Annotated in this window: 55 protein-coding genes, 4 pseudogenes and 1 riboswitch (1 of these 60 only partly in view); of the genes and pseudogenes, 40 read left to right on the top strand and 19 right to left on the bottom strand. The window is 73.3% G+C overall.

Annotated elements, in window-relative coordinates:
* From ACN265_RS05515 to ACN265_RS05535, 5 genes are all read left to right on the top strand, one after another.
* Positions 1 to 345: the 3' portion of a DegV family protein gene (locus ACN265_RS05515; protein ID WP_357932088.1), read on the top strand. The gene continues 507 nt to the left of window position 1, outside the view; only the last 345 of its 852 coding nucleotides appear in the window; its start codon lies beyond the left edge, outside the window; the stop codon is at positions 343 to 345.
* Between the two features lie 592 nt (positions 346 to 937).
* Positions 938 to 1,654 (top strand): ComEA family DNA-binding protein, encoded by a 717-nt coding sequence (locus ACN265_RS05520; RefSeq protein WP_204926281.1) that lies wholly within the window; start codon positions 938 to 940, stop codon positions 1,652 to 1,654.
* Positions 1,651 to 4,008, top strand: a complete 2,358-nt coding sequence (locus ACN265_RS05525; protein ID WP_421406251.1) for a ComEC/Rec2 family competence protein — start codon at positions 1,651 to 1,653, stop codon at positions 4,006 to 4,008. The genes ACN265_RS05520 and ACN265_RS05525 overlap by 4 nt, the downstream gene beginning before the upstream one ends.
* 310 nt (positions 4,009 to 4,318) lie before the next feature.
* Positions 4,319 to 5,299, top strand: a complete 981-nt coding sequence (gene holA / locus ACN265_RS05530) for a DNA polymerase III subunit delta (RefSeq protein WP_363792151.1) — start codon at positions 4,319 to 4,321, stop codon at positions 5,297 to 5,299.
* Between the two features lie 59 nt (positions 5,300 to 5,358).
* Positions 5,359 to 5,790, top strand: coding sequence for a hypothetical protein (locus ACN265_RS05535; RefSeq protein ID WP_420116253.1), 432 nt, complete (start codon positions 5,359 to 5,361; stop codon positions 5,788 to 5,790).
* Positions 5,791 to 5,957: 167 nt separating this feature from the next.
* On the opposite strand, the gene rpsT is transcribed toward ACN265_RS05535, so the two are convergent.
* Both rpsT and ACN265_RS05545 read right to left on the bottom strand, forming a co-directional pair.
* Positions 5,958 to 6,224: a 30S ribosomal protein S20 gene (gene rpsT, locus ACN265_RS05540; protein ID WP_088644372.1), complete on the bottom strand. Its 267-nt coding sequence runs from the start codon at positions 6,222 to 6,224 to the stop codon at positions 5,958 to 5,960.
* A gap of 175 nt (positions 6,225 to 6,399) precedes the next feature.
* Positions 6,400 to 7,443, bottom strand: coding sequence for a phosphotransferase family protein (locus ACN265_RS05545; protein WP_421406254.1), 1,044 nt, complete (start codon positions 7,441 to 7,443; stop codon positions 6,400 to 6,402).
* 90 nt (positions 7,444 to 7,533) lie between these two features.
* On the opposite strand from ACN265_RS05545, the gene ACN265_RS05550 reads away from it, so the two are divergent.
* The 8 genes from ACN265_RS05550 (at position 7,534) to ACN265_RS05585 (ending at position 15,300) form a co-directional block, all read left to right on the top strand.
* Entirely contained in the window at positions 7,534 to 8,070 is a 537-nt protein-coding gene (locus ACN265_RS05550) for a DUF4240 domain-containing protein (protein WP_421406255.1), read from the top strand.
* Between the two features lie 125 nt (positions 8,071 to 8,195).
* A complete protein-coding gene (gene lepA / locus ACN265_RS05555; RefSeq protein ID WP_088644374.1) occupies positions 8,196 to 10,073 on the top strand; it encodes a translation elongation factor 4 in 1,878 nt (625 codons plus the stop codon).
* Between the two features lie 354 nt (positions 10,074 to 10,427).
* Entirely contained in the window at positions 10,428 to 10,715 is a 288-nt protein-coding gene (locus tag ACN265_RS05560) for a GlsB/YeaQ/YmgE family stress response membrane protein (protein WP_204959569.1), read from the top strand.
* Between the two features lie 213 nt (positions 10,716 to 10,928).
* Positions 10,929 to 11,216 (top strand): GlsB/YeaQ/YmgE family stress response membrane protein, encoded by a 288-nt coding sequence (locus ACN265_RS05565; protein WP_421406256.1) that lies wholly within the window; start codon positions 10,929 to 10,931, stop codon positions 11,214 to 11,216.
* A gap of 300 nt (positions 11,217 to 11,516) precedes the next feature.
* Complete coding sequence (locus ACN265_RS05570; RefSeq protein ID WP_420118054.1) at positions 11,517 to 12,806, top strand: sugar ABC transporter substrate-binding protein; 1,290 nt, start codon at positions 11,517 to 11,519, stop codon at positions 12,804 to 12,806.
* A complete protein-coding gene (locus ACN265_RS05575; RefSeq protein WP_204926289.1) occupies positions 12,803 to 13,789 on the top strand; it encodes a carbohydrate ABC transporter permease in 987 nt (328 codons plus the stop codon). Before ACN265_RS05570 ends, ACN265_RS05575 begins: the two co-directional genes overlap by 4 nt.
* On the top strand, positions 13,786 to 14,616 hold the full coding sequence (locus ACN265_RS05580) for a carbohydrate ABC transporter permease (RefSeq protein WP_357932109.1): 831 nt from the start codon (positions 13,786 to 13,788) through the stop codon (positions 14,614 to 14,616). The genes ACN265_RS05575 and ACN265_RS05580 overlap by 4 nt, the downstream gene beginning before the upstream one ends.
* A gap of 42 nt (positions 14,617 to 14,658) precedes the next feature.
* The gene (locus ACN265_RS05585) at positions 14,659 to 15,300 is read left to right on the top strand and encodes an MOSC domain-containing protein (RefSeq protein ID WP_204926291.1); all 642 of its coding nucleotides are present in this window, start codon (positions 14,659 to 14,661) and stop codon (positions 15,298 to 15,300) included.
* A 21-nt stretch (positions 15,301 to 15,321) separates the two neighbouring features.
* Here ACN265_RS05585 and ACN265_RS05590 read toward each other — a convergent pair whose 3' ends face one another.
* Both ACN265_RS05590 and ACN265_RS05595 read right to left on the bottom strand, forming a co-directional pair.
* Positions 15,322 to 16,185 (bottom strand): hypothetical protein, encoded by an 864-nt coding sequence (locus tag ACN265_RS05590; protein ID WP_204926473.1) that lies wholly within the window; start codon positions 16,183 to 16,185, stop codon positions 15,322 to 15,324.
* Positions 16,186 to 16,281: 96 nt separating this feature from the next.
* On the bottom strand, positions 16,282 to 17,064 hold the full coding sequence (locus tag ACN265_RS05595) for an enoyl-CoA hydratase-related protein (RefSeq protein ID WP_377686434.1): 783 nt from the start codon (positions 17,062 to 17,064) through the stop codon (positions 16,282 to 16,284).
* 19 nt (positions 17,065 to 17,083) lie between these two features.
* On the opposite strand from ACN265_RS05595, the gene hemW reads away from it, so the two are divergent.
* Complete coding sequence (gene hemW / locus ACN265_RS05600; RefSeq protein ID WP_421411383.1) at positions 17,084 to 18,307, top strand: radical SAM family heme chaperone HemW; 1,224 nt, start codon at positions 17,084 to 17,086, stop codon at positions 18,305 to 18,307.
* 91 nt (positions 18,308 to 18,398) lie between these two features.
* Here hemW and ACN265_RS05605 read toward each other — a convergent pair whose 3' ends face one another.
* Complete coding sequence (locus tag ACN265_RS05605) at positions 18,399 to 19,001, bottom strand: DUF4870 domain-containing protein (RefSeq protein ID WP_420118055.1); 603 nt, start codon at positions 18,999 to 19,001, stop codon at positions 18,399 to 18,401.
* 213 nt (positions 19,002 to 19,214) lie between these two features.
* On the opposite strand from ACN265_RS05605, the gene hrcA reads away from it, so the two are divergent.
* The 13 genes and pseudogenes from hrcA to ACN265_RS05670 all read left to right on the top strand — a co-directional run bounded on the left by hrcA (position 19,215) and on the right by ACN265_RS05670 (position 31,127).
* On the top strand, positions 19,215 to 20,237 hold the full coding sequence (hrcA, locus tag ACN265_RS05610; RefSeq protein ID WP_204926294.1) for a heat-inducible transcriptional repressor HrcA: 1,023 nt from the start codon (positions 19,215 to 19,217) through the stop codon (positions 20,235 to 20,237).
* A 74-nt stretch (positions 20,238 to 20,311) separates the two neighbouring features.
* Positions 20,312 to 21,457, top strand: a complete 1,146-nt coding sequence (gene dnaJ / locus ACN265_RS05615; protein WP_204926475.1) for a molecular chaperone DnaJ — start codon at positions 20,312 to 20,314, stop codon at positions 21,455 to 21,457.
* 147 nt (positions 21,458 to 21,604) lie between these two features.
* A complete protein-coding gene (locus ACN265_RS05620; protein WP_204926295.1) occupies positions 21,605 to 22,339 on the top strand; it encodes a 16S rRNA (uracil(1498)-N(3))-methyltransferase in 735 nt (244 codons plus the stop codon).
* Between the two features lie 283 nt (positions 22,340 to 22,622).
* On the top strand, positions 22,623 to 22,982 hold the full coding sequence (locus ACN265_RS05625; RefSeq protein WP_088644388.1) for a histidine triad nucleotide-binding protein: 360 nt from the start codon (positions 22,623 to 22,625) through the stop codon (positions 22,980 to 22,982).
* Positions 22,983 to 23,050: 68 nt separating this feature from the next.
* Positions 23,051 to 24,391, top strand: coding sequence for a serine hydrolase domain-containing protein (locus ACN265_RS05630; RefSeq protein WP_357932234.1), 1,341 nt, complete (start codon positions 23,051 to 23,053; stop codon positions 24,389 to 24,391).
* Between the two features lie 276 nt (positions 24,392 to 24,667).
* Positions 24,668 to 25,363: pseudogene (locus ACN265_RS05635) on the top strand (PhoH family protein); the annotation flags it as partial.
* 258 nt (positions 25,364 to 25,621) lie between these two features.
* Positions 25,622 to 26,173: pseudogene (locus ACN265_RS05640) on the top strand (LAGLIDADG family homing endonuclease); the annotation flags it as partial.
* A 261-nt stretch (positions 26,174 to 26,434) separates the two neighbouring features.
* Positions 26,435 to 26,794: pseudogene (locus ACN265_RS05645) on the top strand (PhoH family protein); the annotation flags it as partial.
* Positions 26,795 to 26,812: 18 nt separating this feature from the next.
* Positions 26,813 to 27,286 (top strand): rRNA maturation RNase YbeY, encoded by a 474-nt coding sequence (gene ybeY / locus ACN265_RS05650; protein WP_088644390.1) that lies wholly within the window; start codon positions 26,813 to 26,815, stop codon positions 27,284 to 27,286.
* Positions 27,262 to 28,641, top strand: a complete 1,380-nt coding sequence (locus ACN265_RS05655) for a hemolysin family protein (RefSeq protein ID WP_204926477.1) — start codon at positions 27,262 to 27,264, stop codon at positions 28,639 to 28,641. Before ybeY ends, ACN265_RS05655 begins: the two co-directional genes overlap by 25 nt.
* Entirely contained in the window at positions 28,634 to 29,020 is a 387-nt protein-coding gene (locus tag ACN265_RS05660; RefSeq protein WP_204926297.1) for a cytidine deaminase, read from the top strand. Before ACN265_RS05655 ends, ACN265_RS05660 begins: the two co-directional genes overlap by 8 nt.
* Positions 29,017 to 29,913, top strand: coding sequence for a GTPase Era (era, locus tag ACN265_RS05665; protein WP_204926298.1), 897 nt, complete (start codon positions 29,017 to 29,019; stop codon positions 29,911 to 29,913). The genes ACN265_RS05660 and era overlap by 4 nt, the downstream gene beginning before the upstream one ends.
* 131 nt (positions 29,914 to 30,044) lie before the next feature.
* On the top strand, positions 30,045 to 31,127 hold the full coding sequence (locus ACN265_RS05670) for an acyltransferase family protein (RefSeq protein ID WP_421406258.1): 1,083 nt from the start codon (positions 30,045 to 30,047) through the stop codon (positions 31,125 to 31,127).
* 16 nt (positions 31,128 to 31,143) lie between these two features.
* On the opposite strand, the gene ACN265_RS05675 is transcribed toward ACN265_RS05670, so the two are convergent.
* Positions 31,144 to 31,920, bottom strand: a complete 777-nt coding sequence (locus ACN265_RS05675) for a DUF4097 family beta strand repeat-containing protein (RefSeq protein ID WP_357932128.1) — start codon at positions 31,918 to 31,920, stop codon at positions 31,144 to 31,146.
* 102 nt (positions 31,921 to 32,022) lie between these two features.
* On the opposite strand from ACN265_RS05675, the gene recO reads away from it, so the two are divergent.
* From recO to ACN265_RS05690, 3 genes are all read left to right on the top strand, one after another.
* A complete protein-coding gene (gene recO / locus ACN265_RS05680) occupies positions 32,023 to 32,925 on the top strand; it encodes a DNA repair protein RecO (RefSeq protein ID WP_204926301.1) in 903 nt (300 codons plus the stop codon).
* A 32-nt stretch (positions 32,926 to 32,957) separates the two neighbouring features.
* On the top strand, positions 32,958 to 33,734 hold the full coding sequence (locus tag ACN265_RS05685; RefSeq protein WP_204926478.1) for an isoprenyl transferase: 777 nt from the start codon (positions 32,958 to 32,960) through the stop codon (positions 33,732 to 33,734).
* 71 nt (positions 33,735 to 33,805) lie between these two features.
* Positions 33,806 to 33,991, top strand: a complete 186-nt coding sequence (locus ACN265_RS05690; protein ID WP_357024099.1) for a hypothetical protein — start codon at positions 33,806 to 33,808, stop codon at positions 33,989 to 33,991.
* 247 nt (positions 33,992 to 34,238) lie between these two features.
* On the opposite strand, the gene gndA is transcribed toward ACN265_RS05690, so the two are convergent.
* A complete protein-coding gene (gndA, locus tag ACN265_RS05695; RefSeq protein WP_204926303.1) occupies positions 34,239 to 35,684 on the bottom strand; it encodes an NADP-dependent phosphogluconate dehydrogenase in 1,446 nt (481 codons plus the stop codon).
* A gap of 386 nt (positions 35,685 to 36,070) precedes the next feature.
* Here gndA and ACN265_RS05700 point away from each other — a divergent pair, with 386 nt between their 5' ends.
* Complete coding sequence (locus tag ACN265_RS05700) at positions 36,071 to 36,322, top strand: hypothetical protein (RefSeq protein WP_421406260.1); 252 nt, start codon at positions 36,071 to 36,073, stop codon at positions 36,320 to 36,322.
* A 132-nt stretch (positions 36,323 to 36,454) separates the two neighbouring features.
* Here the strand turns inward: ACN265_RS05700 and ACN265_RS05705 are convergent, their stop codons facing one another.
* Genes ACN265_RS05705 through ACN265_RS05715 form a run of 3 tightly spaced genes read right to left on the bottom strand, consistent with a single transcriptional unit; the run spans position 36,455 to position 39,362 of the window.
* A complete protein-coding gene (locus tag ACN265_RS05705; RefSeq protein WP_420117722.1) occupies positions 36,455 to 37,255 on the bottom strand; it encodes an energy-coupling factor transporter transmembrane component T family protein in 801 nt (266 codons plus the stop codon).
* 55 nt (positions 37,256 to 37,310) lie between these two features.
* Entirely contained in the window at positions 37,311 to 38,738 is a 1,428-nt protein-coding gene (locus tag ACN265_RS05710) for an ABC transporter ATP-binding protein (protein WP_421406262.1), read from the bottom strand.
* A 33-nt stretch (positions 38,739 to 38,771) separates the two neighbouring features.
* The gene (locus ACN265_RS05715; protein WP_420117724.1) at positions 38,772 to 39,362 is read right to left on the bottom strand and encodes an ECF transporter S component; all 591 of its coding nucleotides are present in this window, start codon (positions 39,360 to 39,362) and stop codon (positions 38,772 to 38,774) included.
* A 76-nt stretch (positions 39,363 to 39,438) separates the two neighbouring features.
* A riboswitch (TPP riboswitch) is annotated at positions 39,439 to 39,544 on the bottom strand.
* A 110-nt stretch (positions 39,545 to 39,654) separates the two neighbouring features.
* On the opposite strand from ACN265_RS05715, the gene ACN265_RS05720 reads away from it, so the two are divergent.
* Together ACN265_RS05720 and ACN265_RS05725 are read left to right on the top strand one after the other, a co-directional pair.
* Positions 39,655 to 40,488, top strand: coding sequence for an alpha/beta fold hydrolase (locus ACN265_RS05720; protein ID WP_421406264.1), 834 nt, complete (start codon positions 39,655 to 39,657; stop codon positions 40,486 to 40,488).
* A 123-nt stretch (positions 40,489 to 40,611) separates the two neighbouring features.
* Entirely contained in the window at positions 40,612 to 41,115 is a 504-nt protein-coding gene (locus ACN265_RS05725; protein WP_088644403.1) for a DUF6328 family protein, read from the top strand.
* Between the two features lie 97 nt (positions 41,116 to 41,212).
* On the opposite strand, the gene ACN265_RS05730 is transcribed toward ACN265_RS05725, so the two are convergent.
* Positions 41,213 to 41,380: a hypothetical protein gene (locus ACN265_RS05730; protein ID WP_204926308.1), complete on the bottom strand. Its 168-nt coding sequence runs from the start codon at positions 41,378 to 41,380 to the stop codon at positions 41,213 to 41,215.
* 241 nt (positions 41,381 to 41,621) lie between these two features.
* Between ACN265_RS05730 and ACN265_RS05735 the strand changes: the two genes are divergently transcribed.
* A complete protein-coding gene (locus tag ACN265_RS05735; RefSeq protein WP_421406265.1) occupies positions 41,622 to 42,878 on the top strand; it encodes a cellulose binding domain-containing protein in 1,257 nt (418 codons plus the stop codon).
* A gap of 46 nt (positions 42,879 to 42,924) precedes the next feature.
* Here the strand turns inward: ACN265_RS05735 and ACN265_RS05740 are convergent, their stop codons facing one another.
* The 7 genes and pseudogenes from ACN265_RS05740 to ACN265_RS05770 all read right to left on the bottom strand — a co-directional run bounded on the left by ACN265_RS05740 (position 42,925) and on the right by ACN265_RS05770 (position 48,434).
* Positions 42,925 to 44,415, bottom strand: a complete 1,491-nt coding sequence (locus tag ACN265_RS05740; protein ID WP_421406267.1) for a cellulose binding domain-containing protein — start codon at positions 44,413 to 44,415, stop codon at positions 42,925 to 42,927.
* 115 nt (positions 44,416 to 44,530) lie between these two features.
* Positions 44,531 to 45,136 (bottom strand): hypothetical protein, encoded by a 606-nt coding sequence (locus tag ACN265_RS05745; RefSeq protein WP_204926310.1) that lies wholly within the window; start codon positions 45,134 to 45,136, stop codon positions 44,531 to 44,533.
* Positions 45,137 to 45,203: 67 nt separating this feature from the next.
* Positions 45,204 to 45,506, bottom strand: a pseudogene (locus ACN265_RS05750) (ArsR/SmtB family transcription factor); the annotation flags it as partial.
* A gap of 43 nt (positions 45,507 to 45,549) precedes the next feature.
* Positions 45,550 to 46,416, bottom strand: a complete 867-nt coding sequence (locus tag ACN265_RS05755; protein WP_204926311.1) for a metal ABC transporter permease — start codon at positions 46,414 to 46,416, stop codon at positions 45,550 to 45,552.
* Between the two features lie 3 nt (positions 46,417 to 46,419).
* The gene (locus tag ACN265_RS05760) at positions 46,420 to 47,181 is read right to left on the bottom strand and encodes a metal ABC transporter ATP-binding protein (RefSeq protein WP_421406268.1); all 762 of its coding nucleotides are present in this window, start codon (positions 47,179 to 47,181) and stop codon (positions 46,420 to 46,422) included.
* Positions 47,178 to 48,122, bottom strand: coding sequence for a metal ABC transporter substrate-binding protein (locus tag ACN265_RS05765; RefSeq protein ID WP_421406270.1), 945 nt, complete (start codon positions 48,120 to 48,122; stop codon positions 47,178 to 47,180). Before ACN265_RS05765 ends, ACN265_RS05760 begins: the two co-directional genes overlap by 4 nt.
* Before the next feature lie 54 nt (positions 48,123 to 48,176).
* Entirely contained in the window at positions 48,177 to 48,434 is a 258-nt protein-coding gene (locus tag ACN265_RS05770) for a DUF6703 family protein (protein ID WP_204926314.1), read from the bottom strand.
* 27 nt (positions 48,435 to 48,461) lie between these two features.
* Between ACN265_RS05770 and ACN265_RS05775 the strand changes: the two genes are divergently transcribed.
* From ACN265_RS05775 to dusB, 6 genes are all read left to right on the top strand, one after another.
* On the top strand, positions 48,462 to 48,803 hold the full coding sequence (locus ACN265_RS05775) for an antibiotic biosynthesis monooxygenase family protein (RefSeq protein ID WP_204926315.1): 342 nt from the start codon (positions 48,462 to 48,464) through the stop codon (positions 48,801 to 48,803).
* A gap of 207 nt (positions 48,804 to 49,010) precedes the next feature.
* On the top strand, positions 49,011 to 49,511 hold the full coding sequence (locus ACN265_RS05780; RefSeq protein ID WP_204926481.1) for a hypothetical protein: 501 nt from the start codon (positions 49,011 to 49,013) through the stop codon (positions 49,509 to 49,511).
* Positions 49,512 to 49,627: 116 nt separating this feature from the next.
* A complete protein-coding gene (locus ACN265_RS05785; RefSeq protein WP_204926316.1) occupies positions 49,628 to 51,007 on the top strand; it encodes a glycine--tRNA ligase in 1,380 nt (459 codons plus the stop codon).
* Positions 51,008 to 51,161: 154 nt separating this feature from the next.
* Complete coding sequence (locus ACN265_RS05790) at positions 51,162 to 52,856, top strand: hypothetical protein (protein ID WP_421406272.1); 1,695 nt, start codon at positions 51,162 to 51,164, stop codon at positions 52,854 to 52,856.
* A gap of 22 nt (positions 52,857 to 52,878) precedes the next feature.
* Positions 52,879 to 53,667 carry a hypothetical protein gene (locus tag ACN265_RS05795; RefSeq protein WP_421406273.1) on the top strand — a complete coding sequence of 263 codons (789 nt, stop codon included), beginning with the start codon at positions 52,879 to 52,881 and terminating at the stop codon, positions 53,665 to 53,667.
* A 54-nt stretch (positions 53,668 to 53,721) separates the two neighbouring features.
* Positions 53,722 to 54,891, top strand: coding sequence for a tRNA dihydrouridine synthase DusB (gene dusB, locus ACN265_RS05800; protein ID WP_204926319.1), 1,170 nt, complete (start codon positions 53,722 to 53,724; stop codon positions 54,889 to 54,891).
* Positions 54,892 to 54,982: 91 nt separating this feature from the next.
* Here dusB and ACN265_RS05805 read toward each other — a convergent pair whose 3' ends face one another.
* The gene (locus ACN265_RS05805) at positions 54,983 to 55,639 is read right to left on the bottom strand and encodes a C39 family peptidase (protein ID WP_204926320.1); all 657 of its coding nucleotides are present in this window, start codon (positions 55,637 to 55,639) and stop codon (positions 54,983 to 54,985) included.
* Between the last annotated feature and the right edge of the window lie 580 nt (positions 55,640 to 56,219).

Here is a 56,219-nt window from a genome sequence, read left to right on the forward strand (position 1 = left end):
GGCCGGATCAACGCGGCGGAGGCGCTGCTCGGCACCGCCCTGTCGGTCAAGCCGATCATGCACATGCCGGACGGCGCGATCGTGGTGCGCGACAAGGTGCGTACCGCCAGCCGGGGGATGGCCCGCCTGATCGACCTGGCGGTCGAGGCCGCCGCCGACGCCGAGGTGGACCTCGGGGTGCACCACCTCGCCGCCCCGCACCGTGCCGAGCACCTCGTCGAGGCGCTCACCGCCCGGCTCGGCGACCGCCTGCACGACACGTACGTCTCCGAGGCCGGTGCGGTGGTCGCCGCCCACGCCGGGCCGGGCCTGGCCGGTGTCGTGATCCACCGCCGGCAGGCCTGAACGGGTCGGCCGCCGTGCCCGTCGGTCGGGTCCGCATAGCAGATCCGGCCATGATCAGGCGGTTGTCCACAGCCGCCGTCGCCGTCCACAGCCGACCTCCGCCGGCCGGAACGGGTGCCGCCCACCGGCCTAACCTCGCGCCGTGTCGGAGGACGAGGAAACCAGGGTGCGGGGACGGCTGTACCGGCTGACCGCAGGGGTGTCGGCGGTGGCACGGGCGGCGGACCCGCCGCAGCCGCCACCCCGCCCGTACCGGCCGGCGGCGTCGCGCATACCGGGTGCGGGTGGGGCGTCGCCGCCGGAGGCGGGCACGGCCGGGACGTCGGCCCGCCGCCGTCCCCGGCCGGCCACCGACGCCGGTTTCCGCGACGCCGGCTCCCTCGACCTCGGCGACTACCTCGACGGTGTTCCACGCGGTCCCGGGCCGCATGACGACGGCCCTTCCGACGCCGCTCCACGCCGGTATGACGACGACTCTTCCGACGCCGGTCCACGTAGCCACGACGACGGCCCTCGTGACGCCGGTGCACGCCGCCACGACGAGGGCCTTCGTGACGCCGGTGCACGGCGTCGTGCGGGGGACGATCCGGCCGTGTTCCGCCCCGGCGACCCGGACCACCGGCATCCCGCCGACGGTGACGACCTGGCGCCGGCCGCCCGGTTGCCCGGTCCCGGTGTCTTCGATCCCGGCCGGCGCGGGGTCCGGGCACTGGCGGTCGTGGCGGTGGCCGTGGTGCTCGGCGCGGGATTCTGGGCCTGGCGGTCCCGCCCGCAGCCGGAACCGGTGCGCCCGGCGACGACCCTGGCCGGGCCGGAGTCCTCCGGCGGGCCCGCGTCCGGCGCGGCCGTCGCGCCGACCGGCGAGCTGGTGGTGGCGGTGGCCGGCCGGGTCCGCCGCCCCGGTCTGGTCCGGGTACCGGCCGGGGCGCGGGTCGCCGACGCGGTCGAGGCGGCCGGCGGGGCGCTGCCCGGCACCGACGTGGCACTGCTCAACCCGGCCCGGAAGGTGGCCGACGGGGAGCTGATCCTGGTCGGCGTCACCGCCCCACCCGACGCGGCAGGCTCCGGTGCGGCCCCGGCCGGGCCGGCGGCGGCACCCGGCGGGGCGGTGCCGGGTGGCCGGGTCAACCTGAACACCGCCACGGTGGCCCAGCTCGACGCGTTGCCCGGGGTTGGCCCGGTGCTCGCCCAACGCATCCTCACCCACCGTGACCAGCACGGCGGCTTCCGCAGCGTGGGCGACCTGCGTCAGGTCGACGGCATCGGCGACGCCCGGTACGAACAGCTCAAGGACCTGGTGACGGTGTGACCGCCGACCGGGCACCCGACCTGCGGTTGGCCGGGCTGGCGGTGGCGGCCTGGTTGGCGGCGCTGGCCTGCCTGCACCTCACCACCCGCACGGCGGTCCTGCTCGCCGCAGGTGCCGCCGTCCTCGCCGCCCTGCTCACCGCGCACCTGCTCGCGGTGCTGGGCACCCCGGCCGCCCCGGTCCGCCGGTACGGCTGGATCGCCGTCGCCGTGCTGCTCGGCGTGGTCTGCGGCGGCACCGCCACCGCGGCCCGGCTGCACGTGCGCGACGCCGCACCACTGCGCCCACTGGTCGACGACCGGGCCCGGGTCACCGTCGACCTGGTGCTCCGCGACGATCCCCGGCCGGTACGCGGGGCGCCCGGCCGTCCGGCGACCCTGCTCGTCACCGCGCAGTCGAGCACCATCACCGATCCGCAGGGCCACCGCCTCCGGGTCCCGGTACGCCTGCTCGTGCTCGCCACCGATCCGGCCTGGCGGGGTCTGCTGCCGGGGCAGCGGCTGACCGTCGAGGGCAGGCTCGCCGCGCCCCGGGGCGGCGACCTCACCGCCGCCGTGCTGACCGTGTCCGGCCCACCGGTCCGGGACGGGCCACCGCCGTGGCTCCAACGCGCCGCCGGCACCCTGCGGGCCGGTCTGCACCGGGCCTGCGCCCCGCTCCCGTCCGAGCAGGGTGGTCTGCTGCCCGGCCTGGTCGTCGGGGACACCAGCCGGTTGCCGGCCACCGTGGAGGAGGACTTCCGGGCCACCGGGATGACCCACCTCAACGCGGTCTCCGGGTCGAACGTGGCGATCGTGGTCGGTGCGGTGCTGCTGGCGGCCCGGTGGGCCCGCGCCGGCCCCCGGCTGGCGGCGGTCCTCTGCGGGCTCGCCCTGATCGGTTTCGTCGTCCTGGTCCGTCCCTCGCCCAGCGTGGTACGGGCGGCCACCATGGGGGCGATCGGGCTGGCCGCGTTGGCGGTCGGGCGGCCCCGGGCCACACTGCCGGCGTTGGCCGCGGCGGTGACCGTGCTGGTGCTCGTCGACCCGGACCTGGCCGGGGACGCCGGCTTCGCGCTGTCGGTCCTGGCGACCGGCGGGTTGCTGCTGCTCGCCCCGGGCTGGCGCGACGGGCTGCGGCGGCGGGGCGTACCTGCCGGGTTGGCGGAGGCCCTCGCCGTCCCGGCGGCGGCCCAGCTCGCCTGCGGGCCGGTGGTGGCCGGCATCTCCGGCACGGTGAGCCTGGTGGCGGTGCCGGCCAACCTGCTCGTGGTGCCGGCGATCGCCCCGGCCACGGTGCTGGGGGTGACGGCGGCGGTGATCTCGCCGGCGTGGCCGGCCGGGGCGGAGTTCGCCGCCTGGCTGGCGAGCTGGCCGGCCTGGTGGCTGGTCACCGTCGCCTGGGTGGGGGCCCGGCTGCCCGCCGGCACCCTGCCCTGGCCGGGCGGGCTGCCGGGCGCGTTGCTGCTGGCCGGGCTGACCCTGGGGCTGCTGCTGGCCGTCCGCCGGCCGCTGGTGCGCCGACTGGTGGCGGTCGGCGCGGCGGCGGTGGTGCTGGGCACCCTGCCGGTCCGGCTGGTGGCGAGCGGATGGCCGCCGGACGGTTGGGTGGTGGTGGCGTGTGCGGTCGGTCAGGGGGACGCCGTCGTGCTGCCGGTGGCGGCCGGCCGGGCGGTGGTGGTGGACGCCGGTCCGGAGCCGTCGGCGGTGGACGGTTGCCTGCGGCGGCTCGGGGTGCGCGAGGTCTCCCTGCTGGTGGTGAGCCACTTCCACGCCGACCACGTCGGTGGCGTGGCCGGGGTGACCCGGGGGCGGCGGGTGGCCACGGTGCTCACCCCGACCCTGACCGAGCCGGCGGCGGGGCGGGAACTGGTGGCGGTCGCCGTCGGGCCGGCGCGTCAGGTGGTGCCGGCGGCCGGCTGGTCGTACCGGTCGCAGGGGGTGGAGGTGGTCGTTCTCGGGCCGCCCTACCCGCTGCGGGCCACCCGGTCCGACCCGAACAACAACTCGCTGGTGCTACGGGCCACGGTGGCCGGCGTACGCGTCGTGCTGCCCGGGGACGCGGAGACCGAGGAGCAACGGGCACTGCTGGACCGGGTGCCGCCGCACGCGTTGCGGGCCGAGGTGCTCAAGGTGGCCCACCACGGCAGTGCCTACCAGGACCCGGCCTTCCTCGACGCGGTCCGGCCGGCGGTGGCGCTGGTGCCGGTGGGCATCGACAACGACTACGGGCATCCGAGCCCGGTGATCCTCGACCGGCTCGCCCGCTCCGGTGTGCGGGTGTTGCGGACCGACACCGACGGGGACGTGGCGGTGGTGGTGCGTTCCGGCCGGCTCGCGGTGGTCAACCGGGGACTGCCGCCGGGCCGCCGATGACCTGCCGGGCCGCCGATGACCTGCCGGATCGTCGATGACCTTCCGGGTCGCCCGATGACCCGGCGGGTCGCCGGTGATCCGCCGGACCGGCGTCCCGGTGGAACCGGGTGGACAGACGTCGCGGTGACCCGGCGGTGGGGCCTGTCGAGCCGGCACCCGAGGGGGCAGAGGCGAGAGAAAATCCGGACTGGAAGGGATATTGCGTGCACTAGCTGGCAATCGAGGTAAATGTCTATATTTGCGCTGAGTGCGGGGTGGGCCGTCGCAGCCGTCGATGAGCAGGCGCGATCCTCCGCCCAGCCGTGCCAAGATGAGCGACGTGACCGGCGTCGACCTTGCTCCTATTCTGCTCGTCCTCGGCGACGAGGAGCTGCTCGCCACGCGCGCGGTGACCGAAGCCGTGGCGAAAGCCCGCAGCGTCGACCCGCAGGTCGACGTCCGGGAGTACCAGGCCGGGGTGTTGGCCGTGGGCGAGATCGCCGAGATGCTCAGCCCCTCGTTGTTCGGTGGCCGGCGGGTGCTGGTGCTCCGCTCCGCCCAGGACGCCCGAAAGGACCTGGTCACCGCGCTGCTCGACTACGCCCGCAATCCCGACCCGGACGTCCAACTGGTGGCCCTGCACCTGGGCGGCGGCAAGGGCAAGGCGTTCGCCGACGGGCTGCGGGCCGCCGGTGCCACGGTCGTCCCGGCCGCGAAGCTCAAGGGGCACCGCGAGCGGGTGGCGTTCGTCCGCGACGAGATCCGCCGGGGCGGGGGCAGGTGCACCGACGACGCGGCCGAGGCGCTGATCGCCGCCGTCGGCACCGACCTGCGGGAGTTGGCCGCCGCCTGCTCGCAACTGCTCGCCGACACCGACGGGCGGATCGGCGCGGACATGGTGGCCCGCTACTACCGGGGTCGGGTCGAGGTGAGCGGCTTCACCGTCGCTGACGCCACCATGATCGGCGACGTGCCGGCCGCCCTGGAGGCGTTGCGTTGGGCCCTGCACGTCGGGGTCGATCCGGTCCCGATCGCCGACGCCCTCGCCGACGGGGTCCGCACGGTGGCCCGGGTCGCCGCCGCCGGCCGGGGCGACCCCTACCAGCTGGCGAGCACCCTCGGCATGCCGGCCTGGAAGATCAAGAATGCCCAGCAGCGGGCCCGGGGTTGGACCCCGGAGGGCCTGGTCGAGGCGATGCGGGCGGCGGCCGAGTGCAACGCGGCGGTCAAGGGCGGCGCCGACGACCGGGGATACGCACTGGAGAAGGCGGTCTTCTCGGTCGCCGCCGCCCGGCGGGGCAGCGCCCGGTGACCGGCCCCTCCCACCCGGTGGCGGGGCACGGTGGGCGGGTGACCGGCCCTCCCCGCCCGGTGGCGGGGCGCGGCGGACCCGGATGGTCGGTCGTACCGGCGGACGACCACCGCTACCGGCCGCTCTACGCCCGGCTGCTCGGCCTGCGCATCATCAACCCCGGCGGGGTGCTCTGTTTCCTCTTCTTCGAGGGGGCGGTGGCGTTCGCGGTGCTCCTCGCCCTGGCCGAGCTGGTGAGCTGGTGGGCGGTGGCGGTGCTGCCGCTGGCGGTGGCGATCATGGTCAAACTCAACGACGAGGTCGCCGGGCGGGTGGTCCACTCGGCGGCACTGGTGCCGGAGCAGGAGCGCGACCGGTTCCGGCGGGAACTCGAACCGGTCGTCGGGCGGGCCCCGGTGCCCTACCCGCTGCCCGGCACGGTGGTCACCGACGCGCCCGTACCGGGGAGGCCGACCGGGCCGCCGCTGCGCTCCCGGCGGTATCACGGCTAGCCCGACCACGGTCGTCGTCGTGCCACGACGCACCCGGGACGGGGCACGGGCTGCCGTCGCAGCGCACCACCGCCAGGGAGATGGCAGCACACCGTCGCCAGGGAAGAACACAGCCGAGAGCCCCGGGGTGGTGCCCCGGGGCTCTCGGTCAGGTGTGGGTCGCTCGGTCAGGCCGAGAACGAGTCGACGCGCTTCGCGATGGCCGACTTCCGGTTGGCCGCCTGGTTGGCGTGGATGACGCCCTTGCTGGCGGCCTTGTCGAGCTTGCGGGCGGCGTCACGCATCAGGGTGGTGGCCTTCTCGGTGTCACCAGCCTCCGCAGCCTCGTGGAACTTCCGGATGGCGGTCTTCAGCGACGACTTGACCGACTTGTTACGCAGCCGGCGCTTCTCGTTCTGCCGGTTGCGCTTGATCTGGGACTTGATGTTCGCCACGCGACAGCCTCGTCTTGATAGCTCGGTTTGGTCTGCAATCCGCGTGCGACGAGCATGCGCCATCGCCACGCGAAAAGCCAGGCTACCAGGTCGGCCGGGACGAGCCAAAACGCCCTGCCCGCACGAGACCGGGCCGGCCCGCCGCCGGTGGCCGACCGGTCCGGGCCGGTAGGTGTCAGCGCCAGCCCTGCCGGGCGGCGAGCCAGCGGAGCGCCTGCTCCCCGCTGAACCGCCGGTGCGCCCCGAGCAGCGCGGACGTGCCCGCCGGGTTCCCACCGGCCGGCCCGGCAGCCGGCTCGACCGTCCCCACGCCCGAGGCGGGATCGGCCGTCGCCGGTGGGCCGGCGGCGGTGAGGTAGTAGCCGGCGAGCGCGGCCAGGGTCACGTCCAGGGCGTCGGGCGGGGCGTCGACCGCTGCCGGATGGGCGGCGAAGACGGCGTCCAGCCCGGCCCCGTCGGCGTACCCGGTGATCAACAGGCCGGCCAGGTCGAACCACGCGGGGCCGTGGCACAGCCAGTTCCAGTCGCAGAACCAGGCCCGGCCGGCGGGGTCCAGCAGCACGTTGTCCACCCGCAGGTCGCCGTGGGCCAGACCGGGCGCGGCTGCCGCGTACCCGGGCAGGCGGGACTCCAGCGCGACGAGTTCGGGCAACCGGTCGCGGGCCGGCGGGATCAGCGGGGGCACCGGCTCCCGTCCGGCGGCCACCTCCTCCCACCACAGGATGTCGGAGCGGGCCAGGTCGGCCAGCCGGGGCAGGCCGAGTGCGGTCAGCCCGGCGGGTGGGTCGGCCAGCGCGGCGGTGACCCCGGCGTACCCGGCGAGCACGGCGTCCAGTTCGGCCGGGTCCCAGGGCAGGCGGGGTGTCCGCCCGTCGACGGCGTCCAGGCCGACCGCGTACCAGCCGGCCGCGTCGAGCGCCCAGTGCGGGCGGGGCACCGGCAGGCCGGCCGGCAACCGGGCGAGGACGGCCAGTTCCCGGGCGTACCAGTCGGCCAGGTGACGCTGGCGGGCCAGGTCGGCGGCCTTGACGAAGACCCGCGCGCCGGTGGCCGTGGTGAGCACGGCGGCGAAGCCGCCGGTGAAGCCCGCGGTCGCGGTCCGGGCCGCGACCACCGGCGCGCCGAGCCGGCCGCCGACGGCCTCCCGCAGGCCGTCGGGCAGGTCCCGCCAGTCGGGTCGCACGGCGGTCTGGTGGTACGGCGGCGGCGTCGCGGACACCCCACCATCGTGCCCGGTCCGGCCGGGCCCGGTGACCGGCCCCCGGCCGGGTGCGGCGGGGGCCGGCGCGGGTCTGGGAGACTCCGAGCCATGAGGACCGACGACTTCTGGCAGTTGATCGACCAGGCCCGCGCCGGGGCCGGGGGAGAGGCCGACGCGGTCGCCGCGCGGGCGGTCGCGCTGCTCGCCGGGCGCACCCCGGAGGACATCGTCGGGTACGCGTACCACCAGCAGCGGGTGCTGGCCGCCTCGTACCGGGTCGATCTGTGGGGTGCGGCGTACCTGATCAACGGAGGTGCCTCCGACGACGGGTTCGAGTACTTCCGGGGCTGGCTGATGACCCAGGGTCGGGCGGTCTTCGCCGCCGCGGTGACCGACCCGGATTCGCTGGCGGGGCTGCCCCGGGTGCGGTCGGCGGCGCTCAGCGGCGAGGAGTTCGAGTGCGAGGACATGCTGGCGGTGCCGTGGGACGCGTACCGCAAGGCGACCGCGGCTGAGCTGCCGGCGCAGCGGGACCCGGTGCGGATGCCGGACCTGAACGACTTCTGGGACTTCGACGACGAGGCGGAGGCCCGACGCCGGCTGCCGAAGCTCGCCGCCCTCTTCGTCGAGCCGCCCGAGGAGTGAGCCGCCGGTGGGGCCGCCGCCGGGTACCCGAGGAGTGATCGGACCGGGTTCGGAGCGACGTGGGAGCATAGAGGGGGCCGGCGGCGTGTCGGCCCGCTCACGTCAGCCGACCAGAACGGACCGCTGTGCCACCGACGCTCGATCCCGGCGCGAACGCTCCTGGTGCCACCGACCCGGCGCGCATCCGGAACTTCTGCATCATCGCCCACATCGATCACGGGAAGTCGACCCTGGCCGACCGGATGTTGCAGCTCACCGGCGTGGTCGATCCCCGGCAGATGCGCGCGCAGTACCTCGACCGGATGGACATCGAGCGCGAACGCGGCATCACCATCAAGAGCCAGGCCGTCCGGATGCCGTGGACCATCCGCGAGGGCGAGCGGGCCGGTGAGCAGGCCGTCCTGAACATGATCGACACCCCGGGCCACGTGGACTTCACCTACGAGGTGTCCCGGTCGCTCGCCGCCTGCGAGGGGGCGCTGCTGCTGGTCGACGCGGCCCAGGGCATCGAGGCGCAGACGCTGGCGAACCTCTACCTGGCGCTGGAGAACGATCTCAAGATCATTCCGGTGCTCAACAAGATCGACCTGCCGGCCGCCCAGCCCGAAAAGTACGCCGAGGAGCTGGCCCACCTGATCGGCGGCGACCCGGCCGACTGCATCAGGGTCTCCGGCAAGACCGGTGACGGGGTGCCGTACCTGCTCGACGAGATCGTCAGGCAGTTCGTCCCGCCGGTCGGCGATGCCGACGCCCCCGCCCGCGCGATGATCTTCGACTCGGTGTACGACGTCTACCGGGGCGTGGTCACCTACGTCCGGGTCATCGACGGCCGGATCAGCGCCCGGGACCGGATCAAGATGATGTCCACCGCCGCCGTGCACGAGCTGCTGGAGATCGGCGTCATCTCCCCCGAGATGGTCAAGGCCGACGCGCTCGGCGTCGGCGAGGTGGGCTACCTGATCACCGGGGTGAAGGACGTCCGCCAGTCCCGGGTCGGTGACACCGTCACCATCAACGCCCGGCCGGCCACCGAGGCGCTCGGCGGTTACAAGGACCCGAAGCCGATGGTCTACTCCGGCCTCTATCCGATCGACGGCTCGGACTACCCCAACCTGCGCGAGGCGCTGGACAAGCTCAAGCTCAACGACGCCGCGCTCGACTACGAGCCGGAGACGTCGGGGGCGCTCGGCTTCGGCTTCCGCTGCGGCTTCCTCGGCCTGCTGCACCTGGAGATCATCCGGGAGCGGCTGGAGCGGGAGTACAACCTCGACCTGATCTCCACCGCGCCGAACGTGGTCTACCGGGCCATCACCGACGACGGTGAGGAGATCGTGGTGACCAACCCGAGCGAGTACCCCACCGGCAAGATCGCCGAGGTGTACGAGCCGGTGGTGCGGGCCACCGTGCTCACCCCGAACGACTACGTGGGCGCGGTGATGGAGCTGTGCCAGGGGCGGCGGGGCAGCCTGCTCGGCATGGACTACCTCTCCGCCGACCGGGTGGAACTGCGCTACACCCTCCCGCTCGCCGAGATCATCTTTGACTTCTTCGACCAGCTCAAGAGCCGTACCAAGGGGTATGCCTCGCTGGACTACGAGCCCTCCGGCGAGCAGGCGTCCGACCTGGTCAAGGTGGACATCCTGCTGCACGGCGAGCCGGTGGACGCGTTCAGCGCGATCGTGCACAAGGACAAGGCGTACAACTACGGCACGACGATCGCTGCGAAGCTGCGCAACCTGATCCCGCGCCAGCAGTTCGAGGTGCCGATCCAGGCGGCCATCGGCAGCCGGGTGATCGCCCGGGAGACCATCCGTGCCATCCGCAAGGACGTCCTCGCCAAGTGCTACGGCGGTGACATCAGCCGTAAGCGCAAGCTGCTGGAGAAGCAGAAGGAGGGCAAGAAGCGGATGAAGATGGTGGGCCGGGTCGAGGTCCCCCAGGAGGCCTTCATCGCCGCGCTCTCCTCGGACTCCGCCGACGCCAAGCCGGCCGGCAAGAAGTAGCCGGGCGCGCACGCCCGATCGGGTCGGCCGCGCCCCGCGCGGCCCGGCCGGTCCCGGTACCCACGACGGCCGGCGGCCCCGGTGTTCCGACCGGGCCGCCGGCCGTCGGCGTGCGCGCCCCCGGTGTCGTACGGACGAATTTTTCCGCCCCGGCGTCGCCGCCGGATGGGCTGGCGCGTGTGTCCTGAGCTGCGCGGACATCGACGGCCGGCAAACCGACGCAGCGGCGTCGGATCGACGTGCGGCGACATGTGTGGTGGTGAGTCGGTTTGGTTTTCCGGCGGCTCGGGAATCTAGCTGTCACGACAGGAACCACACATACCGTGTGACTCAATCTTCAGGAGGAGGGCGACCGTGGAGTTCACCGTCTGGGGCATCATCACCGCGCTCGTTGTTGGTCTCATCGTCGGCGCTCTGGGCCGTCTGGTCGTGCCGGGCCGCCAGAACATGCCGATCTGGCTGCACATGCTGATCGGTGTGGGCGCCGCGCTGCTGGGCACCGTGCTGGCCCGCGCCATGGGCATCGCGACGGAAACCGCCGGCATCGACTGGACCGAGCTGCTGGTGCAGGTCGTCCTCGCCGCCATCGCCGTGGCCCTGGTGGCCGGTGTGGGTCGTCGCCGCAGCGTCACCCACCGGTAAGTCAAGCGGCACCGCTGAGCGGGCGCCCGACCCCACGGGGTCGGGCGCCCGCTGGCGTGTGGGGGGCCGGGCGGCGCGGGCCGTCGCCGGTGACGGGCGGTCTAGACCAGATCGTTACCGGAGTCGGTTTGGAAATTATCCGCTTCGGGAACCTATCGATCACCACAGCAACAAACACCTCACCAATGACATATCTACTGAAGGAGGACGGCCGTGGAGTTCACCGTCTGGGGCATCATCACCGCGCTCGTTGTTGGTCTCATCGTCGGCGCTCTGGGCCGTCTGGTCGTGCCGGGCCGCCAGAACATGCCGATCTGGCTGCACATGCTGATCGGTGTGGGCGCCGCGCTGCTGGGCACCGTGCTGGCCCGGGCGATGGGCATCGCGACGGAAACCGCCGGCATCGACTGGGCCGAGCTGCTGGTGCAGGTCGTCCTCGCCGCCATCGCCGTGGCCCTGGTGGCCGGTGTGGGTCGTCGTCGGGGCGTCAGCCACCGGTGACCCCGCCCGCCGGTCGGTGCCCGGCCGGCACATATCAACTCAGCGGATGCCCGCCCCCGGTTCGGGGGCGGGCATCCGCTCGTCCGGATGGTGACCATCGATCCCGCCGGGTCGTCGCGGGGCCTGCCAGAGCGGCCCCCGCCTGCGATACGGTCGCCTCGCCGAACGCCCCGCCGCCGGCCGCCGCACCGTCGACGGTCCGCCCGTGCGGGGCGGCACCCGCCCCCTGTCGTAAAGGAAATTTTCCTACTAGGGTGCGGCAGAGAAGGTTAGTGCCGGACGGCGCGAGGGAGAAGTGGCGTGAACAGGTGGAAACGGCTGGCCCCGGTCACCGCCGTCGTGGCCTCGGCCGCGATGGTGCTCGCCGGTTGCGGCGGTTCCGGCGACGACGAAGCCGCCGACGACAGCAAGCTGACGGTCTGGATGATGGGCGAGGGGAGCGACGCCCAGACGGCGTTCCTCGACGGCGTCGAGACCGAGTTCCGGCAGCGGCACCCCGACACCGACGTGGTGGTCCAGTACATACCCTGGCTGGAGGCGCCGAAGAAGTTCCAGGCGGCGCTCGCCGGCGGCGAGGGCCCGGACGTCACCGAGCTGGGCAACACCGAGACCCAGGGCTGGGCAGCCCAGGAGGCGCTCGCCGACATCTCCGGCCGCTTCGGCGGCTGGGCCGACGGCAAGGACGTCCTGCCCGACCTGGTGCGCAACGCGCAACTCGACGGCAAGCAGTACGGCGTCCCCTGGTACGCCGGGGTCCGCGCGATCTACTACCGCACCGACTGGTTCGCCGAGGCCGGCGTGCAGCCGCCGAGGACCTGGGACGAGCTGGTCTCGGTCGCCAAGGCGGTGCAGGCCAAGAAGCCCGGCAGCTACGGCATCGCCCTGCCGGGCAACTCCGAACTGCCCTTCTACTCCTTCCTCTGGGGTGCCGGCGGCGAGATCGCCACCGACCAGGGCGGCACCTGGAAGTCCGGTTACACCAGCCCGCAGGCCCAGCGGGCGGTGAAGTTCTGGACCGACCTGGTGACCGTGCACAAGGTCGCCCCGCCGGCCGCCGCCGGGTGGAACGAGATCGACGCCCGTACCCAGTTCGCCACGGGCAAGGCGGCGATGGCCTTCGCCGGCAGTTGGCAGGCCGGCGCGATCAAGAAGGACAACCCCGACATCGAGAAGGTCTGGGGGACCTTCCCGATCCCCGGCCCGGACGGCGGCCCGGCCCCCGCCTTCGCCGGTGGCTCCGACGTCGCCCTCTGGCAGGACAGCGAGCGGCAGGATCTGGCCTGGGACTACCTGACCGTGCTGCTGAGCAAGAAGAACGCGAAGACCTTCGCCGGCAGCCTCGGCTTCTTCCCGGTCTACTCCGACCTCGTACAGGGCGGCGACTACGCCGACGACAAGCTGATGGCGGCGTTCGCCAGCACCATGCAGCGCACCCGGGTGACCCCACTGACCCCGAAGTGGGTGGAGGTCAGCCGGACGAAGACGGTCACCCAGGCGATGAACAGCTCGGTCATCAAGGGCCAGAAGTCGGTGCAGCAGGCCACCGCCGACGCCGCCGCCGAGATGGAAAGCATCCTCAACGCCAAGTGAGCACCCGGACCGAGCACCCTGCGACGGCCGCCGCCCGGGACACCCCCACGCGGCGGCGGCCCCGGGTGGACCGCCTGCCGTACCTGCTCCTGCTGCCCTGCCTGGTCGTGATCGGGGTGCTGCTGCTGTGGCCGCTGGGCCAGGTGGTGGCGATGTCGTTCTTCCGGCTCAACAGCGTCCGGCAGCTGCGCGGGGACCGGGAGTGGCCGTTCGTCGGGCTGGCCAACTACACCCAGATCCTCGGCGACCCGTTCTTCCGTACGGTGCTGCGCAACACCGTGCTCTTCGCGGCGGCGAACGTGCTGCTGACGATGGTGCTGGGCACCCTGGTCGGGCTGCTGCTGCACCGGCTCGGCCGGAAGATGGCCACCTTCGTGGCCAGTTGCGTGATGCTGGCCTGGGCCACCCCGGCGCTGACCGGCACGATCGTCTGGAAATGGATCTTCGATGACACCTCCGGCCTGGTCACCTGGGCGTTCAACGCCCTGCCGGACGGGCTGTCGCAGGCGCTCTTCGGCCGCACCGACTGGTCGGGTTACGGCTGGTTCAACTCGCCGCTGCTGTTCTTCGCGATCCTGACCCTGGTGGTGGTCTGGCACTCGTTCCCGTTCATCGCGGTCAGCGTGCTCGCCGGGCTCAAGAGCGTGCCGAGCGAGCTGCACGAGGCGGCCCGGGTCGACGGGGCCGGCCCGTGGACGGTGTTCTGGAAGATCACCTTTCCGCTGCTGCGGCCGGTCTTCGGCATCCTGGTGGTGCTCTCCACCATCTGGGACTTCAAGGTCTTCACCCAACAGTTCGTGCTGGCCGGTGGCACCCAGGACCGGCCGACGTTCATGCTGTCGATCTACTCGTACGCCGAGGCGTTCTCCCCGCCGCCCAAGTACGGCGTGGGCTCGGCCATCGCGGTCATCCTCACGCTGATCCTGCTGGTGGTGACCGGCATGTACGTCCGGATGGTGCTCAGACAGGAGGACGCGTCGTGAAGAAGGTCGCCCTCAACGGCGCGGGCCTGCTGGTGGCGCTCTTCGCCGCCTTCCCGGTCTACTGGATGATCGCCACCTCGCTGAAACCGAACCGGGAGATCTTCTCGGCCACCCCCCGGCCGGTCCCGGCCCACCCCACCCTGGAGCACTACCGGGAGATCCTCACCGGCAACCTGATCCCGGGCGTGACCTTCGGCGACTTCCTGCTCAACAGCGTGCTGGTGGCCGTCAGCACGGTCGTGCTCAGCGGGCTGGTGGCGCTGCTGGCCGCGACGGCGGTGGCCCGGTTCCGGTTCCGGCTGCGGACCACCTTCCTGATCATGCTGCTGGTGGTGCAGATGATCCCGCTGGAGGCGCTGGTCATCCCGCTGTTCCTGATGATCCAGCGACTCGGCCTCTACAACACCCTGCCCAGCCTGATCCTCACCTACCTGGGCTTCTCGCTGCCGTTCGCGGTGTGGATGCTGCGCGGCTTCGTGGCGGCCGTGCCGAAGGAACTGGAGGAGGCCGCCGCCATCGACGGCGCCAGCCGCGTCCAGACCTTCCGCAAGGTCCTCTTCCCGCTGGTCGCGCCCGGCCTGGTGGCCACCAGCATCTTCTCCTTCATCACCGCCTGGAACGAGCTGATCTTCGCGTTGACCTTCGTCAACGACCAGAGCCGTTACACCCTGCCGGTGGCGATGACCTTCTTCTTCGGCCGCGACGACACCGCCTGGGGGTCGGTGATGGCCGCCTCCACCCTGTTCACCCTCCCCGTGATCGTCTTCTTCCTGCTGGTGCAGCGCCGGATGGTCTCCGGTCTGGTGGCGGGCGCCGTCAAGGGCTGAGCCGGGACGCCGACCACCCGCGCCCGGCCGTACCCTGGGGCCATGACGGGCAGGGTGGCGGCGGTGAACCTCGGCGTGGTGACGCAGGCGCGGTGGGCGGGTGACGCGAGCGGGCGCAGCGGCATCGACAAGCGGCCGGTCGACGGCCCGGTGCTGCTGCGCGCCGACGGGGTGGCCGGCGACTTCATCGGCGAACGGCCCCAGCACGGCGGCCCCGAGCAGGCGGTCTACGCCTACGCGCAGGAGGACGCCGGCTGGTGGTCGGCCGAACTGGGCCGCGACATCAGCCCCGGCGGCTTCGGTGAGAACCTGACCACCTGGGCGGTGGACGTGACCGGCGCGGTGATCGGCGAACGCTGGGCGGTCGGCTCGGCGCTGCTCCAGGTCACCAAGCCGCGCACCCCGTGCACGACCTTCGCCGGTTTCTGGGGGGTGCCCGACCTGATCAAGCGGTTCACCGTCCGGGCCGCCCCCGGGGCCTACCTGCGGGTGCTGCGCGACGGCGAGGTGAGCGCGGGCGACCCGGTGGCGGTGGTGGACCGGCCGGCGCACGGCGTCACCATCGGTGAGGTGTTCCGGGCCACCAGCCTGGAGCCGGAGCTGCTGCCCCGGCTGCTCGACGTCCCCGAACTGCCCGCCTCGACCAGGGAGAAGGTCCGCCGCCGGTTGAACGTCGCCGACTGACCACACCGGCCCGCCGGCCGGTCAGGCGGGGTCGGCGAAGACCTCGGCCAGCACCCGGGGCCCGGTCGCCCGGCCGTCGGCGACCTTCGCCCACCGGCCGTTGTCGGCGTTCCACTCCAGCCCGTCGAAGCGCACCCGCTTCACCCCGTGGTCGGGGGCGTGCGAGACCAGCCAGTGCGCGTACCGCCAGCCGTCCCGGGCATCCGAGGCGGGCACCGTCACGTCGGTCAGCTCGGCCACCGCACCGGCGTCGGGCAACCCCCAGTCGAGGGTCAGGCCACGGGTCAGCTCGGCCACCGCGGCCTGCCCGCGCATCACCGGGGTACGCCCCACCGTGCAGGCCACCGCGCCGGTCGCCTCGCCGAGCAGGGCCCGCGCCAGCACCTGGGACTCGTCGGCCCACTTCTGGTACGCCTTCGGGTACGCCGAACGCTGCACCGCCTGGGCCGCGTCGGTGACCTCCATCCGCTCCCAGCCGCGCACCTTCTTCAGCGCCTTGTAGAACCGGTTCGCCGCGTACCGCTGGTCGCGGATCTGCTCCGGGGTGCCCCAACCCTGGCTGGGGCGCTGCTGGAACAGGCCGAGCGAGTCTCGGTCACCGTGGGCGAGGTTACGCAGCCCCGACTCCTGGTACGCGGTGGCCAGGGCGACCACCACGGCCTGCTCGGGCATCTGCCGCTGCATGCCGATGGCGGCGATGGTGGCCGCGTTGGCCATCTGGTCGGCGTCGAGCTTGACGGTGCCGTCGGCCTGCACGGTGCAACTGCGGCCGGCGACGGGAAGCCGGAACTCCCCGTCGAGTTGACGGACTCCCCAGCCCCCGACGATGGCGAACAACGCCACCACGACCCCGGCTGCCACGAATGTCCGTGTCCGCACCCGCACCTCCCGTTTCAACGTTCGCCAAGCGTACGTCGCCAACCGTCGGCCCCGGGTCGGTCGACCGGTTCACGTTCCCGTGCAGAATCGGAAGAAACCAGGTCAATCCCGGGGCACCCAGGCCGCGTCCCGCTTCTGTCGGAACGCCTCCACGCCCTCGCGGCCCTCGGCGGACAGGAAGTAGCCGGTGGACCGGGCGGACAGGTCGGCGATCTCCGCCCGCAGGTCGGTGGCGGCCGGGCGGCGCAGCAGCTCCTTCGTCCCGGCCAGCGCCCCCGGCGCGCCCCGCACCAGCGACGCGCAGTACCGGGCCACCGCCGCGTCCAGCTCGCCGGCCGGCACGGCGGCGGTCACCAGCCCCACCTCGGCGGCCCGCCGGCCGTCGAAGGTGTCGCCGGTCAGGTACAGCTCGGCGGCGGCCCGGGGGTGCAGCCGGGGTAGCACGGTCGCCGAGATCACCGCCGGGATCACCCCGATCCGCACCTCGGTGAAGGCGAACGTCGCCTCCTGCGCGCAGACCGCCAGGTCGGCCGCCGCGATCAGGCCCAACCCGCCGGCCCGCGCCGGCCCGGCCACCCGCGCCAGCACCGGCTTCGGGCACTGGCGCACCGCCACCAGCACGTCACCGAGCATCCCGGCCGGCACCGACCCGCTGGCGTACGCCGCCGCCGTCTCCTTGAGGTCCGCGCCGGAGCAGAAGACCGGGCCGGTGTGGTCCAGCACGACCACCCGGACCGCGTCGTCGGCGACCGCCCCGGCGATCCCGGCCAGCAGCTCGGTCATCAACGGGGTGGACAGCGCGTTGCGGTTGTGCGGGCTGTCCAGGGTGAGGGTGGTCACCCCACGGGCCGTGGCGACCCGCACGAGTCGGTCGGGAGAGGTCATGCCGGGCACACTAGTGGCCATGCCCGGCGTCCTTCCAGATGGTGAGACCGTTCCCGTCGACGGCGCGCTGCCCGGCACCGCCCTGCGCGGGGTCGGCGCGCGCGGGTTCGGTGTCTACCTGCACGTGCCGTTCTGCGCCAGCCGGTGCGGATACTGCGACTTCAACACCTACACCGCCGCCGAGCTGGGCGGGGGCGTCGGCCGGGAGTCGTACGCCGACACCGTGCTGACCGAGTTGGCGCTCGCCGCCCGGGTGCTCGCCGACGCCCCACCGCCCCGGGTCGACACGGTCTTCGTCGGCGGCGGCACCCCCACCCTGCTGCCCGCCGACGACCTGGCCCGGCTGCTCGACGGCATCGACCGCACCTGGGGGCTGGCCGCCGACGCCGAGGTCACCACCGAGGCCAACCCCGAGTCGGTGACCCCCGGATCGCTGAAGACCCTGCGCGCCGCCGGCTACACCCGGATCTCGCTGGGCATGCAGTCCGCCGCCGCCGGGGTGCTGGCCGTCCTCGACCGCACCCACCGCCCGGGACGCGCCGTCGAGGCCGCCCGGGAGGCCCGCGACGCCGGGTTCGACCACGTCAACCTCGACCTGATCTACGGCACGCCGGGGGAGCGCCCGGAGGACTTCGCCGCCTCGCTGGAGCAGGTGGTCGCCGCCGGGGTCGACCACGTCAGCGCGTACGCCCTGATCGTGGAGGACGGCACCCGGCTGGCGGCCCGGATGCGGCGCGGCGAGCTGCCGTACCCCTCCGACGACGTCGCGGCGGACCGCTACCTGGCCGCCGAGGCCGCCCTCGACGCGGCCGGTTTCTCCTGGTACGAGGTCTCCAACTGGGCGCGCGGCGGGGCGGCCCGGTGCCGGCACAACCTGCTCTACTGGACCGGCGGCGACTGGTGGGGCCTCGGCCCGGGGGCGCACAGCCACGTCGGCGGGGTGCGCTGGTGGAACGTCAAACACCCCACGACGTACGCGCAGCGGCTCGCCGCCGGGCACTCACCCGGCCTGGCCCGGGAGATCCTCACCCCGGCCGAGACGCACACGGAGGACGTGATGCTGCGGCTGCGGCTCGCCTCCGGGCTGCCGCTGGACGTGCTGGACGACGCGGGTCGGGCCGCCGCCGCCCGCGCGCTCGCCGACGGGCTGCTGGACCCGGTGGCCTATCCGCAGGGACAGGCGGTGCTCACCCTGCGGGGCCGGCTGCTGGCCGACGCGGTGGTCCGCGACCTGCTGCCCTGAGCGTGGCCGCGCCGGCCCGCCGCGCACCCTGCCGGGGCGCGCCGGGGCCGGCGGTGGTGCCCGACCGGCCGGGGGAGCGGCCGGTCGGGACTCACTTGATGAAGCTGGTGGACATCGGGTAGCGGTAGGCCTGACCCTCGTTGGCCTTCATGCCGGCGATGATCCCGAACAGGATCTGGATCACCACGACCGCGATGCTGGGCAGGAAGAGCAGGCACCAGCTCACGAAGAGCAGCACGAACGCGATGATCGACCAGAGGATCTGGAAGTTCAGCGCGGCCAGGGCCTGCGCCCGGACGGCCGGCGACTGCTGCCCGCGTACCAGGTAGGCGATCAGCGGGGCGACGAAGCCGAGCGGGCCGAAGCTGATCAGCGCGCCGGCGGCACCGCCGAAGTGCGCGACCAGCGCCCAGGTCTTGTCCTCGCTGTTGGCGTAGCCGCCGCTCGGCGCACCGTAGGCGCCGCCGGTCGGATATCCGCCACCGGGCGGGGGGTAGCCACCCGGCGGGGGGTAGCCGCCCGCGGGCGGCTGGTCACCGGTGGGCGGCGGATACCCGCCGGGCGGGGGGTACCCGCCCGCACCCGGCGCGCCGGACAGTGGTGCGGTGGGCGGCTCGTATGGCGAGCCCTGGGGCGCGGTCGGGTCCGGCGGGAACCCGTCGCCCGCGCCGGGAGGGCGAGGTGGTTCAGTCATGCCCGCCACGGTAGGGGCTGTCGGCAAGGGTGCACCAGAGCGACACTGGTGAGGTTGGCCTCGACCGTGCGTCAACGCCCCCGCCGGCTTGGTCCGTCTTGATCATATCGGCGGCGGTACTGCCGACGTAGACTGGCACTCGCTACAGTCGAGTGCCAGAGTGCTCGCCCGGGTGCGGCAGCGCCCGCAACGACGTGCGTCAGGAGGTGGGAGATGGGTCTCGACGACCGCAAACTCGCCGTGCTGCGGGCGATCGTCGAGGACTACGTCGCCACGCAGGAGCCCGTCGGCAGCAAGACGCTCGTCGAGCGGCACCAGCTCGGGGTCTCCCCGGCGACCGTCCGCAACGACATGGCGGTGCTGGAGGAGGAAGGCTACATCCGGCAGCCGCACACCAGCGCCGGCCGGGTCCCCACCGACCGGGGCTACCGTCTCTTCGTCGACCGGCTCTCCCGGGTCAAGCCGCTCAGCCCGGCCGAACGCCGGGCCATCGAGCGCTTCCTGGTCGGCGCGGTCGACCTCGACGACGTGGTGCACCGCACCGTACGCCTGCTGGCGCAGCTCACCCGACAGGTCGCCGTGGTGCAGTACCCGTCGCTGGCCCGCTCGTCGGTGCGCCACCTGGAACTGGTGCCGATCTCCACCACCCGGCTGATGCTGGTCATGATCGCCGACACCGGGCGGGTCGAGCAGCGGCTGGTCGAGCTGGCCGCGCCGGTCCCCGCCGACGACGTCCTCGACCTGCGCCGGCTGGTCAACGAGAAACTGGTCGGGAGTCGGTTGTCCGACACTCCGCCGTTGGTGCAGGCGCTTGTCGACGAGAGCGCGCCGCATCTGCGCGGCGCGATGACCACCCTGTCCACCGTGCTGCTGGAAACCCTGGTGGAGCGCACCGAGGAACGGCTCGCGCTGGCCGGCACCGCCAACCTCACCCGGGGTGGCCTGCTCGACTTCCAGGGCTCGCTGCGACCCATCCTGGAGGCGCTCGAAGAGGAGGTCGTGCTGCTCAAGCTGATCGGCGAGGCGGAGCCGAGCACCACCCGGGTGCTGATCGGCGACGAGAACGAGGTCGACAATCTCCGTGCCGCCTCGGTGGTCAGCACCGGGTACGGCCCGGGCAGCACCATCGTGGGCGGGCTGGGCGTGCTCGGCCCGACCCGGATGGACTACCCCGGCACCATCGCCACGGTGCGGGCCGTGGCACGCTACGTGGGCGAGCTGCTGGCCCAGAACTGACCAGTCAGGGCCGGCGGCCGGCTCCGGCCGCCGACCGGCGCAAACGCGAGACGAACATGAGGACACGGAACGCAGTGGCCAGGGACTACTACGGCATTCTCGGCGTGAGCCGGGAAGCCTCCGACGACGAGATCAAGCGCGCCTACCGCAAGCTGGCGCGGCAGTTCCACCCGGACGTCAATCCGGACCCGGAGGCACAGGAGAAGTTCAAGGACATCAACGCCGCGTACGAGGTCCTCTCGGACGACCGGAAGCGGCAGATCGTCGACCTGGGTGGCGACCCGCTCGCCCCGGGCGGCGGGGGCGCCGGCGGCCCGGGTGGCCCCGGCGGGGCCGGTCCGTTCGTCGGCTTCCAGGACATCATGGACGCCTTCTTCGGCGGCGCGGCCGGTGGCGCCCGTGGCCCACGGCCGCGGACCCGGCCCGGGGCCGACGCGATCCTGCGGCTGGAACTGGATCTGCACGAGACCGCCTTCGGCGTCGAGGCCCCGATCACGGTCGACACCGCCGTGCTCTGCACCACCTGCTCCGGGGCCGGCACCGCGGCCGGCACCCACCTGGCGACCTGCGAGGCGTGCGGCGGCCGGGGCGAGGTGCAGTCGGTACAGCGCACCTTCCTCGGCCAGGTCGTCTCGGCCCGGCCGTGCACCGTCTGCCAGGGCTACGGCACCACCATCCCGCACCCCTGCCCGACCTGCGCCGGCGACGGGCGGGTACGGACCCGCCGCTCGCTGACCGTCAAGATCCCGGCGGGCGTCGAGGACGGCATGCGCATCCGGCTCGCCCAGCAGGGCGAGGTCGGCCCGGGTGGCGGCACCGCCGGTGACCTCTACGTCGAGATCCACGAGCGGCCGCACGACGTCTACTCCCGCAAGGGCGACGACCTGCACTGCCGGGTCACCGTGCCGATGACCGCCGCCGCGCTGGGCACCCGGCTCACCATCAAGACGCTGGACAGCGACGAGACCGTCGACGTCAAGGCCGGCACCCAGCCGGGCAGCACGCTGCGGCTGCGCGCCCGGGGCGTACCGCACCTGCGCGGCACCGGCCGGGGCGACCTCTACGTCCACCTCGACGTGCGTACCCCCACCAAGCTCGACGCCGACCAGGAGAAGATGCTGCGGGACTTCGCCAAGACCCGGGGCGAGGAGGTCGCCGAGCTGAGCAAGCAGGGCGGCTTCTTCTCCCGGATGCGCGACGCCTTCAACGGCCACGCCTGACCGGTCGGGCTTGTCTCGGTCGGCCTGTCCCGTTCGATCTTGATCCGGTCGGTCTCGTGCCGGTCGGCTCGTCCCGGTTGGGGCGTGCCGGTCGGGCCGGCGTCCCGGGTGGCTTCCCGGCCGGCCCGGCCGGTTAGCCTGATCGGCGTGTCCGCGCCACTGTTCCTGGTCGAGTCGCTGCCCCCTGCCGACCAGTTCACCCTGGACGGCCCCGAGGGGCACCACGCCGCCACCGTGCAACGGCTGCGCGTCGGCGAGGAACTGCTGCTCGCCGACGGGCGGGGCGGCACCGCCACCGCCGTGGTCACCGCCGTCGGTCGGGGTGCCCTCGACCTCACCGTCACCTCCCGGGGGTACGTCGACGCGGACGTCCCCCGGCTGGTCGTGGTGCAGGGCATCGCCAAGGGCGACCGGGGCGAGCTGGCCGTACAGGCGATGACCGAGGTCGGGGTGGACGAGATCGTGCCCTGGGCGGCATCCCGCTCGGTGGCGCAGTGGCGCGGCGACCGGGGCGTACGGGCCCGGGACAAGTGGGTGGCGACGGCCCGGGAGGCAGCCAAACAGGCCCGCCGGGCGTGGCTGCCGGTGGTGGCCGGTACCCCGGACGAGTCCACCGCCGCGGTGGCCCGCCGGATCGCCGGGGCGGGCACGGCGTTCGTCCTGCACGAGGAGGCCGACGACCGGCTCACCACTGTCGACCTGCCGAGCACCGGCGAGATCGTCCTGGTCGTCGGGCCCGAGGGCGGCGTCGCCCCGACCGAGCTGACCACCTTCACCGACGCGGGCGCCCGCGCGGTACGTCTGGGCCCCTCGGTCCTACGCACCTCCACCGCCGGCCCCGCCGCCCTGGCCGTCCTCGCCACCCGCCTCTCCCGCTGGTAACCACCCCACCCATCCCTCCCCGCCTGCCCCCGCCCTGCCCCGGTGATCAAGAGGTTTGCGTCATCCTCCGGCTCGATCCCCGCCCCGAACCTCTTGATCACCGCCCCTCAACGCCGCCTCGTACCACCGTCTCCCGGCGGTGTCCCCTCGTGATCAAGAGGTTTGCGTCATCGGCGGGCCCGGGATTGACGCAAACCTCTTGATCACCGGGGCAGGGGCGGAAGGGGCGGTGTGGGAGGGGCGGGCGGGGGAGTGGGGGAGGGGTGGTCTTTAGAGTGGGGGGATGGGAGCCGACTGTCTGTTCTGCCGCATCGTCGCCGGGGAGATTCCGGCCACCATCGTCAAGGAGACCGCCACCACCCTGGCCTTCCGTGACATCGGGCCGAAGGCGCCGGTGCACGTGCTGATCATCCCCAAGGAGCACTACGCCGATGTGGCGACGCTCGGTCAGGGTGACCCGGGGCTGGCCGGCGAGGTCCTGGCCACGGCGGCGGCGGTGGCCGAGGACGAGGGGCTGACCGGTGACGGCTTCCGGCTGATGTTCAACACCGGCCCGTACGGCGGCCAGGAGGTCTTCCACGTGCACGCCCACCTGCTCGGCGGCGCGCCCCTGGGCCCGATGCTGGCCCGGGACCTGGTGTGACGTCGACGGCCGACCCGGAACCCGACCCGGACGGCCAGGGGGCACCCACCCGGCGTCGGCTGGAACGGATGGTCCGTGGCACCCAGGCGCAGGCACGGGTGCCGGCCCTGGCGGTGGCGCTGCACCGGGCCGACGGTCCGCTCTGGAGCTTCCAGGTCGGCACCACCGGTAACGACACCGTCCTCGGCCCGGCGAGCCGGTTCCGGATCGGCTCGGTCACCAAGACCTTCACCGCCGTGCTGGCGTTGCAGTGCCGCGACGACGGGCTGCTCGACCTGGACGACCCGCTGGGCCGGCACCTGGACCTGCCCGCGCACGGCGAGTTGACCGTACGCCGGTTGCTCTCGCACACCGCCGGGCTGCAACGCGAACCGTACGGCGACGTCTGGGACACGCTGCGCGCGCCGCAGGTGGACGAGTTGGTCGCCGACCTGGTCCGGGCCGAGCGGGTGCTGCCCACCGGCCGCCGTTACCACTACTCCAACCTGGGCATGGCGCTGCTCGGCCGGCTGGTCGGCGCGCTGCGCGGCGGCACCTGGGCCGAGGTGCTCGCCGACCGGGTGCTCACCCCGTTGGCGCTGGCCGGCACCTCGGTCGACCCGGGGCCGCAGGCGGTGACCGGGTTCCTGGTCGACGCGTACTCCGACGAGGCACATCCGGAGCCGCCGACCGACTTCGGGGCGGTCGGGCCGGCCGGCCAGCTGTGGAGCACCGCGACGGACATGGCCCGGTGGGCGGCGTTCCTCGCCGATCCGGCCGCGCTGGACCCGACCGGGGCGGTGCTCGCCCCGACGACGCTGGACGAGATGCGCTGGCCGGTGACCACCACCGACGAGACGGCCTGGAGGGCCGGCTTCGGGCTCGGGCTGATCCTGGTCCCGTACCCGGACCGGGTGGTGCACGTGGGGCACGACGGCGCGATGCCTGGCTTCCTGGCCGGCGTCTACGGCCGGCGCGGCGGGGACGGCACCCCCGGCGCGATGGGCTGCGCGGTGCTCGCCTCCTGCGGCACCGCCGCCGAGGTGCTGGAACTGCCGCACCGGCTGCTCGCCGCCTCGGCCGAGCACGACCCGGCGGAGATCGTGCCGTGGCGGCCGGGCCCGGGTGCGCCCGGCCCGCTGCGGGGGGTGCTGGGCCGCTGGTGGGGCGAGGGGTTCGAGTACGTCTTCTCCTGGCACGACGGGGCGCTGCGGGCCCGGGGCGCGGACGATCCGGCGGGGCGGCCCCCGGCGGTGTTCGCGCCGACGCCGCAGTCACCTGACGTGTTCCGGACGGTCTCCGGGCGGGAGGTCGGGGAGCTGCTGCGGCTCACCCGCGACGCCGACGGGACGGTGGTCGCGATGCACTGGGCCACCTACCGTTTCACCCGCCACCAGGAGACCTTCGACCGGTACGACTTCCGGGCCTGACCGGCCGGCCCTCGACCTCGGCCGCCAGCCGCCGGCCCGATCCGGCTCCCGGGCCTGACCCGCCGGCTCCCGGGCCCTGACATGCCAGCTGCCGGCCCGGTGCCGGCCGCCGGACGGGCCGGGAGGCGGGTACGACCGCCCGGCCCCGCCGGGCGGGAAAAGTGGCGCGGTGCCGCCGGGCCCGAGCGGATACGATGGGAGTATCGTCCGCACGCCGTGCCAGCAGGGCACGGCGCGAGATGGAAGCAGGTGGCGCAGGGCCCCACGGCCCGACCTATGACCGGCACCCCACCTCCCGGCCCGCCCCGGGTGCAGACCAGGATCACGGTTCCCGACGCCAAGATCATGGTCAACCTGCTCGGCGCGGGCGACGAGATCCTGCGACTCGTCGAACGTTCGGTCACCAGCGACGTGCACGTTCGCGGCAACGAGATCACCATCACCGGCGCGCCCGCGGACAATGCTCTCGCCGAGCGCCTCTTCAGCGAGCTGCTCGAACTGATCGAGAAAGGCGAGACCCTGACCACTGACGCTGTCCGGCGTACCGTCGGCATGCTCGAACAGGGCGGCACCGAGCGACCCGCCGAGGTGCTCACCCTCAACATCCTCTCCCGGCGCGGGCGCACCATCCGCCCCAAGACGCTCGGGCAGAAGACGTACGTCGACTCGATCGACGCCAACACGATCGTGTTCGGCATCGGCCCGGCCGGCACCGGCAAGACGTACCTGGCGATGGCGAAGGCCGTCCAGGCGCTCCAGGCCAAGCAGGTCAGCCGGATCATCCTGACCCGTCCGGCGGTCGAGGCGGGCGAGCGACTGGGCTTCCTGCCGGGCACCCTGAACGAGAAGATCGACCCGTACCTGCGCCCGCTCTACGACGCGCTGCACGACATGCTCGACCCGGAGTCCATCCCGAAGCTGATGGCCGCCGGTACCATCGAGGTGGCGCCGCTGGCGTACATGCGGGGTAGGGCGCAGCCCTACGACGCGAAGGTGCTGACTCCGGAGGGTTTCCGACCGTTCGGGTCGCTGCGGGTCGGTGACCTGGTCATCGGCGCGAACGGGACGCCCACGCCGGTGATCGGCATCTACCCGCAGGGGCCCAAGCAGGTATACCGGGTCACCACGCAGGACGGGGCCTCGACCCTCTGCTGCGGTGAACACCTCTGGACGGTGGCCACCCCGGAGGACAAGCGGCGCGGCGGTCGGCGCACCCTCGAGACGCACGAGATGATCGGCAAGGAACGGCGGGGTCACATCCGCCGGTACGAGCTTCCGGTCGTGGCACCGGTGCAGCTCGAGTCGCAGGACGTTCCGCTCGACCCGTACGCCCTCGGTCTGCTGCTCGGCGACGGCAGCATCTCGTTGCGGACCACCCCGGCCTTCAGCACCGCCGACCCGGAGCTGGCCGACGCGCTCGACGCGGCGCTGCCCGACATCGAGCTGGTGCGCAAGAACAACTACGACTACGTGCTCCGGCACGTCAACGGTCACCGGGGCGGGGTGATCGTCGCCAACCCGGTGACGCTCGCGCTCCGCGAACTGGGCCTTGCCGGTGCGAAGTCGGGGACCAAGTTCGTGCCCGACGTCTACCTGCAGAACAGTCTCGGCGTCCGGCTGGCCGTTCTGCAGGGGCTGCTGGACACCGACGGGGGGCCGGTCGTCCAGGCGGGGCGCACCTGTCGGGTGCAGTACTCGACGACCTCGACCCGGCTGCGGGACGACGTCGTCCACCTGGTCCAGTCGCTCGGCGGAGTGGCGACCTGGCGGGTACGGGAGGTCGAGGGACGCAAGCCCGGTCTGGCCAACGGGCGTCCGGTCCCGTATCGCGCCGACGCCTACGTCGTGGAGATCCGGCTACCGGCCGGTGTCCCGCCGTTCCGCCTGGCCCGCAAGCGCCAGCGGTACGACGAGCACGGCGGCGGGCGGCCGATGCGGTTCATCGACTCGATCATCCCGGCCGGGGTGCAGGAGACGATGTGCATCCAGGTCGCGGCGGAGGACTCGTTGTACGTGACCGACGACTTCCTGGTCACCCACAACACCCTGAACGACGCTTTCATCATCCTGGACGAGGCGCAGAACACCACGCCCGAGCAGATGAAGATGTTCCTCACCCGACTGGGCTTCGGTTCCAAGATCGTGGTGACCGGTGACGTCACCCAGGTGGACCTTCCCGGCGGGACGGCCAGCGGGCTGCGGGTGGTCCGGGAGATCCTGGGCCATGTCGAGGACGTGCACTTCGCGCAGCTCTCCAGCGCGGATGTGGTCCGGCACCGGCTGGTCGGTGAGATCGTCGACGCGTACGCCCGCTGGGACGAGCGGGAGAACCAGCAGGCGCAGGGCGTGCACGCCGTGCCGGGGCGGACCGCCCAGGGCGGCCGAGCCGGCCGACGCCGCTAACCAATCAGAGGAAGACAGTTGTCCATCGAGATCGCCAACGAGTCCGGTGCCGAGGTCGACACCGACGCGGTGCTCGCCGTGGCCCGGCACGCCCTCGACGAGATGGGGGTCAACCCGCTCGCCGAGCTGTCCGTGCTGCTTGTCGACATCGGCTACATGACCGAGCTGAACCATCGTTGGATGGGCGGCGACGGCCCCACCGACGTGCTCGCCTTCCCCATGGACGAGGGCAGCGTCGACCACGGCCCGGGGGAGAGCGCCCCGGCCGGCGGTGAACCGGCACTGCTCGGCGACATCGTGCTCTGCCCGGAGGTGGCGGCCAAGCAGGCGGCCACCGCCGGGCACAGCGCCGCCGACGAGCTGCACCTGCTCACCGTGCACGGGGTGCTGCACCTGCTCGGCTACGACCACGCCGAGCCGGAGGAGGAGCGGGAGATGTTCGCCCTCCAGGCCCGGCTGCTGGCCAGCTGGCGGTCGACCCGGTCCCGGTGATGGACATAGTCGCGGCCGGTCCGACCGCCGGCCTTCCCGATCTTCAGCTGATCTTCTTCGCGGCCGGGCTGGTGGTGCTCGCCGGCCTGATCGCGATGACCGAGGCCGCGCTGGCCGCGGTCTCCCCGGCCCGCGCCGCGGAGCTGGCCCGCGACGGGGCGCGGGGCGCGCGTACCCTCCAGGCCGTCGCCGGTGACGTGGTCCGCCACCTCAACCTGTTGTTGCTGCTGCGGCTGCTCGCCGAGCTGACCGCCACCACCCTGGTCGCCCTGGTCGCGGTGGACAGCTTCGGCGCGGGCTGGCGGGCGGCGCTGGTGACCGCCGGGGCGATGACCGTGGTCAGTTTCGTGGTGGTGGGGGTGGCCCCGCGCACGCTGGGCCGGCAGCACGCGTACGCGGTGGGCCGGGCGGTGGCGCCGCTGGTGCGCTGGCTGGGTCGGGCACTGAACCCGCTGGCCTCGTTGCTGATCCTGATCGGCAACGCGGTCACCCCGGGGCGTGGCTTCCGGGAGGGGCCGTTCGCCACCCAGGTCGAGCTGCGGGAGCTGGTCGACCTGGCCGAGCAGCGGGGGGTGGTGGAGCACGGCGAACGCCAGATGATCCACTCGGTCTTCGCGCTCGGCGACACCATCGCCCGGGAGGTGATGGTGCCGCGCACCGAGATGGTGTGGATCGAGGAGGGCAAGACCCTCTCCCAGGCGCTGGCGCTGTTCCTGCGCTCCGGGTTCTCCCGCATCCCGGTGATCGGGGAGAGCGTCGACGACGTGCTCGGCGTGCTCTACCTCAAGGACCTCATCCGGCGTACCCGGGGCGGCGACCTGCGGGCCCACCAGACGCCGGTGGCCGAGCTGATGCGGCCGGCGACGTTCGTGCCGGAGTCCAAGCCGGTCGACGACCTGCTGTCGGAGATGCAGGCCGCCCGCAACCACCTGGTCATCGTCGTCGACGAGTACGGCGGCACCGGCGGGCTGGTCACCATCGAGGACATCCTGGAGGAGATCGTCGGCGAGATCACCGACGAGTACGATGTCGAGCGCCCGCCGGTGGAGCACCTGGCCGACGGCGCGGTGCGGGTCACCGCCCGGCTGCCGGTGGAGAACCTGGGCGAGTTGTTCGACACCGAGCTGCCCACCGACGAGGTGGAGACGGTCGGTGGCCTGTTGGCGCAGGCCCTGGGGCGGGTGCCGATCCCGGGTGCCGACGCCGAGGTGGCCGGCCTCAAACTGGTCGCCGAGGGCACCACCGGCCGACGTAACCGGATAGACAGCGTGCTGGTCAGCCGGGTGCCGTCGGACGGACCCGATTCCCCTGACAGTCAGCACAGCACCGAGGAGAGGCAACCCGCCGATGCCTGAGACACCCGTCGAGCCGGCCGCCCGGCCCACCCCGTCCGATCCGGCCGAGTTGAGTGCCGAGGACGGCAAGCTGGTCGTGCTGGCCCGTGGTGCCCGTGCCCGGGTGGCCGCGGTGGAGGGCGCGGCGGTCCGCGACCAGGACGGCCGGACGTACGCGGCGGCGAGCGTCGCGCTGCCCTCGTTGACGGTCACGGCGTTGCAGCTCGCGGTGGCGTCGGCGGTGGCGGCCGGGGCGAGTCGGCTGGAGGCGGCGGTGGTGGTGACCGAGGCGTCGACGCTGGACGGGGCGGGTCACGCCGCGGTGCGGGACCTGTCCGCCGACGCGCCGATCCACGTGGCCGCGCCGGACGGCACGGTGCTCGGCACGGTGATCGAGTGACCGGCGTGGAGCAGCGGCCGTACCGGGCGGGTTTCGGGTGTTTCGTCGGGCGGCCGAACGCCGGCAAGTCGACCCTGACCAACGCCATCGTCGGCACCAAGATCGCGATCACCTCCAACAAGCCGCAGACCACCCGGCACGTCATCCGGGCCGTGCTGCACCGGCCGGATTCGCAGCTGGTCCTGGTGGACACCCCGGGCCTGCACCGGCCGCGCACCCTGCTCGGCGAGCGCCTCAACGACCTGGTGCGCACCACCTGGACGGAGGTCGACGTGATCGGCCTGTGCATTCCGGCCGACGAGCCGGTGGGCCGGGGTGACCGGTTCATCAGCGGCGAGCTGAGCGAGTTGAAGGCCACCGTCCTCGCCGTGGTCACCAAGACCGACCTGGTCGACAAGCGGCGGCTGGCCGAGCAGTTGCTCGCGGTCAGCGAGCTGGCTGACTTCGCCGCCGTGGTGCCGGTCAGCGCGGTCTCCGGGCACCAGGTGGACACCCTGGTCGACGTGATGACCGGTTACCTGCCGCCGTCGCCGCAGCTCTACCCGGACGACATGCTCACCGACGAGCCGGAGCAGGTGCTGGTCGCCGAGCTGATCCGGGAGGCGGCGCTGGAGGGGGTCCGCGACGAGCTGCCGCACTCGATCGCCGTGGTGGTGGAGGAGATGATCCCCGAGGGTCAGCTCATGAAGATCTACGCCGACGTCTACGTCGAGCGGCCCAGCCAGAAGGCGATCGTGCTCGGCCACCGGGCCAGCCGGCTCAAGGAGGTCGGCACCACCGCCCGCAAGCAGATCGAGGAGCTGCTCGGCACCCGGGTCTACCTGGACCTGCACGTCCGGGTCGCCAAGGAGTGGCAGCGCGATCCGAAGCAGTTGCGCAAGCTGGGTTTCTGATCCCGTACGCCGGGTGGAATTCGGACACTGATATGGGAAGTTTCACGTCAGGCACCGATTAGCAGCGGTTTCACAGGTCGGGTGCGCAGGGTAGGGGACGTCCATCCCGCCCCCGACATAGATGCAGCCTGATGCGTAACCGATATCTGGATCTGCTCCGGTTCCTGGCCATCATCCGGGTCGTGGTCTACCACGTCACCGGGCTGGCCTCGCTGACGCTTGTCTTCCCGGCCATGTCGGTCATGTTCGCCCTGGCCGGGTCGCTGATGGCCGCGTCGCTGGACCGCTGCGGCGTGCCCGCGGTCGGGCGTCGGCTGCGCCGGCTGCTGCCCTCGCTGTGGGTGGTGGCGGCGGTCTTCGTCCCGGCGATGCTGCTGACCGGGCTGGTGTTCACCCCCCGGGTGGTGCTGTGGCTGTTTCCCATCACCGACCCGCCCGCGAACTACTGGGGTGGGCTCGCGCTCAGCCCGATCTGGTACCTGCGGGACTACCTGTGGTTCGTGCTCGCCTCCCCGGTGGCGCTGTGGCTGTTCCGCCGGGCCCCGCTGCCCACCCTGGCCGTCCCCTACCTGCTGTTGATCGCGATCGAGGCGGGTCTGCTGACCACCACCTCGACGGTGTTGCAGCACTTCGGCCTGTACTTCGGCGCCTGGCTGCTCGGCTTCGCCCACCACGACGGGTTGCTGCGCCGGCTGGCCGGCCGGGTGCTGGTGCCGGCGGCGCTGCTGCTGGCCGGGGCCGGCGCCGGCTGGATCCTCACCCACCCCGGGCCGCGCGGCTACGACCTCAACGACATCCCGCTGGGCAACGCCCTGTGGTCGGCGGCGTTCATCCTGGTCGTCATCGGCCGGGCCCCGGCCACCGCCGCCTGGGTGGACCGCAACCGGATCGTCAGCCGGCTGGTGACGATCGCGAACCGGCGCGCGTTGACCATCTACCTGTGGCACATGCCCTTCGTGGTGGCGCTCACCCCGCTGGTCGGGCTGGTCGGCTGGTCGACCCGCGACCCGTGGGGGCTGGCGATCCGGGTGGTGCTGGTCTTCCTCCTGGTGGGCGTGGTGACCCTGCTGGTCGGCTGGGTCGAGGACGTGGCGGCCCGCCGCCGCCCCGAGCTGGTCCCGGGCCGGCGGCCGGCCCGACCGGTGCCGGCGACGCCCGTCGTCCCGGCCCCCCGGACGGCCGGGGCCGACGCCGCCGGGACCAGGGCCCGCTGAGGTACGCCGGGACGCCTCAACGCTGCACGACCGTCACGTTCCCGCTGCCGGTCTCGAGGTCGAGCACCAGCGACGCCGTCGGATCGTTGGTCACCCCGATCTCGGCCTCCCCCGAGTCGACGTTCGACTTCACCCGGTAGCGGCCCGCCGGCACCGTCAGCTCGACGTCCCCGCTGCCGGCGTGGGCCCGCGCCGAGGCCGCGGTGCTCAGCAGGAGCGTGATGTTGCCGGAGTCGGTCTCGGCGAAGACGTCGCCACCGAGCCGGGTGCCCGTGACGTCACCGGAGGACGCCCGCAGGTCGACCGGGCCGGTGACGTTGAGCACCTCGATGTTGCCCGAGCCGGTCTCGGCCCGCACCGGGCCGCTGGCGTCGGCGATCCGCAGGTTGCCCGAGCCCAGGGAGAAGTCGACCGATCCGATCTTGGCCAGCTCGACGTCGCCGGAGCCGGTCTCGCCCTGCACCCGCACCCCGGGCGGGGCGGTCACCTCGTACGACACCGAGCAGCGGGGGCCGCAGCCGGTGTCCAGCACCAGTTCGTCGCCGGTGATCTGGTACGTGGTGTCGGGCTGGTCACCCTGGTAGCGGAGCACCCGCTTGACGCGTACCCCGGTGGCCGGGCCGGTGGCCCGCACCACGACGTCCCCGGAACCGGGCCGGACGGTGATCCGGGCGATCGTCGCCGTCTCGGTGGTGTCGAAGTCCAGCCGCCGGAACGCCAGTGTGTCGCACCCGGTGGCGAGGATGAGGGCGGCGGTCGCGCCCAGGGCGACCACGCTGCGGGGAAGTGCCATGACCAGCAACCTACGACCGCCGCACCCCGGCGCACATCCGGGGCGCGGCACCCACCCACCCCGATCCGACCCTGATTTCCCACCCCGAGAGAGAATGACCCGATGGCCGGGTACCGCCGACAGCTCTACCGCGACGACGCGGTGGTGCTGCGTGTGCAGAAGCTGGGCGAGTCCGACCGGATCATCACGCTGCTGACCCGCCGGCACGGCCGGCTGCGGGCGGTGGCCCGGGGGGTACGCCGTACCACCAGCAAGTTCGGTGCCCGGCTGGAACCGTTCGGGCACATCGACCTCCAACTCGCCGGGGACCCGAAGGGCAACACCGGCAGCTCGCTGCACAGCGTCAGCCAGGTCGAGGGCATCGACCTGTACGGCCGGCGCTTCCTCGGGGACTACCCCCGGTACACGGCGGCGAGCGCGATCGCGGAGACGGCCGAACGCCTCACCCCCGTCGAGCGGGAACCGTCGCTGCGGCTGTTCCAGCTCACCCTCGGCGCGCTCAAGGCGCTGTCGCTGGGGGAGCACGCCACCACGCTGGTGCTCGACGCCTACCTGCTGCGCGGGATGAGCCTCGCCGGGTGGGCGCCGGCACTGACCGCCTGTGCGGTCTGCGGCACCCCGGGGCGGCACCGGGCGTTCTCCGTACCGGCGGGTGGCGCGGTCTGCCCGGACTGCCGGCCGCCCGGCGCGGCCCACCCCGCGCCGGCCACCATCGACCTGATGTCCGCCCTCACCAGCGGCGACTGGCAGGTCGCCGACGCCACCGCCACCGGGGTACGCCGGGAGTGCAGCGGCCTGGTCGCGGCGCACCTGCAGTGGCACCTGGAACGCGCGCTACGCTCGCTGCCGCTGGTCGACCGGGGCGGTGCGCCGGACACCGGCCCGGTGGGCGGTGTACCGGTGGGTGGTGGCGGGCCGGCCGGGGACGACGGCGGTGCGCCGGGTGGCCGGGTGGTGCCGCCCCGGGTCGGTGTGGAGGGTGTGGACAGGGAGATGACCGAGTGATCCGATCGTTGAGGTCCGGCCGGCGGGAGCCGGTGCCACCGACCCCGCACCCGTCGGGGGCACGTCCACCGGCGTTGCCCGCCGAGGCGCTGCCGAAGCACGTCGCGGTGGTGATGGACGGCAACGGCCGCTGGGCCAAGGAGCGCGGTCTGCCCCGCACCAAGGGCCACGAGCAGGGCGAGTTCAGCCTCTTCGACACCGTGGAGGGGGCGATCGAGCTGGGCGTGCCCTACCTGTCGGCGTACGCCTTCTCCACCGAGAACTGGCGGCGCTCGCCGGACGAGGTCCGCTTCCTGATGGGCTTCAACCGGGACGTCATCCGCCGCCGCCGCGACCAACTGGTCGACCTGGGGGTGCGGGTGGTCTGGTCGGGGCGGGCGGGCCGGCTGTGGAAGAGCGTCATCTCCGAGTTGCAGACCGCCGAGGAGATGTCCCGGGGCAACTCGACGCTGACCCTCCAGTTCTGCGTCAACTACGGCGGCCAGGCCGAGATCGCCGACGCCGCCGCCGCGATCGCCCGGGAGGTGGCCGCCGGTCGGCTCGACCCGGACAAGGTCACCGAGAAGACCGTGGCGAAGTACCTCTACCACCCGGAGGTCCCCGAGGTCGACCTCTTCCTGCGCCCCTCCGGCGAGGAACGGATCTCCAACTTCATGCTCTGGCAGTCGGCGTACGCGGAGCTGGTGTTCCTGGACACCCTCTGGCCGGACTTCGACCGCCGCCACCTGTGGTACGCCTGCGAGCTGTACGCCCAGCGGGACCGCCGGTTCGGTGGCGCGCTGCCCAACCCGGTCGCCCCGCCGCGCTGACCGGACCACGGTTGGTGATCTCACCGTCGGGGTATCCCCTGGTGAGCAGCCAATCGCGGAGGTGAGCACTCATGATTCAGAAGCGGATCGCACAGTGGGCGGTCATGGCGGTCGCCGTGCCGCTGGCCGCGGCGGGCGCCCGCCGGCTGAGCCACACCCTGGAGGCCCGTCGCGGCCCCAGCGGGGTGAGCCGGATGCTGAGCCGGGGCGCCGACGTGCTGCGCCCGCAGAAGGCCCGCCGTCGGCGGTTCTGGTGACCGCCGCCCGGCCGGCCGCACACCGCTGACCACCCCCCGGCAACGGGCCGACGGATGCCGCGCCCCAGCCGGTCACCTGTCGGCCCGGATCGCCGTGGACCGGCGCCCGGGCCCAGGCGTGAGAATGCCCCGCCGTCGCGGCACGTGCCGCAACAGCGGGGCATTCGTCATGTCCTCCCGGCCCCGGGCGGACGGGCCGCCCCGGTGCCGGTGCGGTGTGGACACCGCACCGACGTCGGCGGGCTGGTCAGCCGGCCACTTCGGAGCGGTCGGCGGTCGCCCACAGGGTGTGGAACGCGCCCTCCCGGTCGATCCGGTGGTAGGTGTGCGCGCCGAAGTTGTCCCGCAGGCCCTGGATCAGGGCCGCCGGCAACCGCTCCGCGCGCAGCGCGTCGAAGTAGGCGAGCGACGAGGAGAAGGCCGGGGTGGGCACACCTGCCCGCGCCGAGTCCGCCACCACCCGACGCCAGCTCGGCACGCCGTCGCTCACCGCGTCGGCGAAGTACGGCGCGACCAGCAGCGTCGGCAGCTCCGGCTGCGAGTCGTACGCCTCCCGGATGCGGTCGAGGAAGCGCGCCCGGATGATGCAGCCGCCCCGCCAGATGGTGGCGGTGCCACCCAGGTCGATGTCCCAGTGGTACTCGCGGCTGCCGGCCCGGATCTGGTCGAAGCCCTGCGCGTACGCGACGATCTTGCTGGCCAGCAGTGCCCGGCGGACGTCCTCGACGAACGCGTCCCGGTCCTCGACCTGCCACTTCTCGCCCGCGTCGCCGAACGTGCGGCGGGCCGCCTCGCGCTGACCGGCGTGCCCGGACAGCGACCTGGCGAAGGTCGCCTCGGCGATGCCGGTGATCGGGATGCCCAGGTCGAGGGCGATCTGCACCGTCCAGCGGCCGGTGCCCTTCTGCTCGGCCTGGTCGAGCACCACGTCGACGAACGCCTTGCCGGTGGCGGCGTCGGTGTGCGCCAGCACGTCGGCGGTGATCTCGATGAGGAACGACTCCAGCTCGCCGGTGTTCCACTCCCGGAAGATCTCCGCGATCTCCGCCGGGGTCGCCCCCAGCCCGGCCCGCAGCAGGTCGTACGCCTCGGCGATGAGCTGCATGTCGGCGTACTCGATGCCGTTGTGGACCATCTTGACGAAGTGGCCCGCGCCGTCGGGGCCGACGTGCTGGCAGCAGGGGACGCCGTCCACCTGCGCGGCGATCTTCTCGAACATCGGGCCGAGCTTCTGGTAGGACTCCGCCGAGCCGCCCGGCATGATGCTCGGCCCGAGCAACGCGCCCTCCTCGCCACCGGAGACACCGGTGCCGACGAAGTGCAGCCCGTGCTCGCGCAGCGTCTCCTCCCGGCGGCGGGTGTCGGCGAAGTGGGCGTTGCCGGCGTCGACGACGATGTCGCCCTCCTCCAGCAGCGGCACCAGCTCGTCGATGACGGCGTCGGTGGGGGCGCCCGCCTTGACCATGACGATCACCGCGCGGGGCCGCTCCAGCGAGCCGACGAAGTCGGCCAGGGACTCCGACGGCACGAAGGTGCCCTCGTCGCCGTGCTCGGCGACCAGGCTGCGGGTGCGCTCCGGGGAGCGGTTGTGCACCGCCACGGTGAACCCGTTCCGGGCCAGGTTGCGGGCCAGGTTGCGACCCATCACCGCCAGCCCGGTCACGCCGATCTGCGCCGTCGCCTGTTGCGTCATGTCGTACCCGCCACCTCTCACGTCACCTGTGTGCTGTGAACCTATCGCGCGCCCGCGAGGGCCGGCAGCCGCCGTCCACCCAGTGTCACAGGGTGGTCGCGTACGCCCGGCGGGGGTCGCCGCCGTCGGCGCGACGGGGTCGGAAAAGCGGGTGCGCCGGGTGCGGGGGTGGGTTAGCGTGACGGCATGCGCATCTGACGCCCTTCTCTCCAGAGCCGACCCGCCGCCGTGGCCGTGGGTCCGCGTGCTCGGGCGTCCGCGTTTCCCACTCCTCCCCGCAGGGGGATGACCCGTGGCCGGTCGTCCGGAGCCGATCCCGTCCGTCGACCGCCCGCCCGCCGTCCGCGTGGCAGGGTGGCCCTCCGCACCTCGTCAGGAGGCAGCGTATGCCCGCCAAGCGCAGTCCGAAGAAGTCCCGTCGTCCCGTACCGTCCCCGGTGGAGGTGGACCCGACGGCGCTCGCGGCACTCACCGTGACGCCCGCGCACCCGGTTCCCCTCGCCGTCGCGTCGTCCCACCCGGACGCCGCCGCGCGGCAAACTCCGCCCCCTCCGCCGTCGCGGTCGGGCCGGCCGGTCCGGGCCGGCTCCACCACCGCCCAGGGCCAGAACCGGCGGTACGCCTTCCGCCGCAGCTGACCCGCCCGGCGGGGGCCCCCTCGGCCGGGGGCCCGTTACGCCAGATCGCCGAAACAGCGGTATCCGAGCCCTCGGATACCGCTGTTTCGGCTCAATGGCGCCGGCGGCCTGCCGCTCGGCGGGCCGGGTGGGTCAGCCGATCAGGGGGCGGAAGGTGCCGAGGGCGACGCTGACCGCGAGGGCGCTGCCGGCCAGGGCGGCCGCTCCGGCGACGAGCAGCCAGTCGGCCGGGCGGAACACCTGCCGGCGGGCCACCGTACGCGGGGTGCCGGCGTCGAAGCCCCGGGCGTCCATCGCCACCGCCAGCCGGGTGCCGCGCCGGATCGCCCCCACCAGCAGGGCGAACGCCGTGGCGGCGAAGAGCCGCAGCCGGGCCAGCGGGTTACGGCCGGCGTCCACCCCCCGGGCCCGGCGCGCCATGGTCAGCATCTGCCACTCCTGACCGAGCAGCGGCACCAGCCGGAACGCGGCCAGGGCGCCGATGGCGAAGCGGGCCGGGGCCTTCGCGTTCTGTACCAGCGCGTCGGCCAGGTCGGTCGGGTCGGTGGTCGCGAAGACGATCACCCCGGGCAGGGCGACCGCGAGCATCCGCAACACCAGTCCCAACGCGGTGACCAGCACTCCCGAGGTGACCAGCAGCGGTCCGGCCTCCCCGAGCACCCGGCCGGAACGGTCGGCGGCGAACAGCACCAGGGTGACCAGGATGCCGACGGCACCGGCCAGCAGGGGCAGGGCCCGCCGGGCCAGCACCCGGTAGCGGATGCCGAACAGTGGCAGCAGCGCCAGTTCCATGGCGATCGCCACCGCGGGCGCGACCGGGTCGAGGCTGGCCACCAGCAGGAAAGAGAAGACCAGACCGGCCGCGAGCTTCGCCACCGGGTTGCGTCGGGCCAGCGGCGCACCGGGCGTCGCGACGGGTTCCAGACCGATCACGACCGCCCCCACGCCCGTGGACGGGCGGTGGTGCGGGGGCGCGGTGCGGGGGCGGTCACGGCTGCTCCCGGGCGGGGCGCAGGGTGACCGCCCGGTCGGCGAGCGCGGCGACGAAGTCCCCGTCGTGGGTGACGGTGACCACGCCGTGTCCGGCGTCGCGCAGGTCGGCGAAGAGGTCGACCAGCTCACCCCAGGTGCGGCGGTCCTGGCCGAAGGTGGGTTCGTCGCAGATCAGCAGCCGGGGCGCGGTGGCCAGGGCGGTCGCCACGCTGAGCCGCCGGGCCTCCCCACCCGAGAGGGTGTACGGGTTGGCCCCGGCGAGCCGGGTCAGCCGCAGCCGCTCCAGCAACTCGTCCACGGTGGCCCGGACGGACGGTTCGGGGCGACCCGTCCGGCGCGGACCGAGGGCCAGTTCGTCGCGGACGGTACGGGTGACGAACTGGTGCTCCGGGTCCTGGAAGACCGAACCGATCCGACCGGCCAGGGCGGGGGCCCGCCACCGGTGCGGGGGCGTACGGGTGTCCCCGTCGGCCAGGGCGGCGGTGGCGGTCAGCCGGCCGGCCCCGGGGCGGAGCAGGCCGCCGAGCAGCAGCGCGAGGGTGGACTTGCCGGCCCCGTTCGGGCCGAGGACGGCGAGCGCCTCGCCGGCGCGTACGGCCAGGTCGGTGGGGGCCAGCCGGGGCGGCAGGCCGAGCCGGTCGGCGGTGAGCAACTCCGCGCCTTTCGGTCCGGCGGCCCGCCGGGTCACCGTGGGGTGACCGGGCACCCACACCCCCTCGGCGGCGAGCGCGGCCCCGTGCGCGGCGAAGACCGCCTCCGGGGTCCCGTCGGCCCGGACCCCGCCACCGGGAGCCAGCACCACCACCCGGTCGACCAGGGGCAGGGCGTCGGCGACCCGGTGTTCGACCAGGACCAGGGTGGTGTCGGGGTCCAACGCGCCGGCCACCGCCGTGCGGACCAGGTCCGCGCCGGCCGGATCGAGGTTGGCGGTCGGCTCGTCGAGCAGCAGCAGCCCCGGCCGCAGCGCCAGCACCCCGGCCAGGGCGAGCCGCTGCTGCTCGCCGCCGGACAACGCCGCGGTGGGCCGGTCCCGGTGGTACGGGAAACCGACCCGGCGCAGCGCCTCGTCCACCCGGGGCCAGATCTCGTCGCCGGGTACCCCCCGGTTCTCCAGGCCGAACGCGACGTCGTCGCCGCAGCGGGCCATCACGAGCTGGGACTGCGGGTCCTGGAAGACGGTGCCGACCCGTTCGCGGGCCTTGGCCGGGTCGAGGCCGTCGATCTCGACGGTGCCCTCCCGCTCGCCGGAGTCCGCCGGCAGCAGCCCGGCCAGCGCGGCGAGCAGGGTGCTCTTGCCGGCCCCGGACGGCCCCAGCAGCAGCACCCGTTCCCCGTGGTCGATGCGCAGGTCGACCCCGCGTACCGCCCAGGCCCGCCGCCCGGCGTGCCGCCAGCCGAAGCCGACCAGCCTCACCCCGGCCACACCGCCGACCCTTCCCCGCTCGCCACGGCAGCCTCAGACGAGGGTGCGGTCGCGGGCGGCGGGGAACCGGTCGAGCACCCCGGTCTCGGCGAGCGCCCGGGTCAGGTACCAGCCGCCGACACCGGCGACGACGGCGGCGCTGAGCACGGTCAGCGCCGCGTACGGCAGGCGGTAGCTGGTCAGGGCGTACTCGGCGTTCCAGACGAAGAAGTCGAACAGGGCGGCGCTCAGCCCGGTCATCGCCCCGGCGAGCACCGCCACCGGCAGCCGGTACGCCCGGTAGCGGAACGCGGCGAAGGCCAGCTCCGCGCCGAGACCCTGAATCAGGCCCTGGACGATGGTGACGCCGCCCCACTCCGCACCGAGCAGTGCGGAGACGGTGGCGGCGACGGCCTCGCAGAACAGGGCCGCCCCCGGCTTGCGGATCACCAGGCCGCCGAGCACGGCCGGGACGAGCCACACCCCGTACATCACGGCCTGGCTGGCCGGTGCGGCGGCGAAGACCGGGTCGGCGGCCTTCCAGACCAGGCCCCAGGCCCAGAAGATGACCCCGAAGGCCACGGCGATCACGGCGGCGACCACGATGTCGATCGTGCGCCACCGGTTGGTGGTGGTGTGCTGCATGTCGGTGCTCCCAGTCCAGAAGATCGAACCAGGAGAAGACGCACGCCGCGCCCGGCGGCAGCCGGACGGCGGCGCGGCTGGAGGTCGACCGAACTCCCTGCGCTGGCATTACCCAGATCAGGTTCGAGGGTCTGCGGGCGGTGCCCGCACTCTCAGCGCTGTGCGCTCCCCTGTCGGATGTGAAGTTGTCTCGGCAGACGCTAGCACCGACCTGCGGCAACGGCCCAGCAGGTCATGGTTCCCGGCATTCGACGCCCGGTCGGGGCCCGGGTCGCTGGGTAGTCTGACGATCATGCGGGTAGCGGCGCGGGGACTGACGTTCGACGTACGGGCCGGTGGCCCGGAGGGCGGCCACGTGGTGCTGCTGCTGCACGGCTTCCCCCAGCACGGTGGGGAGTGGGACGCGGTGGTGCCGGCCCTGCACGCCGCCGGGCTGCGCACGTACGCACCCGACCAGCGGGGTTACTCGCCCGGTGCCCGTCCCACCGAGGTGGCCGACTACCGGCTGCCGGAGCTGGTCGCCGACGCGGTGGCGGTGCTGGACGCGCTGGGCGTCGACACCGCGCACGTGGTGGGGCACGACTGGGGCGCGGTCGTCGCCTGGGCGTTGGCCGCGCGGCATCCGGAGCGGGTGCGTACCCTCACCGCGGTCTCGGTGCCGCATCCGGCCGCCTTCGGGTACGCGCTGGCCACCGACCGCCGGCAGCGGGCGCGCTCGTCGTACATGGCGTTGTTCCGCCGGGCCGGCCTGGCGGAGAAGGTGCTGCTGGCCGGGCGGGGGGTGGTGCTGCGCCGGCTGCTGTCCGGCGTCGGCGACCCGGCCCGGGTGGCCGGGTACGCCGGGCCGCTGCGGACGCCCGGCGCGTTGACCGGGGCGTTGAACTGGTACCGGGCGATGTCGGGTCGGGACATGAAGGCGGTCGGTCCGGTGGGCGTGCCGACCAGCTACGTGTGGAGCGACCGGGACGTGGCGATCGGACGGGCCGCCGCGCAGGCGTGCGTCCGGCACGTGTCGGGGGACTACCGGTTCGTGGTGCTCTCCGGGGTGACCCACTGGATTCCCGACGAGGCGCCGGGCCCGCTGGCCGAGGCGATCCTGGCCCGGGTGCGCGGGTCGGCCCGATGATGTCGGCGCAGCGGCCCGATCGGGGTTCGTGAATCGGTTTCGGGCGGTTGCGGATCGGGCACAGGCGTTGCTGCCGACGGGGGGTGCCCCCGTCGGTCGTACCGTCTGAACCGGAGGTAACGCGTGTCGAAGGAATCCGAGAAGCAGCGATGGCAACGCAACTTCGCCGATCTGCTCCAGGAACTGCGGGTCGCCCAGACCGGCGTGCAGATCCTCTTCGCCTTCCTGCTGACCCTGCCGTTCAGTAACGGGTTCACCCGGACCAGCGAGTTCCAGCGGGACGTCTACATCCTGGCCCTGCTGTCCGCCGCCGCGGCCACCGCGATGATCATTTCGCCGGTCGCCTTCCACCGGGCGCTGTTCCGCCAGGGCCGCAAGCCGGAACTGGTCCGCTTCGCGCACCGGATGGCCTCCGCTGGCCTGGCCTTCATGCTGGTCGCGATGGTGAGCGCGGTCCTGCTGATCGCCGACTTCGTGCTCGACACCGGCATCGCCGTGGTGCTCACCGTGATCACCGGCCTGTGGTTCCTGACCTTCTGGGTGATCCTGCCGTTCGCCCGGCGCAACTGGGGCGACGACGACATCGACGACGACGATGACGACCCGGTGGTGCTGAACGGCGACTGATCCCGACCGCGGGTGGTGCGACGAGTGCGGTGGGCCGGGGGCCCACCCGGGCGACGGCGGCCCGGGTGGGCCCCCGGCCCCGCTGCCGGCCGGTGGGTCAGCGGGCGATGGCCCAGGCCAGCACGGCCGCCAGGATGAGCCCGTTGAGCAGCGCCAACACCAGGTACGCCTGCGGCGGGATCTTGCGTCCGCGCCGGACGAAGCTGACCAGCACGGCGGCGTACGCCAGCAGCAGCACGGCGATCACGATCAGGAAGTAGAGCACCGCACCACCCTAGACGAGCCGGTCGTGGTGCCCGACGACCGAGCGCGACCGCCCGCGGCCCGGTGCGGCGTCGCCTGGCGTGCCGGCCCGACCGGGCGGAGGTGGGAGAGCAGATTAATATCGAGTAACATCGATTTTTGCCTCCTCTCGTCCCGGGCTGCGGCCATCGTCGCGGGGCTCGGGCGGCCGTCCAGATGGGGGCGGGCGACGCCGGCCCGGCACCGGCGACTAGGAGCAGATGATGAGAGCAGCGCGGCGACGTATCGCCGGACTCGGCGCGATCACACTGGCGGTCCTCGCGGGCGGTGTGGCGGTCGCGGCGGGCAACGCCACCGCGGCGGCCACCGGCTGCCGGGTCGACTACAAGGTCACCAGCGAGTGGCAGGGCGGCTTCGGCGCGGACGTCACCATCACCAACCTCGGCGATCCGGTCAACGGCTGGACGCTCACCTGGGCGTTCGCCAGCGGGCAGCGGGTCAGCCAGGCGTGGAACGCCACCGTCACCCAGAACGGGACGGCGGTCAGCGCCACGGACGTCGGCTACAACGGCACCATCGGGACCGGGGCCGCCGTCAGCTTCGGGTTCAACGGCGCGTGGACCACCGCCAACCCGGTGCCCACCGCGTTCGCGCTCAACGGGGTCTCCTGCACCGGCGCGACCCCGACCGTCACCCCCTGCCCGCCACCGTCCACCCCGCCCACCCCCACCCCGACCCTCACTCCCACGCCGCCCCCGACCCGGACGCCGACCCCCACCCCGACGCCCACGACGCAGCCGCGGGTCACCGTGTGGCTGGCGGGGGACTCCACGGTCGCCAACCCGTCGTCGAGCGGGGCCTGCCCGGTGGGCTGGGGCAACCAGTTCGGCCAGTACCTCAACGGCAACGCCACCGTGGTCAACAGCGCGGTCGGCGGGCGCAGCATCCAGACCTGGCTGTACGACCCGAACGTCACCACCACGATGAACGCGGCCGGCGAGTGCGTGATCAACCCGCAGACCTACTCGACCCGCTGGCAGGCGATGCTCAACGCCAACGGCGGGATGAAGGCCGGCGACTACCTGTTCATCCAGTTCGGCATCAACGACGGCAGCACCACCTGCAACCGGCACGTCGGCTCGGCCCGCTACAAGGAACTGCTCGGCGTGATGGCCCGCGCGGCCCAGCAGCGGGGCGCGTACCCGGTCTTCCTCACCCCGGCCGCCGCGATCACCTGCTCGGGTAGCACCGCCGTGGGCAACCGGGGCTTCCTCACCGAGACCTTCGACGCGGGTCGGGCCAACAACGTCCCCGTCATCGACCTGCACAAGCTGAGCTACACGCTCTACAACACGCTGAAGCTGTGCCCGAACAACGGTGACTACAACTCGGGCGCGGTGGGCGCGTTCTTCTGCGCCGACCACACCCACTTCGAGACGGCCGGGGCCCGGCAGATCGCCGGCGTGGTCGCCACCGCCCTGCGTAACCAGCAGCTCGGCCTCGCGGCCTACCTGCGCTGACGGCGTGTGGTCGGGCGGCCCCGGAACCGGGGCCGCCCGACCGGGGTCAGGACAGCGTGCAGGCGGTGCCGTTGAGGGTGAAGCCGGCGGGCCGGTTGTTCGCACCGGTGGCGTCGGCGAGGAAACCGAAGCTCGCCGTCGCGCCGGCCGCGATCGTGCCGTTCCAGCCGGCGTTGGTCGCGCGGACGGTGCCGCCGCTCTGCGTGTAGCTCGCGTTCCAGGCCTGGCTGATCCGCTGGCCGTCGGCGAAGCTCCACTGCAGCGTCCAGCCGTCGACCGGGGCCGTGCCGGTGTTGCGGATCGTCACCTCGCCCTGGAACCCGCCCTGCCACTGCCCGGTGACCGCGTATCCGACGGCGCATCCGGTCCCGCCGGGCGGCGGCGTGGTCACCGGCGGCGCGGTGGTCGGGGGTGCGGTGGTCGGCGGTGCGGTGGTCGGGGGTGCCGTGGTCGGGGGTGCGGTGGTCGGCGGTGCCGTGGTGGGGGTGGGCGTCGGCGTGGTGGTCAGCTTCGCCGCGATGACCGGGGCGAGCCGGGCCGTGATCGCCCGGTGCCCGGCGTCGTTCGGGTGCACCGAGTCGCTCAGCCCGTCGGCCGGCAGCCAGCCGGTGGTGTCCACGTAGAACACGTTGCGGTCGCCGCCGCCGGTGACCGTGCTGACGGCGGCGGCGGTCTCCGCGGCGTACCGGCCGCTGAAGGTGCGCAGCGCGAAGATCGCCGCGCGCGGGTACTTGCCCCGCACGGTACGGATGAACGTGGCGTACTGGTTCTGGAAGTCCGTGCCGCTCACCCCGTGACTGCGGTCGTTGGTGCCCAGGTTGATCACCACGGCGTCGGCCTGGTAGCGGCTGAAGTCCCAGGCCGGACTGTTCGCCGCGTACCCGGTGCGGAGGAACTGGCTGGCGACGCTGACGCAGCCGTCGGCGGTGGCGACCAGGCAGCCCCCGCCGTAGCCGAGTTGGGTGTGTTCGGTGCCGAGCTGCTCGCCGGTCAGCCAGCCGTACGCGGTCAGCGCCGTGCGGGACGAGGTGGTGCCGAGGGTGATGGAGTCGCCGACGAACTCGATCAGCTGGGGCCGGACCGCCGCCGGCAGGGTACGCGCGCCCGAGTCGAGGGTGAGCCCCTGGAACACCGCGTCCCCGGTGTACGAGCCGGCGACCACCCGGTACGACACCACAAGCGTGTGGTTGCCGGCGCGCAGCGGGGTCGGGGTCAGGTTGACCGTGCCGCTGACGTTGGTCAGGTAGCGGAAGTCGGCCCCGTCGATGCTGTAGTAGAGGTCGATGGTGCGGCGCTGCCGCAGCTTGACAGTGGTGCCGGTGAACCCGGTCTTGAGGTAGGCGCCCGCCCAGTTCGGCACGTACGCGCTGCTGTTGCTGCGGTCCCAACGGCCGACGAAGGCGATGTTCGCGTCGGTGGGGGAGCCGTCGCCGGTGGCGGCGCTGGCCGGGGGCAGGCCGATGAGGGTGGCGGCCAGCACCGCCACCACCCCGGCGGCTCCCGCCGCGAGGATCGACCGACTGCGGGACACGGGCATGGGGACGCTCCCTCTCCGGGCCGTCCGTGCCGACGCACGACGACGGCTTTGCAGACCTAAGACATTCACCATCATCTAAGCCTGCGGGCCGGGGGGACACAACAGGTGACGGTGCCTACCGACCACCGCGCAGGCCGAGTCGGCGCAGCTCCAGGGCGGCGAGCGCGTCGACGGTGGCGTCGTCGCCCCGCCGCCACGCCTGCGCCACGTCGGGGTCGATCCGGGTCAGCCTGCGCAGCGGCTGACTGGTCAGCGCGCGCAGCGCCAGCAGGTCCCGGCCGGCCGGCCCGGCGGCGAGGGCCTTCGCCGACGCGGCCCGGCGCATCCAGCGCAGCCGCAGCGGCAGCCAGCCGAACAGCACCAGCCCGAGCGGGAAGACCAGCACCGCGATGCTCAACGCCCACGCGAGCTGACCGACCAGGTCCTGCTGGTCGCGGCCGGCCTCGGCCACCGCGCGGGCGGCGTCGGCGGCCTTGGTGAACGGGCCGGTCAGCTCGTCGCCGACCAGCGGCACCCGGCCCACCTTGCCACCGGCCTCGGCCAGGTTGTCGGCGAGGCCGCCGCCGGCCCCCTCCAGCTTCCGCCCCGGTACGGCAAGCTTCTCCACCAGGTCGTACAGCCACATCGCGAAGCGGATCGCCGCATAGACCCAGGCGACGACGAGGAGATCGGTGAGGAACTGACGGAGGGCGACCGGAAAACGGTCAGCGTAGATCTTCACGGCCGACAGCGTGCCACGACGCGGGCCGCCCGGCACCCCCCGCGCGCCCGGCGGCCGGCTCACCGGGGGCGGACGGCCCCTCCCCGGCATGGCTGACCGCGTCGGCGACGATGTGCGCGACGTGCTCGTCGACCAGGGCGTAGGCGATCTCCCGGCCGCGCCGGGAACCCCGCACCACCCCCGCGCCGCGCAGCACCCGCAGGTGCTGGGAGACCAGCGGCTGCGGTGCGCCGAGCTGCTCGACCAGCTCGTGCACGCACCGCTCGCCCTGGGCCAGCTCGCTCACGATCGCCAGCCGGATCGGCGCGGACAGCGCCCGGAGCAGCTCGCCCGCGCCCTCGAAGGCGTCGTAGCCGTGGGTGCCGGTCACCCCGTAACGGTAACCAATACCAGTGACGGTTCGTCGGTCGGCGTCACCGCAGCACCACCTCGTGCGGCTCCGGCGCGCTGACCACGGCCGGGGTGGCCCGGCGGCGCAGCACCCGCCGGGCGGCCGCGGCCAGCGCCACCACGAGGAACGACGCGATCGCCAGCAGCACCACCGAGGCGCCGGGGGCGGTGTCGGCGGTGGCCGCCACCCACACCCCCGCCCCGGCGGCGAACAGGCCGAGCGCCATGGCCGCCGTCATGGTGCTGCGGAAGCCCCGGGTGACCTGCTGCGCGGTGGCCACCGGCACCACCATCAGCGCGCTGATCAGCAGGACGCCGACGGCCCGCATGGCGATGGTGACGGTGACCGCGGTGGCGACCGCCAGCAGCATGTTCAACGCCCGCACGGGCAACCCGGCGACCCGGGCGTACTCCTCGTCGTGGCAGACCGCGAACAGCGCCGGGCGCAGCGCCAGCATGAGCACCGCGATGCTCGCGCCGAGCACCGCGATGGTGGTCAGGTCGGCGGGGGAGGTGGTGGTGAGCGAGCCGAACAGGTAGGCGTTGAGGTTGGCGCTGCTGGCGTCGGAGAGACCGACCAGCATCACCCCACCGGCGATGCCGCCGTAGAACAGCAGCGCCAGCGCCAGGTCGCCGGAGGTGCGGCCCCGGGCCCGCACCAGCTCGATGGTGACCGCACCGAGGATCGCGGCGACCACCGCCACCAGCACCGGGGACCGGTTGAGCAGCAGGCCCGCCCCGACGCCGGTGAGCGCGACGTGGCCGATGCCGTCACCGATCAGGGCCAGCCGCCGCTGCACCAGATAGATGCCGAGAGCCGGGGCGGCCAGCCCGATCACCAGGGCACCGACCAGCGCCCGCTGCATGAAGTCGTACTGGAAGAGGTCCATCGTTCAGCTGCTCCACAGCCCGGCGGGCTCCTCGGGACCGTGCGGGTGCACGTGGTCGTGGTCGGGCTCGGCGTGGTGCCCGGCCGGTTCGGGCACCGGGCCGTCGTGGCAGACGCCACCCTGGTGCACCACCACCGCCCGGCTGATCAGCGGGCGCAGCGGCCCCAGCTCGTGGGCGACCAGCAGCACGGTGCCCCCGGTGCCGACGAAGTCGTGCAGCGCCCCGGCGAACGCCTCCTGGCTGGCCGCGTCGACCCCGGCGGTCGGCTCGTCGAGCACCAGCAGCTCCGGCTCACCGGCCAGGGCGCGGGCGATCAGGGTGCGCTGCTGCTGGCCGCCGGAGAGGGTGGCCACCGGGTCGCGGGCCCGGTCGGCGAGCCCCACCGCGCGCAGCGCCGCGTCCACCGCGGCCCGGTCGGCCCGGCCCGGCGGGCGCAGCACGCCCCGGCGGGCCAGCCGCCCCGAGGCCACCACCTCACGGACAGTTGCCGGCACGCCGCTGCCGGCCCCGAGGCGCTGCGGGACGTACCCGATCCGGTGCCACTGCCGGAACCGGCGCTGCGGGACGCCGAACAGCTCGACGGTGCCGGCACCCAGCGGGACCAGCCCGAGCACCGCCCGGATCAGGGTGGACTTGCCGGAGCCGTTGGCGCCGAGCACCGCCACCACCTCGCCGGCGGTGACGGTCAGCGAGACGTCCCGCAGCACCGGGCGGCCGTCGTAGCCGGCGGTGGCGTGCGAGACCTGGATGACGGGAGCGGTCACGAGCACCCCAGGGCGGTACGGAGCGTGGTCAGGTTGGTGCGCATCACCGAAAGGTAGTCCCCACCCCCGTCAGCGGAGAGCCCTTCGATCGGGTCGAGCACCGCGGTCTTCGCGCCGACCTCGGCGGCGATGGTCTCGGCGACCTTCGGGCTGACCAGCGTCTCGAAGAAGATCGTGGTGGCGCGGTGCTCGCGGGCCTCGCGGGCGACCTCGGCCAGCCGCTGCGGGGCGGGCTCGGTGTCGGGGGTGAGCCCGGTGAGGCCGATCTGCTCCAGCTGGTAACGCTCGGCGAGGTAGCCGAACGCGGCGTGGCTGACCACGATCTCCCGGCGCTGGCAGGTCTTCAGGCCGGCGGCGTACTCGGTGTCGAGCTTCTCCAGCTCGCCGCGCAGCGTCCGGGCCCGGGTCGTGTAGTCGGCGGCCCGGTCCGGGTCGACGGCGCCGAGCCGTTCGGCGAGCCTGTCGGCGACGGTGGCCAGCCGGGTCGGGTCGAGCCAGAGGTGCGGGTCCTTGCCGCCGCTCTCCTCGGCGTGACCGTCCTCACCCTCGTGGTCGTGCCCGTCGGCTGTCGCGTCGCGCAGCGGTGCGACGGTCGTCACGTCGAAGGCCCGGTCGGCGGCGTTCTGCGCGACGGCCTCGTCCACCGCCGGCTGGAAGCCCTTGAGATAGAAGACCAGCTCGGCCTCGCTGACCTGGCCGACCTGGCGCGGGTTGAGTTCCAGGTCGTGCGGCTCCGCGCCCGGCTTGGCCAGGTTGGTGACGGTGACCGCGTTCCCGCCGACCCGCTCGGCGACGAACTGGAGGGGATAGAAGGCGGCGACCACGTCCACCCGGTCCGGGTCGGCCCCGGCGCCCTCGGTCGAGCAGGCGGTGCCGCCGGTCAGGACGAGCAGGGCGGTGGCGGCGGCGGTCAGGGCGCGGAGCGGGGTGCGGGAGGTCATGTCGGCAACTGTCCGTGAAAACGAGAATGATTGTCAAAAACGCATGGGTGCATGTCAGAAGAGCTTGACCAGGGCCACTGCCACCAGCAGCGTCAGCATCACCAGCCGGATCAGCCGGGTCTGCGGCGCCTGCACCGGCCAGGTGACCGTCAGCAGGTAGGCCAGCCCCGCGGCCAGCGCCAGCAGGAGCAGCCCACCGACCGGGCCGGGTGCGAAGAGCGCCACCAGCACCAGCGCCAGGGTGGCGAGGAACACCGACGTCGGGTTCGCCCGGGCCAACCGGGCCAGCAGAGGGCGCTGCGTAGGCTGCATCCCACAGACTCTACGAGGAGGAACCCGGTGCTGGTCACCAACCGGTTCGTGGTCGCCGTCGAGGCGTCGGACGACTTCACCGCCCGGGCGCACGCCGCGCTGGCCGCGCTCGCCGCCCGCCCCGGCTACCTACGCGGTGAACTCCTGCGTGCCCTCGACGACCCCCGGCACTGGTGCCTGCTCACCGAGTGGGAGTCGGTCGGGACGTACCGGCGGGCGCTGGGCGGGTTCGACGTCAAGATCACCGCCGTGCCGCTGCTCGCCGAGTCGGTCGACGAACCCTCGGCGTACGAGACGCTGGCCGGCGCGGCCCCCGACGGCGAGGTGGTGGTCGTCGACAGCGACCGGGCCGCGCGTCCGCACCGCTGAACCACATCCGGCTGCGTGTCCGGTAGCAGCGAGTCCGATCGGGCCGCGCGTCCGCAGCGTCGGGCCCGGGGGCACTACCCTGCTCCTATGACCGCTCCCGGCCCGGCAGCCCCACCGCCGTACCCCGCGACACCCGGCCCGGACGGCGCACCGCCGCCCGCCGCCCCGGGTGGCCCGGGAACCCCCACCCCGCCGGGTGTCCCGGGCGTGCCCACCCCGCCGTCGGACCCGGGGGTCCCCCCGCCGCCCCCGGGGCCCGGGGTCGCCCCGCCGTTCGCCGCCCCGCCCACCGAGGGCAGCCGCAAGCGGCTCTGGCTGGGCCTCGGCGTCGGCGCGCTGGCCCTGCTGATCTGCTGCGGCGGCGGTGGCGCGGCAGCCGTCGGGCTGGTGGTCAGCAACGTGCAGGCCATCGAGGAGCAGGGCCAGGCGGTCACCGACGACTACTACCGCGCCCTGGTCGCCAAGGAGTACGGCAAGGCCTACGACACCCTCTGCGAGGACGCGCGGCGGCGGGAGTCGCGGGGCGAGTTCACCCGCCGGGTCGCCGAGGAGCCGGCGGTCGCCAGCTACCGGGTGGGCGACGTCGACCCGCAGACCCTGACCGTGCCGGTCGACGTCACCTTCAGCGGCGGCGGCCAAGACACCCAGCAGGTCACCCTCGCCGCCGACCAGCAGAGCGGCGGCATGGAGGTCTGCGGGGTCAGCTGAGCCGTCCCCGGTATTCTGCTGGGCCCGGGGCGCTGCTGGTCGTACCGTTGTCCCGGGCCGTCCGGTCCCACCCGTCTTCATGGCCACGCCGACCGCCAGCCGGCGTAGGAGGAAACATGCCAGCCGACCGTATCGACGCCGTCGTCAGCCTCGCCAAGCGCCGAGGCTTCGTCTTCCCCTCCAGCGAGATCTACGGAGGCACCCGGTCGGCGTGGGACTACGGTCCGCTCGGCGTGGAGCTGAAGGAGAACGTCCGCCGGCAGTGGTGGAAGGCGATGGTCCAGCAGCGCGACGACGTCGTCGGCCTCGACTCGGCGGTCATCCTCGCCCGCAAGGTCTGGGAGGCCAGCGGCCACCTCGCCGAGTTCGTCGACCCGCTGACCGAGTGCCAGTCCTGCCACAAGCGGTTCCGCGCCGACCACCTGGAGGAGGCGTACGCCGAGAAGCACGGCAAGCCGCTGACCTCGTTGCAGGAGCTGAACTGCCCCAACTGCGGCAACAAGGGCACCTTCACCGAGCCGAAGATGTTCAACGGCCTGATGAAGACCTACCTCGGCCCGGTGGAGAGCGACGAGGGCCTGCACTACCTGCGCCCGGAGACCGCCCAGGGCATCTTCGTCAACTACAACAACGTGGCGACCGCCGCCCGCAAGAAGCCGCCGTTCGGCATCGCGCAGACCGGCAAGTCGTTCCGCAACGAGATCACCCCGGGCAACTTCATCTTCCGTACCCGCGAGTTCGAGCAGATGGAGATGGAGTTCTTCGTCGAGCCCGGCTCCGACGAGCAATGGCACGAGTACTGGTTGCAGGAGCGCTGGAACTGGTACCTCGACCTGGGTCTGTCGGAGGAGAACCTGCGCTTCTACGAGCACCCCAAGGAGAAGCTCTCCCACTACTCGAAGCGCACCGTCGACATCGAGTACCGGTTCCGGTTCGGCGGCACCGAGTTCGCCGAGCTGGAGGGCGTCGCCAACCGTACCGACTTCGACCTGGCCACGCACAGCAAGCACTCCGGGGTGGACCTGTCGTACTTCGACCAGACCCGCAACGAGCGCTGGGTGCCGTACGTCATCGAGCCGGCCGCCGGCCTCACCCGCGCGGTGCTGGCGTTCCTGCTGGAGGCGTACGACGAGGACGAGGCCCCGAACACCAAGGGCGGCGTCGACAAGCGCACCGTGATGCGCTTCGACCCCCGGTTGGCCCCGGTCAAGGTGGCGGTGCTGCCGCTGTCGCGCAACGAGGCGCTCTCGCCGAAGGCCAAGGGGCTCGCCGCCCAGCTCCGTAAGCGCTGGGTGGTCGAGTTCGACGACTCGCAGGCGATCGGCCGCCGCTACCGCCGGCAGGACGAGATCGGCACCCCGTTCTGCGTCACCGTCGACTTCGACACCCTCGACGACGACGCGGTGACCGTGCGGAACCGGGACACCATGGCCCAGGAGCGGGTCGCCCTCGACCAGGTCGAGCGCTACCTGATCGAGCGCCTGCCCGGCTGCTGACCGGCGAGCACCGCCGGACGGCCCCGCCCCGCTGACCGGGGGCGGGGCCGGTCCGTTCTCCGGCATCGGTGGAGAGCCCTGTCCGTCCGGTCCTTGAGCCGGTGGGTGGGTCGTGCCAGCATTCCCCGTGCTGAATGTCGACACGGGGGTGGGAATGACGCACGAGCCGCAACCTGACCATGATCATGTTCCGGAGCGCCGCCGCCTCCTGCGCCGGGCCGCCGCGGTCGCCGTCACCACGGCCGGCGCGGGTGTCGCCGCCACCGTCGGCCTGCCCGGCACCGCCCGCGCCGCCCCGGGCGACCACCTCACCATGGGTACGACCAACGATGCCGGTCCGGCGACCACCACGCTCAGCCTCGGCTACGCCGGACTCACCCTGAGGAACACCGCGGGTGCGCCGTTGCGACTGGTACCCGGCGAGCAGGTCTACCCGCAGGTGCTGGACTCGCCGACCGGCACCGTCGCGGTGGACCCGCTCGGCGACGTGTTCGTCCAGGCCGGCCGGCCCGGCGACGAGGTCAACAGTTGGCTGTGGACGAGCGAGTGGGCGACCACCTCGGTCCCGGTGCGGCCGACCCGGGTGCTGGACAGCCGGGACCCGGACCTGCGCCGCACCATCGTCGCGGGCGCCTCGACGCTCGACCCGACGGGACGGCTCACCCCCGGTAACCCCATCGTGCTGAGCCTGGACCACCTGGTCCGCGACGGCTACGCCCTCAAGGGCAACGTGACAGTGGTCGGCATGACCGGTCCGGGCTTCCTGACGGCCTGGGGCAGTGGTACCAGGCCGACCGTGTCGACGGTGAACTGGTCGGCCGCCGGTCAGATCCTGTCGAACTTCCTCTTCGCCGAGCTGGGCACCCTCGGCGGGTACCGCAGCGTGCTGACGGTGCAGGTCTCCGCGCCGACCCACGTGATCGTCGACCTGACCAGCCTGCTGGTCGGCCACCCGAGCCAGATCGTCGCGGTCGGCGGCGGTGCCGCCCCGGCGAGCGCCGCCGAGGCCGCGCCCCCGGTGGAGCCCGCCCCGGCGGCGGCCGCCCCCGGTGAGCCGGTCATCCTCGGCCAGCGGAACAGCCCCGGCGTCACCACCGTGACCAGCGCCGCCCCGGACGGTGCCGCCACCCTGGCGCTGCGGAACCCGAACGGGGCGACGCTGGAGCTGACCCACAGCGACCTGCACGTGGCAAGCGATCTCGCCGTGGGCACCCTCGGAGTCGGCGTGTACGGGCTGGAGGTCGGCAACGGCACTTCCGTGGGACGAATCTCGGACGCGGCGTTCAGCACGTCGAACGCGACCATGCTGGTGCCGGTCCCGCCGACCCGGCTCCTCGACACCCGCAGCGCCGCCGGCTGGGCCCGGCTGCTGGAGGGCGGCGGCCGGATCGACGGCCGGGGGCGGGTGCTGGCCGAGACACTGCTGATCGTGCACCTGCGCGACATCGTCGAGTACGGCGACGGGATGTTGGGCAACATCACCGTGGCCGACACCACCCAGGGCGGCTTCGCCACGGTGTGGGGCACCGGCAGCCTGCCCACCGCCTCCACCATCAACTGGTGGACCGCCGGCCAACTGCTCTCCAACGGGGTGATCACGCAGCTCGGCGGTTACGAGACGGTCGGCGGCGACTACTACCCGGACGTGGTCGCCATCTACCTGCAAAAGAGCGCGGCGGCGGTGATCCTCGACGCGACCGGCCTGCTGGTGCGCCATCCGGATTCCGCGGTCGTCAATGCCCCGACGTCGACCCGTACCGCCGCCGGCTCCGCCGGCCGTCGGGCCCGGGCCCGGGCGATCAGGCAGGCCGCCGAGCGCGGCGACCGGGCGGTGCGGGCCGATGCGTGACCACGGAACCGGGAAGAGGGACATGAGCGCCGACGAGACCCCGTCCACCACCCGCCGTACGGTCATCCGGGCCGGGGTGGCCCTCGGCGTCGGTGTCGGCGCGACCGCGCTGGCCGGCACGCCGGCCGACGCCGCGCCCGGTGCGCCGGTGATCGGCGGGCAGCTCAACGACGCGGGCGAGGCCGGGACGGTGCTGGTCGGTGGCTCGTCGGCGAACCCGACGCTGGCGCTGGCCGGCACCGACCCGATGCTGCGGCTGTTCCCGACGCCGGACGACGCCATCCCGGCGGAGCTGCCGACCGGCTCGCTCGCCGTCACCCCCACCGCCGAGCTGGTGGTCGGCGGTCGGGACGGTCGTCGGGCGTACGTCAACACGTCGCGCTGGTCCAACCGCATCGTCGCCGTCCCGCCGGTGCGGCTGCTGGACACCCGGGCGCTGGCCAGCTATTCCGCCAACGTCCTCGCCGGTGCCGACGGGGTGGTGTCGGGCCGGTTGCAGGCGGGCCGGACGCTGTACCTGACCGTAAGTCGGGTCCCGGCGGGGTCCTACTACGCGCCGGTCGGTGCCTACCTCAACATCACGGTGGCGAACACGGTCTCCGGCGGAGTGCTCACCGCCTTTGCGGCCGGGGCCGCCAGGCCGGACACCTCCTCAATGAACTGGTGGGGGCCGAACCAGATCCTCTCCAACCTGGTGGAGGTGCCGTTGGGCGCCCACGAGCGTGGCGCGGCCGCGTTCGCCCTGCACGTCCGCGCCGCCGCCACGGTGGTGGTGGACGTCTCGGCCCTGATCCTGAGCCTGCCGGGTTAGGGCAGCCGCCCACCGCGGTGGGCGGGCCGCCGCCGGCATGGGATTCTGGGGTACGTGACCTCTCCCGCTGCGGTCCTGCGCCCGCTCACCATCGGCCCCCACCAGGTGTGGCCGCCGGTGGTGCTCGCCCCGATGGCCGGCATCACCAACGTCGGTTTCCGGCAACTCTGCCGGGAGCAGGGCGGTGGCATCTACGTCTGCGAGATGATCACCACGGTCGCGCTGGTGCAGCGGAACCCGAAGACCCTGCGCATGATCGCCTTCGGCGCCGACGAGCGGCCGCGCAGCCTCCAGCTCTACGGCACCGACCCCGAGATCACCGCCCAGGCGGTGCGGATCGTGGTGGAACGGGACCTGGCCGACCACATCGACCTGAACTTCGGCTGCCCGGTGCCCAAGGTGACCCGCCGGGGCGGCGGGTCGGCCCTGCCGTGGCGGCGGCGGCTGTTCGCCCGGCTGGTGCGGGCGGCGGTGGACGCCGCGTCACCCGCCGGGGTGCCGGTCACCGTCAAGATGCGCAAGGGCATCGACGACGACCACCTGACGTACGTCGAGGCGGGGCTGGCCGCCCAGGACGCCGGGGTGGCGGCGGTGGCCCTGCACGGGCGGACGGCCGCGCAGCGGTACTCCGGCACCGCCGACTGGGACGCCATCGCCACCCTCAAGCAGGCGCTCGACGTGCCGGTGCTCGGCAACGGCGACATCTGGGAGGCCGACGACGCGCTGCGGATGGTGGCCCACACCGGGGTGGACGGGGTGGTGGTCGGCCGGGGTTGCCTGGGGCGGCCGTGGCTCTTCGCCGACCTGCAGGCCGCGTTCGAGGGCCGGCCGGAGCGTCGGCTGCCGACCCTCGGCGAGGTGGCGGTGACCATGCGGCGGCACGCCGAACTGCTTGTCGACCAGTTCACCGCCGGCTCGCGTACCCCGGCCCGGGGCGAGCGGGACGGCTGCACCGACTTCCGTAAGCACGTCGCCTGGTATCTGAAGGGCTTCCCGGTCGGCAGCGAGCTGCGCCGGGAACTCGCCATGATCGAGAGCCTGGCCCAGCTCGACGACCTGCTCGGCAAGCTCGACGTGGCCGAACCGTTCCCGGTGGCCGCCCTCGGTCAGCCGCGCGGCCGGACGAACTCTCCCGGCAAGGTCTTCCTGCCCGAGGGCTGGCTGGACAGCCGGGACGACGACACCGTCCCCGAGGGCGCCGAGCTGGACGACTCGGGCGGCTGAGGCCGGCCCGCCCCGCCGTCGGAGCGCGGACCGGGGGTGACGACGAAGGGCCGACCCCCTCGGGGGGTCGGCCCTTGCGGTTCGGTACGGGTCAGGAGGCGTAGCCGCGGCTGGCGATCCAGTGGGCCAGCTCGCCGACGTCGATCCGGTAGGAGGCGGTGTCCGGGTTGGCGGAGTCCGCGATCGTCACGACCCGCCCGCCGTCGCGGTAGCCGACGACGCTGATGTAGTGCCCGCCCTCGAAGGAGTGGGTGTTGCCGTCGGTGTCGGTGGCGGTGCCGGCGATGTTGGCGACCACGGCGCGGCCGTCGTCCACCGCACGGACGATGTCCGCGCGCAGCTTGTCGATCCGCTTGCCGTCGACCTTGCCGGCCGGGATCTCGGTGCTGCGGTACGCGTCCTTGCGGCCGATCTCCTTGTTCAGGATCGGGGTGATGTCGTTGATGCTGTCGGTGCCGTCCTCGGTGGTGCCCATCTCCCTGGCCATCGCGTCCACGTCGATGTTCTTGCCCTGCACGCTCAGCGCGTTGCGGGCGGCGGCCGGGCCGCAGTAGTAGAAGTTGGGCTGGGCGGCGTAGTCGACCTTCAGTTCACGCTCGCCGGCGGGCTTGCGGTCGGTCTGCACGACGGCGGCGGGCCGGGTGGTCTCGGCGGCCTGTGCGGCCAGCGCGGGGCCGGCGATGCCACCGGCGGTGACGGCCAGGCCGGCGGCGGTCAGCACGGTCTTACGCAGGATGTCGGTACGCATGATGGGGTGCTCCTCTGCATCTCGGGGGTGCCACGGCGCGTCCCGCAGGGGGTGCGGTGACGCGGTGGTGCGGCATCGGCAGGTGAAGAGGAAGTCGTGACCCCGGCCGGGTGACGTGCGTTCCGGCAAGGCCGCCCTGCTGGGCGGGGCCGGGCCGGGGACTGGCCGGGGCGATCGCGGATACCAGGTGTAACGACCCCGGCGGGCCGACGATTCCGCCCGGCGGGTGGCCCCCGTCACCCGCCGCCGGGCCGATCCGTCAGCGCCTCGTCACCACCGACGACACCCGTCGGCAAACCCACCATCCGGTCACTGAAAGTCATAATCCGCCCACCGACCCCAGCGCCCCTCCGCACCCTTTGCTCTGCTGCCCTCCCCGCGACAGTCACCCTTTGTACCTGGCGCGTATGGAGCAGCAGAGCAAAGCGTGCGAGAGAGGTATGTGGTGGTTGCTGGCGGGAGATGAGAATTCGCAGCTCAGGGCGGTTTGATGGTGGAGGGGGTGCCGGGGCGCGCTGATCATCGCCGGAGGTGGTCACTGTGTGTGATACGCGTGGCTTCCCGTGGCGGATGTGACTGG

Origin of the sequence: Micromonospora sp. WMMD730 (assembly GCF_049178955.1) — a bacterium.
Taxonomy (GTDB): domain Bacteria; phylum Actinomycetota; class Actinomycetes; order Mycobacteriales; family Micromonosporaceae; genus Micromonospora; species Micromonospora wenchangensis.

Coding starts and splice junctions, on each gene's coding strand:
- holA (WP_363792151.1), top strand. CDS start 4,319: ATGAGCGACGTGACCGGCGTCGACCTTGCTCCTATTCTGCTCGTCCTC.
- ACN265_RS05550 (WP_421406255.1), top strand. CDS start 7,534: ATGAGGACCGACGACTTCTGGCAGTTGATCGACCAGGCCCGCGCCGGG.
- ACN265_RS05585 (WP_204926291.1), top strand. CDS start 14,659: ATGACGGGCAGGGTGGCGGCGGTGAACCTCGGCGTGGTGACGCAGGCG.
- ACN265_RS05595 (WP_377686434.1), bottom strand. CDS start 17,064: ATGACCTCTCCCGACCGACTCGTGCGGGTCGCCACGGCCCGTGGGGTG.
- hemW (WP_421411383.1), top strand. CDS start 17,084: ATGCCCGGCGTCCTTCCAGATGGTGAGACCGTTCCCGTCGACGGCGCG.
- ACN265_RS05605 (WP_420118055.1), bottom strand. CDS start 19,001: ATGACTGAACCACCTCGCCCTCCCGGCGCGGGCGACGGGTTCCCGCCG.
- hrcA (WP_204926294.1), top strand. CDS start 19,215: ATGGGTCTCGACGACCGCAAACTCGCCGTGCTGCGGGCGATCGTCGAG.
- ACN265_RS05625 (WP_088644388.1), top strand. CDS start 22,623: ATGGGAGCCGACTGTCTGTTCTGCCGCATCGTCGCCGGGGAGATTCCG.
- ACN265_RS05630 (WP_357932234.1), top strand. CDS start 23,051: ATGGTCCGTGGCACCCAGGCGCAGGCACGGGTGCCGGCCCTGGCGGTG.
- ACN265_RS05660 (WP_204926297.1), top strand. CDS start 28,634: ATGCCTGAGACACCCGTCGAGCCGGCCGCCCGGCCCACCCCGTCCGAT.
- ACN265_RS05670 (WP_421406258.1), top strand. CDS start 30,045: ATGCGTAACCGATATCTGGATCTGCTCCGGTTCCTGGCCATCATCCGG.
- ACN265_RS05675 (WP_357932128.1), bottom strand. CDS start 31,920: ATGGCACTTCCCCGCAGCGTGGTCGCCCTGGGCGCGACCGCCGCCCTC.
- recO (WP_204926301.1), top strand. CDS start 32,023: ATGGCCGGGTACCGCCGACAGCTCTACCGCGACGACGCGGTGGTGCTG.
- ACN265_RS05690 (WP_357024099.1), top strand. CDS start 33,806: ATGATTCAGAAGCGGATCGCACAGTGGGCGGTCATGGCGGTCGCCGTG.
- gndA (WP_204926303.1), bottom strand. CDS start 35,684: ATGACGCAACAGGCGACGGCGCAGATCGGCGTGACCGGGCTGGCGGTG.
- ACN265_RS05700 (WP_421406260.1), top strand. CDS start 36,071: ATGCCCGCCAAGCGCAGTCCGAAGAAGTCCCGTCGTCCCGTACCGTCC.
- ACN265_RS05715 (WP_420117724.1), bottom strand. CDS start 39,362: ATGCAGCACACCACCACCAACCGGTGGCGCACGATCGACATCGTGGTC.
- ACN265_RS05720 (WP_421406264.1), top strand. CDS start 39,655: ATGCGGGTAGCGGCGCGGGGACTGACGTTCGACGTACGGGCCGGTGGC.
- ACN265_RS05735 (WP_421406265.1), top strand. CDS start 41,622: ATGAGAGCAGCGCGGCGACGTATCGCCGGACTCGGCGCGATCACACTG.
- ACN265_RS05740 (WP_421406267.1), bottom strand. CDS start 44,415: ATGCCCGTGTCCCGCAGTCGGTCGATCCTCGCGGCGGGAGCCGCCGGG.
- ACN265_RS05755 (WP_204926311.1), bottom strand. CDS start 46,416: ATGGACCTCTTCCAGTACGACTTCATGCAGCGGGCGCTGGTCGGTGCC.
- ACN265_RS05765 (WP_421406270.1), bottom strand. CDS start 48,122: ATGACCTCCCGCACCCCGCTCCGCGCCCTGACCGCCGCCGCCACCGCC.
- ACN265_RS05770 (WP_204926314.1), bottom strand. CDS start 48,434: ATGCAGCCTACGCAGCGCCCTCTGCTGGCCCGGTTGGCCCGGGCGAAC.
- ACN265_RS05785 (WP_204926316.1), top strand. CDS start 49,628: ATGCCAGCCGACCGTATCGACGCCGTCGTCAGCCTCGCCAAGCGCCGA.
- ACN265_RS05790 (WP_421406272.1), top strand. CDS start 51,162: ATGACGCACGAGCCGCAACCTGACCATGATCATGTTCCGGAGCGCCGC.
- ACN265_RS05795 (WP_421406273.1), top strand. CDS start 52,879: ATGAGCGCCGACGAGACCCCGTCCACCACCCGCCGTACGGTCATCCGG.
- ACN265_RS05805 (WP_204926320.1), bottom strand. CDS start 55,639: ATGCGTACCGACATCCTGCGTAAGACCGTGCTGACCGCCGCCGGCCTG.